We start from the raw sequence: 56,314 nt of genomic DNA, 5'->3' as shown, positions 1-56,314 counted from the left end.
AGTTTCTCCATCAGGGTGTCCAGCTGAGACTGTTCATCCTTTGATAGCGCTGAGAGAAGAAACTCTTCGCGCTCCAATACTAATGGAACGATCTGTTCATAAATCTCCAGGCCTTTTGGAGTCAGGTTTAGAATAATCAGGCGTCTGTCTTCGGACGATGGGCTTTGTGAAATGAGTTCTTCTTTGACCAGCTTAGATATCGCTCGGCTGACGGGCATTTTATCCATAGAGGTGTAGGCCGCGATCTCTTTTGCGGACATCCGTGGTTGGGTGCCAAGTGCTGCAATGACGCGCCATTCCTGTTGGGAGAGATTGAACTGCCCGGAATACAGCTGTGCGATCGAGTCACTGATTGTGGACTGGAGTATCGATAGCTTGTAGGGAAAGAACCGTGGCAATTCAAGATGTTGCGCTGGAGGACGGCGGCCCATTGTACTGATTTCTCCGAAACATAAAGCGTTATAGATGTGATTTTAATGGTAATGCGGCATTTCTAACAGGTAAAAACATTATTTCCATTTAAGTAAGAGTGCCATAAAAGTTAAATAAAACAACAAGATAAGCATTCAGATTGATCTTTGACAATCGTAACAAGTGTTACTAATATGGTCTCATCCTTACACGGAACACTAATACAAGAATTAAGACAGGGCCTTAGTAATGATCAAACTTGAGCAGATTCACCACGTTGCTTACCGCTGCAATGATGCAAAAGAGACCGTTGAGTTCTATAAAGAAATGCTGAACATGGATTTTCTGGTAGCGATTGCAGAAGACCGTGTACCGTCTACTAAAGAGCCTGATCCTTACATGCACCTGTTCCTCGATGCGGGTAACGGTAATATTCTGGCGTTCTTTGAGCTGCCAACCAAGCCTAAAATGGGACGCGACGAGAACACGCCTGAATGGGTTCAGCATATTGCTTTCCGCGTGGCTGACGAAGCGGCACTGATGAGCGCGAAAGAAGAGCTGGAAGCGAAAGGTCTGGATGTTGTGGGCCCGACTGAGCACGGTATTATTCGCTCAATCTACTTCTTTGATCCAAACGGTCATCGTCTGGAGCTGACTTACGTGAAAGGCACTGATGCTCAGATGAAGCAGTTGGCCGAAGTTGCACCTGCGATGCTGGAAGAGTGGTCTCGTACGAAGAAAGCGCCTAAGCATGCGGCTTGGTTGCACGAAGAAGAATTCAAAGACGCTTAAGTCGTTTGTAGTACGTTCTGATTAGAAAAAGGCGCGGTTAATACCGCGCCTTTTTTGTTTCCGGAGTTTGTATGATTCTTGCGGGCGCATTTGGTCATGTTGCCAGACTATCTTGGTGTTGGTTGGTGTGTACTTTGGGCGGGGTGATAAAGGGTACTCAAGTACGAGAGTTTGTGCGCTGCGTTAAAAATATACTTTCTTCCTATAGGGTTATTTTGCCTAAGAGAGGGAGAGAAGAATATGAAACTGGTTAAGCCACTGATTGTTAGCGCTGCACTGGCGGTATCTGTATCCGCTAACGCTGCAGGAAGTATGGAAGAGGCTGCAGGTAAGGAAGTGTTCAAGCGCTGTCATGCGTGTCATTCTGAAGATTCAAGTAAGAATACCTTTGGTCCGAGTCTGACAGGGGTTGTGGGGCGTTCGGCGGCAAGCCTGCCACGTTTTAACTACTCTGATGCGCTGAAGAATTCAGGTATCACCTGGACGGAAGAGAATTTGCGCATGTGGGTGGCTGATAATGAAAAGCTCGTGCCTGGAACACGTATGCGTCACGTATCTATCAGTGATGAAGCAGAGCAAAACTATCTGATCGCTTACCTTAAGACATTAAAATAAGCGGATCGATAGCTGATCGTCAGACATAAAAAACGCGGCTAGTAGCCGCGTTTTTTTATGCAGAAAAACTCATTATCGACGATTCGGTAAAACGTCTTTTAGTTTTTCATTCATCTCCAGCATGCACTTTTCAGTCGCGTCCCAATCGATGCAAGCATCGGTTACGGATACGCCATACTGCAGGTCATTGAGATCAGCAGGAATAGACTGGTTGCCCCAGCCCAGATTACTTTCGATCATCAAGCCAACAATTGACTTGTTGCCTTCCAGAATCTGATTTGCGACGTTATCCGCTACCAAAGGCTGCAGGGCCGCATCTTTGCTGGAGTTTGCATGGCTGCAGTCAACCATGATGTTGTTCTCCAGGCCAGCTTTGTCCAGTGCCTGCTCAGTCAGCGCAACGTTGACTGAATCGTAATTTGGTTTACCACCGCCGCCACGCAATACAACGTGAGCGTACTGGTTGCCTTTGGTGCGTACCACAGAGACCTGGCCATCTTCATTGATGCCCAGAAAATTGTGCGGATGGCTAACAGATTTCAGGGCGTTAGTGGCGACTTCCAGGCCACCGTCGGTACCGTTTTTGAAACCTACGGCACAAGACAGACCTGAGGACATTTCACGGTGAGTCTGAGATTCAGTCGTACGTGCACCAATAGCAGACCATGCGATCAAATCCTGCATGTACTGTGGTGAGATCGGATCCAGTGCTTCGGTTGCCAGTGGCAGGCCCAGCTCGGACAGATCCAGCAGAAGTTTACGGCCGATGTGCAGACCTTCTTCAATCTCAAACGAATCATTCATGTGAGGGTCGTTGATCAGGCCTTTCCAGCCGACGGTAGTACGAGGTTTCTCAAAATAGACGCGCATGACCAGATACAGAGAATCCTTCACCTTTTCCTGCAGCTCTTTCAGGCGCTTGCCATACTCGATAGCCGCTTCGGTATCATGGATAGAGCAGGGACCAATCACTACAAACAGACGGTGGTCCTTGCCATCGAGGATATTACGTACAACTTCTCGTCCTTCCATTACAGCTTTTGCTGCTGTGTCGGAGATTGGCATTTTTGCCTTCAGATCATTTGGGTTGATCAGGACAAGGTTTGATTCAATATTGAGATCTTCTACACGTGTATCGGTCATGGTTGTTTCCTAAATGCAAACGGTCGCGTCGTCATTTCTGACGGCCCCTTTGTACCATATATATGTGGTACATATAAGTGCCCATCGGTTCTATAGGGGCATACGGGGAGATTGCGGTGGTACAATCGTCTAAGGACGGTTGACTCGTCTTATTCAATATAGTTATTTGGTTATTCTTGAAAGCTTAGAACTCAACCGGCATCTGGTGGTCAATGAGTCGTAGCGTTCAAACCTAAGGATATAAAGTGAATAGCGTACGCAAGTTTTCAGCTTATTTATTAATGCTTCTAAGCACGTGGTTGCTGGTGAGCCCATCAGCGCAGGCGGGCCTGTTTGATCAGGTGGCGAACCCGTTTGGTAGCAGCGGCCCCGTCGATGTCGAAGAGGCATTTGTATTTGGTTTTGTGCAGGAGGGGGAGAACCAGCTGCAGCTGAACTGGACCATGCCTGACGATTACTATCTCTATCGAGATCGGATGGAGATTAAGCCGGGTGATGGCATCGAGGTAATCAAGCGTAGCAACGCGCCAGCAGAATCAAAAGAAGATCCTCTGTTTGGCAATGTGTTTGTATATCACAACCAGGCAGAGGTTGATCTGACGCTCGGCAGTATCTCCGGACAGCCTGTTGATAGCACTGTAGAAGTGACGTATCAGGGCTGCTGGGAGGGCGGCATCTGTTATCCGCCGGTGACTAAAACGGTTCAGTTATCTGGCATCGGGCCGTTTGTTGCTCTGCCAACCGTAGGGAGCACTGCTCAGGTAGACGCACCGGATACTTTTTCTCCAGCTGCGATGAATGAAACTGAGCAGGATCGATTTGCGCGCCTGTTGGATGGTGATGATCTGGTACTTACCCTCGGAGCGTTCTTTCTTGCGGGGCTCGCCTTGTCATTAACCCCCTGTGTCTTCCCGATGATTCCGATTCTATCGAGCATCATCGCCGGTCAGGGACGCCATATCACAACGGGCAAAGCGTTTTCGCTGTCTTTGGTTTACGTCTTGTCGGTGTCTTTGACCTATACCATCGCCGGTGTAGTGGCGGGTTTGTTTGGTGAAAACCTGCAGGCAGCGTTTCAGAATCCGTGGATTATTGGTTCTTTCGCGGGATTGTTCGTGTTGCTGTCATTATCGATGTTCGGGTTCTATGACCTGCAGCTGCCGAATAGTTGGCAGACCCGATTGAACAATATGAGCAGCCATCAGAAAGGTGGCACAGTGACCGGTGTTGCTGTGATGGGATTGCTATCGGCCTTGATTGTGGGGCCTTGCATGGCAGCGCCGTTGGCAGGTGCGTTGATCTATATCGGTCAGAGTGGTGATCCGGTGATGGGGGGTAGTGCACTGTTCAGTTTAAGCATGGGTATGGGTGTGCCTCTGCTGCTGGTTGGTGTATCGGCAGGCAAACTGTTACCTAAGGCCGGTATCTGGATGGAATCTGTTAAGGCAGGTTTTGGCGTCATGCTGCTGTTGCTAGCGATCTGGATGCTGGATCGTATTGTGGCAACGGAAGTGACCATGTTGCTGACGGCGGGTGTGTTGATCGCAAGTGCAATCTTTATGCATGCGCTGGACCGCCTGCCTGAGCCATCCGGCGGCTGGTTACGCATCTGGAAAGGTGTGGGTGTCATCATGTTGATTTACGGCTCTGCTTTGCTGATTGGTGCATTGTCCGGTAACCGCAGCATGATTTATCCGCTGCAGGGTGTTACGGTCGGTGTTGGGCAGGTTGCTGCAACGCCGGCATTACCGTTCAAAAAAGTGACGTCCCCTGCGCAGCTGGATCAGTTGCTGGCTGAAGCCAGGCGAAGTGGCAAGCCGGTTATGCTCGATTTCTATGCCGACTGGTGTATCTCCTGCATCGAGCTGGAAACCTATACCTTTGCTGATCGCAATGTACAGGTGGCGCTCAGCGGATTCGAGTTGATCAAAGTCGATGTCACCAGCAATGATGCTGATGCAAAAGCACTGAACAAAGAATATGGCGTGATTGGCCCGCCAGCGTTGATCTTTTTCGATCCGCAGGGCCAGCTGCATAAAAACATGACACTGATTGGTGTCGCAGAGCCAGAGGATTTTGTCGCGCATCTCTCGCGACTGGGCACATAACAATAAAATGCTTGTGAGCAATGGAGGATGAACATGGTGAAGAAGTTACTTGTCGCAGCGGCCTTTTGCAGCGCGTTACCTGTCATGGCAGCGGACCCGGATAACGGTCAGGAGCTGTTTCATGAGGTCGAGCTGGAGAGAGTGATCCGCGGCGTCGAATACACGGATGCAAACTGCTACACCTGTCATGAAGCGTCGTACTTTAAGCGACAGGACCGCGCTGCAACCACTTGGCCTAAGCTGAAAGCCTGGATAGAAGGCTGTAACACCAATTTGGATGTGGGTTGGTTTCCTGACGAAGCAGAAGATGTTGCGGCGTATATGAACCGTGAGTTTTATAAATTCCCGGTAGCCGAATAAAGCATCCTCCAAAAAAATGCCCCGTCAGTCAGTGCTGGCGGGGCAAATATTCTGTGGTGGCTTGGGGTACTTCGTTTACCACAGAATACAACGATGATCGTTCCAATTTTTACGGGTGCTCTAATCGCATATTTCCGGCTGCACAGCTTCTAATCGCAAAATGCTGTCCCGCATCGAAGCAGGTACGGCAGCGATCCCATTCTTGTTGTAGTCCACACAGACAATCATGGATTCACCCTCGGCGGCGATAGCTTGATGCTCAACGCTATAGACTACGTGGTACATTTTGAAGCGATCCCCTTTTATCTGTGTAACCCGCGTAGCGGAGATAACCGTGTCGGGATAGGTCAGAGGGATGCGGTAGCGGCAGTTGGTATCGCGCAGGATGGGGCCGACGCCTGTTTCATCCATGATTCCTTTAAAGTCACAGGCTTCAAGGTATGCCATCCGCACGGACTCAAAATGTTTGAGATAGACCAAATTGTTTACGTGCTGAAAGGCATCCATATCACCCCAGACAATTGGGATCTCAATCTGAATGGGATAGTCTTTTAATAACTCGCTTTTCACGCTTTTTTCCTCGTCCTGCCTGATAGACCTATTTAGCCGCAAACCTTTCGATAAGTTAAATTTTTAATAATTATTAAAGCTATAAATCGTGTTTATGGTAATTATTGAAAGTTATGATTTCTGTCTGCATATTTAAGCCCGTATGCTGGGGGTAGTGAGAGACATCGAGTCCTGAGGTCCAGTTATGAGTCAGCACAGTGGTCGTCGATATTGTGGCCAATGTCATTGCGGCAATATCAAATATCAGTTTGAAACTGAGCGTGTGTTAGATGCCCGCAATTCTCGGGAGTGTCAGTGTGAGTTTTGTTTGATGCATCGAAATTTGTACCAGTCTGATCCAGATGGAAAATTGGTGATTGATGTGGGTGATGCTCAGCAATTAAACGCATATCAGTTTGGACACAAAACGGCGAACTTTCTGATCTGTCGGAACTGTGGGGTGATGCCGGTTGTGACCTCTGAGATTGACGGCCAGTTATATGCGGTGATCAATGTGAATTGTCTGCAGCCGCGTTTAGTGCTGGCGGAGGGGGAAAGCGTTGTGCCAATGGTATTTAGCGATGAAAAAGTCGGTCCACGTCTGGCGCGTCGTAAGAAGAACTGGATTGCTGATGTGACGCTGACTCAGAACATCGGTCTGTAGAGTATTTAGGAACCGTATTATGGAGATCAGACAGATACGTTATTTTTTGGCCGTGCAGGAAACGGGAAGCTTTACCCGTGCGGCTGAGAAGATGTTTGTGACTCAGCCTGCCTTGTCGACGGCGGTCAAAGCGTTGGAGGAAGAGTTGGGGGCGGCACTTCTGATCCGCAAACCCAGGCGTATTACGCTAACACCCGCCGGGTTACGCTTTCGTGATCGTGCTTTTGCCATTCTGGCAGAATGCAACGCAGCTAAACGTGATCTGATGGACTCTCGTGATCAGCGGCAGCTCAGGCTTGGTGTTTTGGGTACGCTTGATACGCCGCCCGTGAACGATCTGTTACACGACTTTCGCAGGACCTATCCGGATATTCTGTTGCATCTGCAAACAGGCAGTAGGGAGGAGCTGGCGCAGCGCATGGGGCAGGATAAGGTCGATCTGTTGATTACCTCTCTTTCCGGCGATGAAGCGTCCCATACCGCGCTACCGTTATACCAGGAGCGCTTTGTTTTGGTGGTGCATAATCAACATCCATTGGCGACCCGCAGTAGTGTGCATCTGGCCGATCTCCACGAACAGCCCTTCGTTTTGCGCAAGCATTGTGAGGTGCTGAATGAGGGTAAGCGGGTATTTCTCTCTGAGCAGGCTCAGCCGCACTTTACGTGTCGGACGGACTCTGATGGCTGGGCGTTGTCGATGGTACAGAATAATCTCGCTGCTACTATCATGGGGGAAACGGTTGAGGCTCCCAATATAGTCAAAGTCCCGATCATTGATTTTGGATTGATGCGTACTGTGGGGTGCTTGTGGCGTGCTCATAGTGATCCGGAAGGTGTTAAGCAGTTTACAGACTTTGCTGGACAAAAAAGTTGGGCGCTGGCTGGGTGAGGGTTAGATCGTCCAGTTTTGTTGGGGTACCTCTAAAGAGATAGTTTTGGCTCTGTATGCCCCGCACGAACTGGATTTCAGATGTTCTGAGCCAAAATTGTCACCTGCGGAGACTTTGATTTTAATCAAGAAGTGTCGGGCAGAAGGCTCTAAAGTGAGGGCTATCGAATTTGGAGGTCCCCATGAGTATTCAGTTTAAAGAGCTGTTGGATGCCGCTGGCACGCAGGATGAGCCGCAGCGTTTATTGTTCCTTTTCGCACAGATCGAGAAGCAGGACAGTAAAAAACACAAGCAGCGTCAGCATGGTTCAGTTGTACCGCTGATGTGCGTTGATAAGTTACCCGCAGAACTGACTGATTTTTCCGGGCTGGCCGCTGAGGCGGATCAGGTTTCGGCAGGCTGGGACTTTGTGCTGGCGGCAGGATTGTCTGGTACGGGTGGACAGCCTCCATCGACGGATGATGCGGAACCTCATCTGAATAAGATGGCGAACGATTTGATGATGGGCGCGGATCTGTCCCGTTATGTGATTTTTGATCGTCAGGGTAATCCGGTTTCCATGCAGGCAAACTAAGCATTACCTGCACGATTGATTGGCATTGCCCGGATTTAGGTCCGGGCATTTTTATATCTGAAGGTTTTTCGGTTTGATCAGGTGATTTTTCGTTTCAGGCCGAAGTCTGCCATGATGCGTGTTGCGATCTCCTCAATGGAGAAGTTAGTCGTGTTAATGCAGTTGATGCCTTCATCCCGAAAGATCTTTTCTACTTTACGCACTTCCATATCGCACTGATCCAATGACGCATAGCGGCTGTTAGCACGACGTTCCTGACGGATCGCGGACAATTGGAAAGGCTCAATCGTCAGGCCATACAGTTTATCGCGGTGTTTTTCCAGAAACTCCGGAAGTTTGCTGTGATGGATATCATCTTCGGTCAGTGGATAGTTGGCCGCACGAATACCGAACTGCATCGCCATATAGAGGCATGTAGGTGTTTTTCCGCTGCGAGATACGCCTAGCACGATGATGTCGGCGCGGTCGTACTGTTGAATACGGCCACCGTCATCGTTATCAATCGCATAGTTCACGGATTCAATGCGGTCTTTGTACTTATTCACTTCGCCGATGGCATGTGAGCCGCCGACAGAATAGGATGACCGCGTCTGGAGTTCGCTTTCCAGCGGGCTGAGAAAGGTGGAAAAGACGTCAATTTTGAAACCGTCACACTGACTTAAAATACGACGAATCTCTTCATTAACAATGGTGTCGAAAATGATCGGGCGTTCGCCATCGGTAATGCAGGCATCGTTGATCTGCTGAACCGCGGCTTCCGCTTTGGCAACGGTATCAATATAGGGCAGGGTGACCTTCTCGAATTGAATGGCCTCAAATTGCGTTAGCAGACTGTTTCCCAGTGCTTCAGCAGTAATACCTGTGCCGTCAGAGATAAAAAAAGCAGTGCGTTTAGTCATGATGCGGTGCCGTACTCTAGTGAACCTTCAGAGCGCGGCACTATAGCAGATTTGCAGCAGGAACCGAACGTGGAGGGTTTGGCAGCTCGCATTCCGGCTGCGTTAAATCAATAGTGATGACGGATATCGTTTGCCCGAATCAGTTGTACAACTCCGTGAGCGTGTTCAGCCCTGCCTGATAAACACCACGTATCACTTGTGCTGCTTCTTCGTTACTGGTGCCCGCAGCGTTAAAGCTGGACGACCAGGTCACAATGGAACCGTTGTTGCCGTTGGCTTTTACCGCAATAGATGATTCGTAGTCTGATACCGGCAGGGGTGAAGCATTGATGGTGTAGCTATAGCTATGCTTCTCGTTGTCCATGGCTGTGAGTGTTTCGGTAATCTGTGCGCCATTTCCTAATGTTAAAAGACGAACGTTGTCGGTTCGTTTGCTGTCTTTCACAGCGGGATGCCAGCGATAGAGGCCGTTATAGTCACCCACCAATGCCCAGATAGCTGCAGGTTTTACGTTGAGTTCTACCGACTCTGATACTTCTACAGAGCCCGCTGCTAAGACGGCAGATGAAGCCAGTGTCGCGCCAGACAGAATAAGGATGGCAGCCAAATTTGTTTTAGATTTCATTGAATTACCTGAGTTTTATATTTGTTGTATATCCTCAGAATGCATCAATGTTCCGCACGCGAAAATTGTTCTTGTGCAGGTCGACCAAAGTGCTGGTTTTTGCTGCACTACGGAATCGTGATGGGTGAAGAGCAATACCGTGACATATAAAAGGCCTCGCATGGCGCAGCCTTTTATACATACGCTGGTCTGTTGCTCGGCGAATTACACTTCGCCGGTATATTCGCCGCGTGCAGGGTAGTTATTTTTAATCGCAAAATCGAGCGCGCCGATTAATTCGGAAAAATGTGGGCGCACAAACGGCATGGTTTGTACTGAGCCGTAATACAGTGTTTGTTCCGGTGTGACTAAGAACAAACCCGGCTCGGAGAACAGTGCCGGTTCTTCAATGCCAATGGAGGTTTTGCCCCGTGATGTGGAAGTATATAAACCCCATTCGCGTGCTTTTTTAAGATCCAGGCCGTATCCAATGCGCAGATTCTGGGCATCAATTTTGTCGGCCATGGCACGCGCGCGTTCCGCTGAGTCAGAGCTGATGGCGATGGCCTTTACACCGCGTGCGGCAAACTCTGGCACCTGTTTTTCAAATTCTTTCAGATAGGTGGCGCAGATCGGGCAATGCAGTCCGCGATAAAAGCAGATAACCGTGCCACGTTCGGAGTTTTCTCCGGAGAGGGCAAAGGTGCCGTTATCAAGCGTTTCAACCTGAAGGTCAGGTGTTTTCTGGCGGGGTATCAGCATGCGTGTGTCCTCGTATAGGAGAAATCAGGGGGTTGCTATCAATCCTATCAGGGCATACTGTTATATAAATCCATAATATATGATCAAGACTACGATATGAGCCGTTTTGACCGTTTGTCGGCGCTGATTTCCCGCTTTTCGTTATCGGTATCCCCAGCAACAGGAGAGGAGGCCAACCTGATTGTGTTTTCCCCGCCGGGAAGTGATGTGCCCAATCGGGTGTTACTGTCTCCGCTGAGACTGATTTGCAGTCCTGAGCAAGCAGACTATGTGCCGATGTTCAGAGCGTGCACCGATTGGGGGGGGCAGGCCAACCCTTTGTTATCAGCATTACCGCCACTGATTGAGTTGGATATCTCTGATAACGCTGAAACCGTTATGCTGGTGCGACTGCTCAAAGCTGAAGGTGACGCGCAACGTTGCGGTTTTGGTTCGGTGCTTAACCGGTTGGGTGAAGTGTTAATGGTACGGTTGCTGCGTGCCCAGATTGAGCAAGGTGCTACTGAACCCGGCCTGCTCAATGGATTGTCTGATGCGAGAATCAGTCGAGCGATTGTTGCTATCCATGAGCGACCGGAAAAAGTCTGGCGTAATGAAGAGTTTGCGCAAATTGCAGGGCTATCATTGAGTCGTTTTGCTGAGTTGTTTGTGCAGGTTGTGGGCGAAACGCCGATGGCGTACTTAAGGCGCTGGCGAATGGTATTGGCCCGACAGGACGTGGAGCGTGGAGAGCGTATACAGACTGTCGCCCGACGTTACGGTTATGGTTCAGGAGAGGCATTAAGTCGGGCGTTTCGGCGCCAGTTTGGGGAAAGTCCGCTGGCATTGCGGCGAGAGGCGGCAGCGGATTTGCAGACCGTGTAGGCTCGCTGGGATAAAAGATCACATAGATGAGGGAGTCACGATGTCAGAAATTAAATTCTCAGCGGAAGAGAAAGCGGTAATCGTTGAGAAGCTTAAACGTTACTTTAGTGTTGAGCTTGATCAGGACCTCGGGCAGTTTGATGCTGAGTTTTTACTGGATTTTATTTCATCTGAAATGGGTGCGTATTACTACAACCGTGGTCTGAGTGATGCTCGCGCGGTGATGCAAAGTAAGTTGGATCAGGTTGATGATGCGATTTATGAGATTGAAAAACCGACAAATTTTGTTCGTTAAGTAAGTGCTTTCCCTCAAAATTTTGAGTGAATGAGACTGTAGGGTGAAGGGTATTTCTCAATCTTTGATCTGTACCAAGCGAGTTGCAAATTATTCTCATTTTTTTTTTAAAACTGAAGTATGATCTGTTACTTATATCGATGATCAAACCATGATTTAAGCACGTGCGAGTGGGAGAAAATCAGAGTGCAGGATTACGTACTGCGCCTTGACCAGGTGGGCATGAATGATGTCGAAACGGTCGGTGGAAAGAACGCGTCTTTGGGTGAGATGATCAGCCAACTGAGTAACGCGGGCGTAAAAGTACCAAATGGATTTGCAACGACAGCACTGGCCTTCCGGGATTTTCTCCAGCATGGTGGCCTGGAAGAGAAAATTAACGAAACTCTAACAGCGCTGGATACGGATAATGTTATCGAGCTGGCTGACACCGGTAAGATGATCCGTGGTTGGATCATGGATGCACCGTTCCAGCCTGCGCTTAATGAAGCGATTGAAGGCGCGTTCGCCGAAATGTGCGGCGATAATACGAACCTTTCCGTTGCCGTACGTTCGTCGGCAACCGCCGAAGACTTACCGGACGCCTCGTTTGCTGGCCAGCAAGAGACCTTTCTGAATATCCGTGGTTTGGACAACGTAAAGCACGCGATCAAAGAGGTGTTTGCGTCTCTCTACAATGATCGTGCTATCTCCTACCGTGTTCACCAGGGTTTTGACCACAGTGAAGTTGCGTTGTCTGCAGGTATACAGCGCATGGTGCGCAGTGAAACTGCGGCATCAGGTGTGATGTTTACCATCGATACAGAATCGGGCTTCCCCCATGTTGCATTTATCACTTCAGCCTATGGCTTGGGTGAGACTGTGGTACAGGGTGCGGTTAACCCGGATGAGTTTTACGTCTACAAGCCAACCTTGAAAATGGGTGCGCCGGCTATCTTGCGTCGAAATTTGGGCGCGAAAGCGATCAAGATGATCTACACCGCCGACGCCAGTGCAGGTAATGCTGTCGAGACAGTAAGCGTGCCGGTGGAAGAGCGTAACCAATTTTCTATCAATGATGAGGATGTGCAGGAACTGGCACGCCTTGCGGTGATCATCGAGCAGCATTATGGCCGCGCGATGGATATCGAGTGGGCTAAAGACGGTGATGACGGCGGCTTATATATTGTTCAGGCGCGCCCTGAAACCGTTAAGAGCCGTGATAAAAGTACTGTTATTGAGCGTTATTTGCTGAAAGAGACCGGCAAATGTCTGGTTGAAGGTCGTTCTATCGGTCACCGTATTGGTTCAGGACCGGTACGTATTGTGAACGATATTACCGAAATGCATTTAGTGCAGCCGGGTGAAGTCCTGGTCACCGATATGACGGATCCCGATTGGGAGCCGGTGATGAAAAAATCAGCGGCCATTGTGACCAACCGTGGTGGTCGTACCTGCCACGCAGCGATTATTGCGCGTGAGCTGGGTATTCCAGCCATTGTGGGCTGTGGTGATGCGACTGATATCCTGAAGCCGGGGCAGGTTGTCACGGTATCTTGTGCCGAAGGTGATACCGGACGTGCTTACGAAGGTAAGCTCGACTTTGAGCATCAGACTAACAATGTTGAATCTATGCCAAACCTGCCGTTCGATATCATGATGAACGTTGGTAATCCGGATCGCGCATTTGATTTCCAGTCTTTGCCTAACTCCGGTATCGGTCTGGCGCGTTTGGAGTTCATTATCAATCGCATGATTGGTGTGCACCCTAAAGCGCTACTGAACTATGACGAGCAGTCACGCGATGTGCGTCAGACGATCGATCGTCGCATCGCAGGATACGGCGATCCGGTTGAATTCTACGTCGAGCGGCTGGTGGAAGGTATTTCAACACTGGCGGCAGCGTTCTATCCGAAGAAAGTGATCGTACGCATGTCCGACTTCAAGTCGAACGAATACGGACATTTGATCGGTGGTGACCGCTACGAGCCAAGCGAAGAAAACCCGATGCTCGGTTTTCGCGGTGCAACCCGTTATATCTCTGATTCTTTCCGTGATTGCTTTGAGCTGGAATGCCGCGCGCTGAAAAAAGTACGCGATAAGATGCGTTTCACCAACGTCGAGATCATGGTGCCATTTGTGCGCACCGTGGGCGAAGCCAAACAGGTGGTTGAGCTGCTGGAAGAGAATGGTCTGAAGCGCGGTGAGAATGGATTGCGTGTCATCATGATGTGCGAAATTCCATCCAACGCGTTACTGGCAGATCAGTTCCTTGAGTATTTTGATGGTTTCTCCATTGGCTCGAACGATCTCACTCAGTTGACGCTGGGGCTGGATCGGGATTCCGGCGTGATTGCGCATCTGTTTGATGAGCGTAATGATGCAGTGAAGCGTCTGCTTGAGATGGCCATTGATGCGTGCCGTGCACAAGGTAAGTACATCGGGATCTGCGGTCAGGGTCCGTCTGACCATCCTGATTTAGCGCGTTGGTTGATGGAGAAAGGGATTAACTCTGTATCCCTTAATCCGGATTCTGTCCTGGATACCTGGTTCTTCCTGTCCAACACCGAAGCGGTGTAATAACGGCTTCAGTTCGCAGCAGCTCCGGCCGGGGTTGCTGCGGCTCTTTTCCTTTAGTTTCCTGCTCTGTTCAGTCTGACTATTTTTCCCCCGTTTGCATAATTGCGCATTAGAGTGATTTATTGGGCCGTGTTTGCTTTGGCGTCGAACAATGCCATCAGCTATGTTGACTATTAAATAGCCAATGCACGGTGCTTCCAATGAGTGATCATGTCTATAAGAAAGTAGAGGTCGTCGGATCTTCTTCAGTCAGTATTGATGATGCGATTTCGCAGGGTGTTCAGCGAACGGCTGAAACGATTAACCACGTGGAGTGGTTTGAGGTTAGTGAGATACGTGGCCATGTTGAAAATGGCAAGGTGGGTCACTATCAGGTTGTGATGAAGGTTGGATTTCGGTTGGATTAGATACGGTATGCCTGCAGGTTGGGAGATTTTCCAGCCTGCAGACATCCTGCGTATTAACGCAGATAGTTCTTGCTGATAAAGCGGAATTTTTCGTTGTTGGCTGTTTGCAGCCATTCGAAGGCAACCATCTCGCGGCTGACGATATAGATGCCCGCCTGTCGCATGCGTTCCAGTGCCAATTCTTTGTCTTTAGGATTGCGAGAAGAGACGCAGTCTTCAACCACATATACTTCACGCGCCTGCTGTTTGAGCTGCAAGCATGTCTGTAGAACACAGACGTGGGATTCGGTGCCTACAACGACGACCTGGCTAGGGCGAAGAGCATTAATCTTTTCGTTGCAGCCTGGATCCGACATGCAGGAGAAGGCCATTTTCTCCATAAAGCCTTCCGCTGGCAGTACATCCAGCAGTGAGGTTGCGGTGCCGCCTAAGCCTTGAGGGTACTGCTCAGATGTGAGTACCGGTACGCTTAGGTGGTTAGCGATCTCGGCTAGCCAGCGAGTATTTTCGACAACCGCTTCACCTTCATGAATGGCAGGCAGCAATTTTTCCTGCAGGTCTACAACCAGCAGGCAGGATTTATTGGGTTGGATCAGCATCGTATATCTCCCTCTGAATGTTGCTCAGGATAGCGTTCGGTTGGCCTGCTGGCTACGCTTGTGGCTGATCTTTTTTATGCAGAAATATCCGATAGCTCAATAGTGTCAGGATACCCATAATGCTAATCGCCACAGTCATCACCAGCGGCGTATCGTTATACATATGACCCACAATGATACCGACCGTTGCTGCACATACCGCCTGTAAAAAACCCAGTAGGGAGGAGGCGGTGCCCGCAATATCGGAAAACGGTGCCAGCGCGCCGCCCATCGAGAGTGGCATCACAATGCCCACGCCAACCATAAAGAGCACCTGCATCGCGATCAGCCATGCCAGTGTGTCTTTTTCCAGCAATGACGGAATCGCCATGGCAATACCGGCGACAGCCGCAGTGCAGGCACCCTGCATTAGCATCTTGCGTTGGCCCACGTAGACGCTGAAACGCTGGACCAGTTGTGTGCCGATCACGTATCCACACACCACCAGTGCAAAGTAGAGTCCGAAGTGTTCTTCAGCAACACCAAAAAAGTTAATCAATACAAAGGAGGATGCGGATAAAAAGCAGAACAGGCCCGAATAAACAAAGCTGCAGCTCAGGGTGTAGCCGATATATTCGCGATGCTTCAGTAGTCGCTTATAGGAGGTCATCACCGTTGTCAGGTTAAACGGTTTCTTGTATTCCTCTTTCAGGCTCTCTTGTACCTTCAGTCCGTAGACGGCCATCAGTACAAAGCCAAAAAAGGCGAGGAAGAGGAAGATTGCCTGCCAATCGAACCAGATGATCAAGCCGCCGCCAAATACGGGGGCAATGGCGGGTGCCAGTGCCATGATGGTACCAATCAGCGCCAACACCGGTGCCGCTTTTTCCGGTCCGTGGATGTCTCGTACCATCGTACGGCCCAATACAGGGCCGCCACAGGCACCTAGTGCCTGAATGAAACGATAGACCATCAGCTGTTCCACGGTTTCGGCCATCGCACAGCCGATAGACGCAAAAGAGAAAATGGCCAGACCTGCCAGCATAATAGGCTTGCGCCCGAAACGGTCTGCCAGAGGGCCGTACAAAAGCTGAGCGACTGCAAAACCGGCAAAGAACACTGACAACGTCAGCTGCATCTGATCAACGCTGGTATTCAGGTCGTCGGTCATGCGGGGCAGGGCGGGTAGATACATGTCCGTGGACAGAGGTCCCAGCGCTACGGCTGCGGCCAGTGTCAGTATGGTGGCGATGGATTGCGGTGAGAACATGATCGCTCCGATATCAGGCGGGAAAAATGGCTGACAGGTTATACCACTGTTTAAACAAAAAAAGCAGGCTCATATGGCCTGCTATTAAAGTGCAAAGAAACTGATCTGTATCAGAATGACGTATAGACGCCATTCTGATCATTATTACTCGGTGTCAGGAACGGTCAGCCCCAGGCGGGTCAGGACGTCATTTACCAAACCTTCCCATTCATTCAGGCGCTGATCATTGGTTTTGGTGATCAGGCCATAGGCACGGAAGCGGTCATTGTGCTGAGAATCGGAACGACCAAAGGTTGCTGCTACTTTCGGATACCAGAACTCAACCGCGACCTGTGCCGCATCGGTGCCATTACGATCGATCAGATCCTGCAGGCCTCGCTCACCCAGTTCAGCATGACGGGATTCACCTTCAGCTACTGCGCGCATCGCGTCGGCCAGTGGGGCATAGGAGGCGTTGCGAAGTTCTTTCAGCTGGATGCCTGAGGCAGCAGCCATCAAGGCGTTCATGACCAGTGCATCTGTCCAGCCCTGTAGCGGGTAGTGGAATACATTCAGGCGTTTGTCACCGCCAATACGGCGATTACCCAGATCCAGGTAGCGGCTCAGGCGGGCTTCCCAGGCATGGGAGGCAACATAAAGTCGGTTATCGACACCAAACTCTTTCAGCAATGTCAGTACTTTTTCAGCATGATCAAACTTATCTGCAACGATCTGCGCAGCAACCTGCCGCTCACGCAAACCCGGGCCTTCATTGATCTGTTCTGCGAAACCTGCAGCACCAGCCAGTTCAGAATCCACGAAGACAACCATCAGGCGCATCAGCTCAGCACGGTATCCGGAAGAGATCTCTTCACCCGCCTGAATCTTTTCACCGTTAGCGATGCGTTCGATTAGTTTTTTATCATCCATTGCCATAAGAGAAGCCTCACTCTTTTTGAGGGTGTAGCGCGTATGCGGTTGCGCGCCTATGTCATTATTTTTTTGGACCATGATTGCTCTGACTGTTACCACAGTGGGGGTGTATGTGTGCTTTTGGCACAGATCCGGTGTTCAGACAATCGGCCAGTCAAAGCAATAACCTGTCATAACGCAAGGTTAACCCAAAAACCAAAAGAGATACAAGAATATTAATTGATAATAAACTTTTCGTATCATAAAGTTTGGTGTATCGTTTGGATTATTGGCATTAAATAGAAGCCCATAGATTAAGCAGAATAAAAGGGTAGGCGAGGGTTTATGACAGATATCGCGATTCTGGTAGGTACTGAATCAGGCAATGCACAAATGGTGGCTGACGCACTGCAAGAGGTGCTGGAAGAAGCACATGAGGTCGCGCTGCACGAAGAGCCAGACTATGACGAGCTGGATTTTTCCAGCCGCGATGTGCTGATCATCAGCTGTTCAACACATGGAGATGGTGAGCTACCAGATAACATCATTCCGCTGTGTGATGCATTGAAGGAACAGAAACCGGATCTGTCTCACATTCGATACGGCGTCGTTGCGCTGGGTGATCAAACCTACCACCAGACATTTTGTCAGGCTGGCAAAGATGTGGATGCGTTGTTAGCCAGCTTAGGTGCGGTGCGCGTAGGCGAGCGTTTTGAAGTTGATGCTTGTACTCAGCCTTTGCCTGATGAAGATGCGCGTGATTGGGTACGTGACTGGGCAGAACAGCTGTAGTAAAAAGTTGTAAACGCCGCCGCATTCTTAAGATGGACTATGCGTCGAAAACGAATATCAAAAGGCTACACCCATTAGGTGTGGCCTTTTCTGTACCTGATACCCCATAAATGGTGTATCAAACGAAACGCGTGTCGAAACATGCATTGCTTATAAATCGTATTCCGCAATAATGCGAAAGCGCGTTAAGTCATCAGAACAATAACAAGTAGCTATTATCAACCGGTTGTCGGTTTTGTGATGCAGCAGAACCGGTACAGAGTGGGATTTATTATGAGCCAGAACCTGTTTGAGAAACACCAGGACACCCTGAAGGGTGCATTGAACGCCATTCACTCACGTGATTACTTCAGCCCTTACCCGGAAAATCCAAGTCCGCGTAAATACGGCGAAACTGCGAATAAAGACGGCGAGAACGCCTTCAAAGCGTATATCGGTCAGGCGTTTGAGCTGGATATGCCGGGTATCACTGGCACTGCGGGCAGCGAAAAATCCCCGTACGGTTTTGATCTGGACGTTCAGTACCCGCTGGTTGATCTGGATGTTCTGCTGCCAGCGATGAAAGACGCGCAGAAAGCATGGCGTGATGTGGGTGTTGAAGCCCGTGCTGGCATCTGTCTGGAAATTCTGGAGCGTATTAACAAGCGCAGTTTTGAGATCGGTTACGCCGTCATGCATACCTCCGGTCAGGGTTTCATGATGGCGTTCCAGGCCGGTGGCCCACACGCACAGGACCGTGGTCTGGAAGCGGTGGCTTACGCCTATGAAGCGATGACCTCTGCACCGGGTGTTGCAACCTGGACTAAACCGCAGGGTAAGCACGATCCGCTGGTACTGGATAAGAAATTTACCGTGGTCGGCCGTGGTGTCGGTCTGGTGATCGGTTGCTCCACGTTCCCAACGTGGAACACCTACCCGGGTCTGTTTGCTTCTCTGGTAACCGGCAACCCGGTTGTGGTTAAGCCACACCCTGCAGGCATCTTGCCTGCTGCAATCAGCATCAAGATTGCGCAGGAGGTTCTGGTAGAGAACGGTCTGCCGGCACACCTTGTCTCTATGGTTATCGACGAAGACGCAACCAAGCCATGCACCATGGAGCTGGCACAGCGTGATGAAGTTCGTCTGATCGACTTTACCGGCAACACCTGGTTTGGTGACTGGCTGGAAAACAACTGTCCGCAGGCGCAGGTGTATACCGAGAAAGCGGGTGTGAACACCATCGTCATCGATTCCACGGATGATTTTAAAGGCATGGTGCGTAACCTGTCTTTCACTCTGAGCCTGTACTCCGGCCAGATGTGCACCACGCCGCAGGATATCTTTGTACCCGCGGGCGGTATCGAGACCGATCTGGGTCACAAGTCCTTCGATGAAGTGGCTGAAGCGATCTCTACCGGCGTGACTAAGTTCCTGTCCGACCCTGAGCGTGCTGCAATGGTGCTGGGTGCGATTCAGGCGCCTGTAACCGCGCAGCGTATTGAAGACAGCAAAGGTCTGGGTACTGTCGTTCGCGATTCCGAGCCGATGGAAAACCCATGGTTCAAAGATGCGCGTGTACACAGCCCGCTGATCATGACCATCGATGCAGACAAAGAAGAGACCTACATGGAAGAGCTGTTTGGTCCGATCTCCTTCGTGATCAAGACTGACAGCACTGAGCAGAGTATTGCGCTGGCGAACAAAGCTGTGAAGAACCACGGTGCGATCACCATGGGTTGCTACTCTTCCAGCGACGATGTACTAGATCAGATCGAAGAAGCTTCTCTGGATGCGGGCGTTGCGTTGTCCTGCAACCTGACCGGCGGTGTCTTCGTAAACCAGAGTGCTGCGTTCTCTGACTTCCACGCAACCGGCTGCAACCCAGCGGCAAATGCGTGTCTGTCGGATCTGGCCTACGTTGCAAACCGCTTCCGCGTGGTGCAGAGCCGTCGTCACCCGAAATAATGAGTCATTGATCATGATAGGGCGGTATTTATTGCTGCACGACCGTCTTCGGTCATATTGCTCTGTCATCGAATTGTTATAAGGGTATTCCCGACTTTCGGGTCATGTTATAAGAGGGCAGAGCCCTCTTTTTTGTGTTTGGAGATATGGAATGAAAGTTTACGCTATCGATGGCATTACGCCGGTTATTGATCCGACAGCTTATGTGCATCCGACCGCTGTATTAATTGGTGATGTCATTATTGGTCCACGTTGTTATGTAGGACCTGCTGCTTGTTTGCGGGGTGATTTTGGTCGTCTGGTGCTGAAAGAGGGTGCCAATATTCAGGATACCTGTGTCATGCACGGCTTCCCTAATAGCGATACGGTTGTAGAGGAAGATGGCCATATTGGGCACGGTGCGGTGCTGCATGGCTGCACTATTAAAAAGAATGCGTTGGTGGGAATGAATGCAGTGATCATGGACGGTGCTGTGGTGGGTGAGTCGTCTATCGTAGCTGCGATGGGATTTGTAAAAGCGAAGTTCGAAGTGCCTGACCGCACGCTGGTGGCAGGTTCGCCGGCGAAAGTGATTCGTGAGCTGTCAGAAGGTGAAATTTCCTGGAAAAGCGCAGGTACGCGTCAGTATCAGGATCTGGCCGTACGCAGCCTGAATACCATGGAAGAGGTGGATGCTCTGACTGAGGTTGAGGCGGATCGTAAGCGCCTTGAGATCAATGTTGACGAAGTCATTCCGCTCTATAAGTTGAAAGAACAGCAGTCTCAAAAAGCCGATTAAGTTACACCTTTGCCATGAAATTGCCTCCATATACTGCTATACAGAGCTAGGGAGTAGCGCTTGATTTGATTGCGTAGCTACAAAAAGTGTAATCATTTCAATTGACTGCTTCCGTTCCGTCAAAAACCGATATAAGGATGTTGTGATGTTTGGCTTTGAAATTTCAGTTGGAGTTATTGTTGTCTTCGCGCTCGCGTTGATTTTCTCGGGTGTAAAGATGGTGCCGCAAGGGTACAACTGGACGGTTGAGCGGTTTGGGCGCTATACCCGAACGATAGCACCTGGGCTTCACCTGATCATTCCGTTGATCGATCGTGTCGGCAGCAAAGAGAATATGATGGAGCAGGTACTGGATGTACCACCACAGGAAGTGATCAGCGCCGACAATGCGCAGGTGACGACAGATGCAGTGTGCTTCTTTCAGATTCTTGATGCGGCAAAGGCGAGCTATGAGGTAAACGACCTCTACCGTGCGATGCAGAACCTGGTTATGACCAACATTCGTGCAGTTCTGGGTTCTCTGGAGCTGGATGCCATGCTCTCCAATCGTGACACTATCAATAGTCAGCTATTGGCAAAGGTTGATGAGGCGACGGACCCGTGGGGCGTTAAAGTGACCCGAGTTGAGATCCGTGATATCTCTCCACCGCAGGATCTGGTTGATGCGATGGCTAACCAGATGAAAGCGGAACGTGAAAAGCGTGCGGCTATTTTGCAGGCAGAAGGTGAGCGTGAGGCTGCGATCAAGGTGGCTGAAGGTCAGCGTCAGGCGCAAATTCTGATCGCAGAAGGTGAGAAAGAAGCGGCGTTCCGTGTGGCTGAAGCCCGTGAGCGTGAGGCAGAGGCCGAAGCCCGCGCGACCGACATGGTATCCAAAGCGATTAGCGAAGGTAATCCGCAAGCGTTAAACTACTTTGTCGCGCAGAAGTATGTCGAAGCCTTGGGGCAGATCGCTTCTGCTGACAATGAGAAAGTTGTACTAATGCCATTGGAGGCAAGTAGCGTCATCGGGTCTGTGGCGGGTATCGGTGAGATACTCAAGTCTGTGAAGAACTAGTGGAGCGTACCGTTGTTTGATGTGATTAACACGTGGCACTGGCTGACATTGGCCGTTGTCCTACTCATTTTGGAAGTTCTCGGTACCAGCGGTTTTCTGCTGGGCATTGCCGTGGCTGCATTTGGTATGTCCGGGATTGTTGCGCTGGAGCTTCTGCCTGAGTGGCAGCATCAGCTGCTGGTCTTTTCCTTGCTGTCGGTTGTCTTTACGTTGGTGTACTGGAAGGTGTTTCGCGGTTTCAATGACAAATCAGCCGAGCCGCTGCTCAATGATCGTGCCGCTCAGCTGATTGGTCGCCGTCTGGTGTTGGAGGAAGCACTGGTAGGTGGTCAGGGGCGTATCCGTGTGGGAGACACGCTCTGGAAGGCTGAGGCCGATGATGAGTTAGAGGCCGGAGCAAAAGTAGAAATTTTTGGCAGTGAAGGGATGACGCTGAAAATTCGTTCGATCGCTTAGGTTAAACCCATATCTTGCATGAAGCGGTACCGATGATGTCGGGCCGCTTCACCTCTCTTGTACTAGATCCATCTCTGTTTAATCCATCTCCGAGCGCTTATCCGCCCGTTATTGCCTCTATGTTTTCTGTGGCAATGATGTGGGCGTCCGTATTGCGCTGTTGGTTCTCTTCTTCTGGCTGGTAAAAGTGTGGCCAATAGGTTTGTACAACGGCACCTTTAGAATCCATGGTGTGACACGTATCGAGCATCGGTGGCTTTTGATCTCCATCAGACCACCCTTCGAGCGCTTCTCGTTCATGGTGGGTTGCCTGGAATGCTGTTGTTGCAACAGGACCAAGTAGCTCAAGCAGGTGGGTGCAGCCATGTACACCGCTGAACATATCGCGCGTGAGTTTGGTGAAGCCAGGTTTTATCTGAGTGCCTATAAGTTGTTTATATGCACTGGTAATACTTGGGCAGCCCCGGAAAGGGGTTGCGTCCATACTGGCGGCCACGTCGAGTATATTCAGGTCCAGATCGATGGTGAGCCTGATTGACATGTTGTGGACAGGTTCGCCTGCGGCCAGTATGCCATCGTCACGATCCTTGAGCTCAATGGCAAAGTTCTTAGTATCAAGTAGATGGCCTTCGATGTCCCACAAGCCATCTTCACGCTTATAACCTTCACAGATAACGCGTCGGGTGTGTTGTTGAACTCGGTTTGCAGGGGTGGGTAATGGCATGATGATCTTACTCTGATACAGATAGCTAAAAAGCCGCACAGGCATTGCCTGGCGGCTTGATGTTGTTTCTTTAGCGGTTGCTGAACTTAGTCGAGAAGCGCCAGCATTTCAGGAATGCGATTGAACTTCTCGCGAGGTTTGTCGCCTTGTGCACGGCTGACTTCTGCTTCATTGATCGTCTGCCAGTCAGAGAAAGCGACCGTGCGTACGTTGCGTTCATCCAACAATGCAGCAATTTTATTAAAGCCTGCTTTGTCTCCAGCGGGCATGTTTTCTTCCAAATCGGCAATAATCTGTTTAGCAACACCCATAGAATCTGCCCGATTGGCAGGAATAACACCTTGAGGACCACGTTTGCACCAGCCAGAGGTGTAGACGCCGTCTTCTACGCGTCCATCTTCATTGCTGACGATGCCGCGTTCTTCATCGAATGGCATGCCTTCAATCGATTGGCTGCGGTAACCAATGGCAGAGATGACTGTTTGTACGTTCAGATCAAAGGTTTCCCCAGTGCCTGTTGCACGGCCGTCTGTAATTTGATTTTTCTCCAGACGTAAGCCGGTTACTGTGCCGTGTTCACCCAGGATAGCCGTCGGGGACGCGCAGAACATAATATGCAAGCGAACCGGTTTGGAATCCGTTGCGTTTTCGGCATAACCACGCAAAGTTTCCAAGTTTTTCTCGATAGCTTTCGCTGCTTTCGGGTCGAAGTCTTCGGGCAGTGCAGCAGGCAGTTGTGCGGAATCAACCAATGCTACACAGCGATCCAGCTCCGCAAATTCACTGAGTTCCGCATTCGTGAAGCTGGCTTCAACTGGGCCTCGGCGACCGATCAGATAAATATCCTGTACCGGCGATTCAGCGATCGCTGCCACGGAATCGGCTGTGATATCGGAGCTTCCCATCTCTGCATCTGTTTTTGCAAGAATGCGGGAAATGTCCAGTGCAACGTTGCCGTTGCCAATGATTGCGATCCCTGAGCTGTCGAGCTTAGGGTTCAGATCGGCGTGATCTGGGTGGCCGTTATACCAGGCCACGAACGCACCTGAGCCGTAAACACCGTTCAGGTCTTCGCCATCAATGCCCAGATCGCGATCCTGTAAGGCGCCGATAGTGACTGCGATAACGTCGTAATGGTCTTTCAATTCCTGATAGGTGATATCGTCGCCAATATTTACGTTGCCGACAAAGCGTACATTGTCACGGGAAAAGGTACGCTCAAACTGACGGACGATGTTTTTGGTGCCTTGATGGTCAGGGGCAACACCTGCACGCACGAGTCCAAAAGGCGTTGGGAGGCGGTCAAAAATGTCTACCTGAGCATCGGCCACCTTTTTAGAAAGCATATCCGCAATATAGCAGCCTGACGGGCCGCTACCGATGATAGCGATGTTGATCATATCGTTGTCTCCGGGGTAAATCGTGACCGGATCTGTGAGATCCGGGTCTCTTATTATGTTTGGGTTCCGGCTACCGTGTATTCATCTGTGCGAAAGATGTCATCGGTTTTAGCCGGAGTATTGCGGCTAGTTAGCTAAATGTGCGTATTGTCAGAGGGTCGGGGAGCGACCGATGGGGCCATTAAAGGCCACCAAATCGTTTATAGAAACGCGGTGCTGCTTCTGGCAGTGGGCCATCGGCTGTTTCCTGCGTTACTGACAGATATTCTTCCGCTTTTACCTGCACCATGCGGTATATGTTGCGTGCCAGAATGCGGGCTGAGGTACCGGCCCATTCGGCAGGGAGCAATTTTTCTGGTAGCTGCGGGTCACGTAACAGGACGCGCCGGTAGTGATGGATCATCAGTGTCCGCAGCTGGAAGCATTGTTCCGGGTCCAGTTCTTCCGCGCTTTCCAGTGCGCGAAGGATAGGGCGAAAGCGCTCCAGAAAGGTTTGGTAGTCTTCAGCCAGCTGCTGCAGGTTCCAGCACTCGTGCACCAGTTCTTTGAGCGGTGCGGAGGTTTGTGTGCCAATGAGTTGTGACTCCATATGGATCACTTCACCATTGACGCATAACTCTTGCAGGGTGCTGTTTACTTCTGCCATTTCTGCCATGGGATGCGCCATGACACTGGGTGCAATGTTACCAAAACCGAGCCATTCCAGTTCTTTTTTGACAACCTTTCTCAGCTCGACATCTAATTGTGTCGTAATGACCATATCCCACTTTCCATCCCATTCTGGATAGAGTTCGGCGTAGATACGACGGAATGCGCTCTCAAATCGACGACGCCCGGTATCCGTCAGGCTGTAGTAACTACGTCGACCAACCTGCGTTGAGGTCAGCCATCCTTCCTTGGTCAATCGGAAGATAGATGTACGCACCAGTCGCTGATTCAGACCGAGTGGCTCAAGCAGTTTAATCAGGCTGCCAAGCCAGACAGTACCGCCTCGCGGGGAGATCGCATCACCATAAATAGTAATGATTAGCGAGCCGCCGCGGATCGGGCGCTGGTTTTTGAACTCTTCTACGAGTTCTTCGATACAGCGAAGTTTTGTCATCAAAAAAATCTGCAAATCATTTGTTGTTGACTGCAGGCAGGATGAATATCCCGCAAGCCCTTAATTTACAGGGAATTCTAGTGTGTCCCGCGGCCACCTTCAACTGAATAGGTGGTGTCGTGCTGGACAATGGTGGCCTCAACAAATGGTTGACATGCAGTGAATGATACACTAATTTTGATTTCGGCGTCGAATTTTGTGTCACTTTGGGTGAGCGGGATTGGGAGAGCGGCGCTGTTAGGTTTGCGTTAGTTAGTTAATGTGCGTTTTGCTCAGAACAATCGGAGATAACCGTTTATGAAGACTTACGATAAGGGCGATAAACTGCCAGAGCACTATAAAGAGTGTCTGATCAACCTGATGACGTTTCAGGCTGATTCTGAATACGCCGGTGCTCAGCGTGTAGCTGAAAACCATCGCTTCGCGCCACGCCCGGAAGAAGCGTACCGTCTCTCCAAAAAAGTCATGGAAGAGATGGGTCACGGCTACTACATCTGGAACCTGCTGCGTGATCTGGACGTTGATGTTGATTCACGTCTGCACGAGCTGGCATCAAATCCGGAGAATCCAGATTCAAGCAAGGTCAACGTGATCAACGGTTTCCGTAAAGAAAACTGGTCTACCTGGTTCGAGTGCTGGGAAGATGTTGCCCTGTTCTCAACCGTAGTAACTCCTGCGGCTGTAGCATTCCTGGGTCAGTACCGTGAGTGTTCTTACCTGCCATGGGCGCGTGTAAACGTGCGCATCCATAAAGAAGAGCACGGTCATCTGGCATTTGGCGTTTGGGCATCCAAGCGTTGTATCGAATTTGGTGGTGAGAAAACCCGTGAATTCATGCAGGAGCGTATTGCTAAGTTCATGCAGGTTGGTCTGGGTTTCTACGGCCGTCCTTCTGAAGGTGGCAAGAAGTCCGAGATGTTTGATATCTACCACGAATATGGTCTGAAGGTTAAAACACCTGAAGAGCTGCAGGCTGAATATCTGGAGCTGTTGGAAGACCGTCTGGGTGATATCGGTTTCGTACTGCCGCAAGGTGTTGAGCCAAACTACGACATGCGCGTAGGTTACGGCGTAGAGTGATTAAGAGGGTTTAATCATGATTATCCCATCTCCAGATAAATTAGTTGAAAGCAATGTCAGTGTGTTGGCCAAATTCGGCTACAAAGCATTTGATGGTGCTGAGGAAGACTGGTCTGGGATGTGGGCGCTGCTGAAAGGGGACTTCGCTACGGCGGAGTTTCCTGACGTATCAGATTTCGCCGACATGCGACCAAGTCAGCAGGAAGCTGCAAAAATTTATATGCGCCGCCGTCTGATTGCAGATCGATTCTTTGAAGAGTGTCGTGCTGTTCAGGCTGATCTCTATAAAGGTATTAATACCGATCAGATGGAGCGCTATACATTGGCAAGGGATGCATATGAAGACAGCGTGAATCACTTTGGTGAAGCGCGTGAAAAGCTTGCCGATGTACTAAAGGATGTTTATTGGTAGTGGAAAGTGCAATTGGGTCTTGATATTAGTTAATATGTTAATTAATATTTAAGGCTCAACTGTATATTTTCCTTAAAGGAAAGAGTCTTATGATCCATTTTCGGCTTCTGCCGATGATGGAAGTGGAGTATCTTTGATTGCGATCAATATTTGTGGCCTCGTTTAACCCCGAATGTTTTACGAATGGCAATTGATACAAAGTTTGATGCATCGGGTGCTTCGTTTGTAGCATAACCTGAGTTATGCTCGATGTTCAGGGTTCCGTCAGTTTAATGCTGGTATAACAGGACCCAACAGGTATTACCTGTTTCTTACTTCATATAACAATAAGCAAACCACGCATTTAAGCGTGTCTTTAAAGCCAGGAGAGAAAACCAATGATAAGAAGAAATTTCCTGAAAACAGCTGCAGCTGTAGGTTTGGGTCTGACTTTGTCCACTTCCGTAATGGCAGAAACTGTCATGCGTGTAGCAAGCTGGTTGCCGCCGACTCATCCTCAAAATGCTGTTGTTTGGCCTACTTGGGGCAAGTGGGTTGAGGAAGCGACCGAAGGTCGAGTAAAAATTAAAATCGAATATGGCATGGGTCACCCAAAAACCATGTTCGAACTGGTTGAAGATGGTGTTGTAGACGCAAGCTTCAGCTACCACGGTTACGTGCCGGGTCGCTTCAAGCTGACTCAGGTTGTTGAGCAGCCAGGTCTGGGCGTGAGCGCTGAAGCCGCTTCTATTGCTCACTGGCGCGTAAACGAAAAATACTTCACCAAAGCGAACGAGCACGACGGTCTGGTACTGGCGGCGCTGTTCACTCACGGTCCTGGCCAGATTCACATGGCTAAGCCAATCGATTCCCTGTCTGACCTTAAAGGCAAGAAAATCCGTATCGGCGGTGGTGTTCAGGGTGAAATCGGTAAGCGTCTGGGCGTGACCGCTGTTGGTGCACCGGCTCCGAAAGTATACGAAATGATGCAGCAGGGCGTTATCGATGGTGTTTTCATCCCTATGGGTGAGCAGAAAACACTGCGTCTGAAAGAAGTTGCTCGTAACGTAGTTGCACTGCCAGGTGGTATGTACTTGGGTAGCTTCTCTATGTTCCTGAGCCCTGACTTCATGGATAGCTTGAGCGAGAAAGATCGTAAGGCTGTAATGAGCGTTTCTGGTGAGAAACTGTCTGCATTGGCAGGTCGCGCATGGGATGCAGGTGATGCTGAAGGTTACGTGGCTGCTAAAGAAGCAGGCGTGAACCTGAACGAAGTGGCTGCTGATGGTGCAATGGCGAAAGAATTCAAGAGTCTGGCTAAAGGTATGGACGACGCTTGGGTCTCTCACGTTACTGATCGTGGCGTAGATGCGAAAGCTGCTCTGACTGAGCTGCGTTCCATCGCTCGCTCTTACGGTAAATAAGGAGTCACCGTATGTCATTTAGTGCCTGGGTCACAGCGCACTACGAAGAGAAAGGGCCAGTCAAATGGCTGGCCTTTGCTCTGGAGTTGGTAGCTGCTGTTACGCTGTTTCTGCTGATGGTTCTGACGTGTGCAGACGTATTCGGCCGCTACTTTTTTGACAACTCCGTTGATGGCGCCACAGAGCTGACAGAGATCGGCATCGCCATTTTGGTCTTTGCTGAAATGCCAGTTATTACCTGGCGGGGTGGCCACGTAGTCGTTGATATTCTTGATCGCATGCTGGGTAGCGTGCTTCTTAAAGTGCTGGGCTTACTGTCCGCATTTCTGATGTCTTCATCTCTCTATTTTCTGGGTGAGAGGATCTATTTTCTGGCAGCGCGTTCAATGCGTCGCGATGAGGTAACTGAATACCTCGAACTGCCGGTGGGTCTCATTATTCAGTACATTGCTGTGATGAGCTGGGTAACAGCAGGTGCAATGATCACCTATGGCGTATATCGCCTCCTGTTCCTCTCTCGTGACTAAATAACGATTATTATAAAGTTAGACAGGTAATTTCAGCATGACAGTAGCACTGATCGGCTTTGCTATTCTGTTGGTCCTGATCGTCATCGTGCGTATCCCGATTGCGTTTTCCATGGGGATCGTGGGCTTCTTCGGCTTTGCGTACATGCAGGGTTTGACCTTTGACAACATGGGCGACTTCCGCTGGACAGGTTCACTGTCCATGGCTGCTAAGCGTGTGGTTGATACCGCGCAGGAATACAGTCTGTCCGTTATTCCTCTATTTATTCTTATGGGTAACCTGGTCACCAAGTCCGGTTTGTCCCATGAGTTATACCGTGCTTCCAATGCCTTCTTAGGCCACCGGAAGGGCGGTCTGTCCATGGCAACGGTTGTTGCGTGTGGCGGTTTCTCTGCGATCTGTGGTTCAAGTCTGGCAACCTCTGCGACGATGGCTAAGGTAGCCATGCCTCCGATGCGTAAATACGGTTATGCAGATTCTCTGGCAACCGCGTCAATTGCAGCGGGTGGTACGCTGGGTATTCTGATCCCGCCAAGCGTTATTCTGGTGATTTATGGTCTGCTGACTGAAACAAGTATTCGTGAGTTGTTTGCTGCCGGCTTTATTCCAGGCTTTATGGGTATTCTCTTATACCTGTGTGCTGTGCGGTATGTAGTTTGGCGTAAACCTGAAGCGGGTCCATGCGGTGAAAAGCTGACCTGGCCTGAGCGTATGGAAGCACTGAACGGTGTTTGGGGTGTATTGATCCTCTTTACCATCGTGATGGGTGGTATCTATATGGGTATCTTCACGCCGACAGAAGCCGCAGGTATCGGTGCCGGCGGTGCATTCCTGATCGCGTTGTCCCGTAAAACGCTGACGTTTGCCAGCCTGTTCGACATTCTGACCGATACGGGTCGTACCTCTGCGATGCTATTTGGTGTATTGATCGGTGCACTGATCTTCTCCAACTTCATCAACCGTGCGGGTCTGCCATCTGATTTGCTGGCGTTCGTTCAGGGCTTGGATGTATCGCCGATGATGGTTATCTTCGCGATACTTGGTATCTACATCGTACTGGGTATGGTGTTTGAGAGTCTGTCGATGATGCTGTTGACGGTGCCGATCTTCTTCCCATTGGTTCATAGCTTAGGTTTTGATCTGGTGTGGTTCGGTATTGTAGTTGTGGTTGTTACAGAGATTAGTCTGATCACGCCGCCGGTGGGTATGAACGTCTTCGTTCTTAGTGCCGTATTGCGGGATGTTAAGGCAAGCACCATCTTTAAGGGTGTAACCCCGTTCTGGTGCGCTGATATTGTGCGCTTGATTCTGGTAACGCTGATCGCGCCTATCTCATTGTTCCTGCCTGAGCTTTTATATAGATAACGTTATACCCGAGGGGGCCTGAGGGCCCCCTTGTCATATCACTCTGTTTGATAAGAGACAGAGGAAAGGAGTCTGACATGCTGCCTCAAGTTAAAAAAATTCTGTATGCATCTGATATTGATCAGGGCTCCCGTCCGGCGTTTCGTGCTGCAGTGAGTCTTTGTGGTCACTACAACTCTGAAATTACGTTCCTGCACGTGATTGAGCCGCTGAGTGCGTCTGCTCAGAGTATCGTCGATACGATGATGAACGATGAATCGTTGCTTGAGATGCACGATCAAAGCATTCAGAACCTGCGCGATAAGCTGAAAGAGCGTATCGAACGGTTCTGTGAAACTGAGCTGGAAGAGAGTGAGATGCTGTCTGAAGGTCAGGCGGTTGCACGTGTTGAGGAGGGTACGCCATGGAAAACCATCCTTGAAGTGGCGGACGATATCGACGCAGATGTTATCGTGATGGGTACCCGTACTCACAGTGGTGTTAGCCAGTTTTTGCTGGGATCTACCGCCAATAAGGTGATGCATCATACCAAGCGTCCTGTGCTGGTTGTGCCACTTAAGTAAGTTGAGTCTGTATCAAAAAGCGCGATTTTGCCGCAAGGTGGGTCGCGTTTTTTTATGCCTGACAGATGCATGATTTTGCCGCGTGAAAGGGTGGCGGAGATCTAAAAACAGGATTGATTGTTTCTAAAAAGTGCATTAATACGTCGATTTGTCGGCGTGGAATAGAGCATTGTTTCCAGTGAGGAATATATATTCTTCAATTGTTCGAGGTTATGTTTGCGTTGGATTGAGGTATCTTTATTCAATCCGGTTTCTGGCGTCTGCTGCGAAGAACAGTAAGCCAAGGAACAGATATTCTATGCTTTCTCTTTTGAGATAATCAGAATTAAATAAAGATTAACGATAGGAATCAGATATGGCGAAGAAGCCCTTTGCGTCCTCCGCGGACCTCGGTGTAAAAACTGAAACACTGGAAATTCTGGGTGATGGCATCTATGCACTGACTGCTGAAGGTGACCCAAACGTTTGTGCAGTTGAAGGCGAAGACTTCATCGTAGCTTTCGAAGCACGCGCAACGCCTAAAGCGGCACGTGATTGGTTGGAGCAGCTGCGTGAACACACCGACAAGCCTGTTAAGTATCTGGTTCTGTCTCACTACCACGCGGTGCGTGTTCTGGGTGCAGAAGCATACAACGCAGAATCCATCATTGCGCACGAAAAAACCAAGTTCCTGATTGAAGAGCGTGGTATGCAGGACTGGGCGTCCGAATACGGTCGTATGCCTCGTCTGTTCCGTGAGCCAGACGGCATCAAAGGTCTGACTCATCCAGACATCGTGTTCAACGATCGTTTGGAGATTCCTCTGGGTGGCGATCGCGGTAACCTGGTACTGGAATACTGTGGTCGTGGTCACACTGCGGGTGACATCGTTGCATGGATCCCTAAACAGAAAGTTCTGTTTGCAGGCGATCTGGTAGAAGCTGCTGCTGCACTGTACACCGGTGATGCGTTCCACTTTGACTGGTCTTCCGAGACTCTGGACAAAGTTAAAGCATACGAAGCAGAAGTTCTGGTTGGCGGTCGTGGTGCAGTTGCACGCGGTCGTGACGAAGTTGATGCGGCGATCGAGCAGACGCGTGGCTTCCTGACCGGCATGATCGAAAAAGTGGGTGAAGTTCACAAACGCGGCGGTACTGTAAAAGAAGCGTTTGAAGCAACTCACGAGCACCTGAATCCTAAGTTTGGTATGTGGCCGATCTTCGAGCACTGCCTGCCATTTGACGTTCAGCGTCTGTGGGATGAGTTTGACGGTATTGACTGGCCGCGCATCTGGACTGATGAGCGAGATCAGGAAGTATGGGATAAGCTGCAGGACTAATCTCCTGAGCCTTGTCCGTCGCTCTTTTTGTCCCCGCGGCGTGACAATCATAAACGGTATTCTGTGACATCATGTCCCAGAATAGCCGCTCCGAAAACGGTGCTGTGGTGAAAACCCAGCGCCGTTTTTCTATTTATAAAACGCCATAACGTTAGTGCCCTGTATTGGGGCGTTCTGGTGCTTTATCCCTTGTTTCGCCGGTTAGCCGCTGCTAGTGTGAAATCTGGCTTCAGATGCAGGAGTAGGAAACGTTATGGACGTGTTGTCTGCCATGAATATTTACGTGCGCGTTGTGGATCTTAAAAGTTTCTCGCTGGCCGCAGAGGAGATGGGTATCTCCAGCTCTTCGGTCAGTAAGCAGATCTCTCATCTGGAACAGCATATCGGTGCGCGGCTATTGCAGCGTACGACGCGCCGTCTGAGCGTCACTGAAGTAGGGGCGGCCTATTACGAAAAATGTCAGAAGATCATCAGCCAGGTAGAAGAAGCAGAAAACCTTGTGTCTCAGTTGCAGGGACAACCGCGGGGTGTATTGCGCATCTACTGCAACATGACTTTTGGTCAGATGCAGTTGGCTAAAGCTATTCCTGCCTTTATGGAGGCCTACCCGGATATTCAGGTTGATGTCACGTTGGATGATCGGGCGCCCGATCTGGTGCGCGATGGCTTTGATCTGGCGATCCGTATTGCGGATCCGCAGTTGCCCGATTCCAGTTTGATTGCACGTGAAATCTCCAAAGTGCCGATGTTTATCTGTGCGACGCCCGAGTATCTGGAAGCAAACGGGACGCCCGAGTGTGCAGAGGATCTCAAGAAGCATAATTGTTTAGTCTTTGTGCATGCTTCTAATGCGAACCAGTGGTCACTGGAGCGGGAAGGGAGACGTTGTACGGTGCAAGTGGACGGTGACGTAAAAGCCAATAACAGCTTGGTGGTTCGGGAGACCGTTCTGGCAAACAGGGGGATCGCCAATCTTGCCTATTTTGTGATTGCGCGCTTTGTTGAGTCGGGCGATCTGGTGCGGGTATTTCCGCAATATGAACCTGAAAAACTATCAATTTTTGCGGTGTATCCGGATCGCAAATATATCTCACCTAAAGTCAGCGCGTTTATCGAGTTCTTTCAGGCATGGCTGGAGCAAAATTTGCAGCAGCAGTGGCCCCAAGATTGATTCTATTGCTGAACAATTGGCAAAAGATTTCTGCAGTTGTTCGGTATTTGGTGCTTTGGGTGTCGCGACGCAAAGTGCCTGAATTTAGACTATCTTTTTGAAATTAAAAGAAGTGTTGTCTTTTCAGAGTGTTATGCCTGATCGGCTTTGTTTCCCCTGAAGAAATAATTTTGTGCTCGTGAGAGGGATTATCGATCGCCCTAAATCCGCTATCTTGGTTACCGTACTAAGCGCGATTCCAAACGCTGAAAATTAAGGAATCTGCTGACAGGTCCTGAGAGGGTTTAGGGGGAGTTGTCAGCAGGTCCCATAACAATAATACGAGTGCCAAGCGATGCTTAACACATACACTTTTCCTGAGTTCGATTATATCCGCTCTGCAGACCAAGACGCTGCACAGCCGGTAAAACACCCAGTGGTTGTGATCGGTGCAGGCCCAATGGGTCTGGCTGCTGCAATTGATCTTGCAATTCACGACATCCCTGTTGTTGTACTGGACGATAACAACACCGTAAGTGTTGGTTCTCGTGCAGTTTGCTACGCCAAACGTTTCCTCGATATTTCTGACCGCCTAGGTGTGGGTCAGCGTTGCGTTGATAAAGGCGTAACTTGGAATGTGGGTAAAGTGTTCTTCGAAAGTGAGCAGATTTACAGCTTCAATATGCTGCCAGAAGAACATCATCGTCGTCCGGGTTTCATCAACCTGCAGCAGTACTACCTGGAAGAGTACTACGTTGATCGCGTGAACGAGCTGGAAAAAGCTGATCTGCGCTGGAAAAACAAAGTCACCGGTGTTGAGCAGAACGGCGACGAAGTCACTCTGACTGTAGAGACCCCGGAAGGCGAGTACACGCTGAAAGCGGATTACATTATTGCCTGTGACGGTGCGGGTTCCAAAACCCGTGCAGCCTGTGGTCTGGAATCCAAAGGTCAGATTTTCCAGGATCGCTTCCTGATTGCTGATGTTGTTATGGATCCGAAGAAATTCCCGCCAGAGCGCTGGTTCTGGTTCAACCCTCCGTTCCACGAAGGTCAGTCTACACTGTTGCACCGTCAGGCTGATAACGTATGGCGTATCGACTTTGACCTGGGTTGGGATGCTGATCCGGAAGAAGAGAAGAAGCCGGAAAACATCATTCCACGTGTTAAAGCGTTCCTGGGTGAAGATGTTGAGTTTGAACTGGAATGGGCGTCTGTATACACCTTTACCTGCCGTCGTATGGATGACTTCCGTCACGGTCGTATCTTCTTCGCTGGCGATGCAGCTCATCAGGTGTCTCCATTCGGAGCACGTGGTGCGAACTCCGGTATCGAAGACATTGATAACCTGACCTGGAAACTGCAGGCAGTGATGAACGGTCAGGCAGACGATAGCCTGCTTGATACGTACTCTGAAGAGCGTGCGTTCGCCGCAGATGAGAACATCCTGAACTCCACGCGCAGTACAGACTTCATTACGCCGAAGAACGGTGCTAACCGTGCGTTCCGCGATGCGGTCCTGTGGCTGGCAAAAGATTACACCTTCGCCCGTCCGCTGGTGAACAGTGGTCGCTTGTCTGTGCCGCCTTTCCTGACAGAATCGTCTCTGAACACCGAAGATGATGGCAGCTTTAACTGTAAAGTGGTTGTCGGTGCACCTTGTACTGATGGTCCGGTGAAGCGCAACGGTGAAGAAGGCTTCCTGTTAGGTGCGTTGGGTAACGTGTTCAACGGCATGCTGTTTGTTGATAGCCGCAACGATCTAACTGCTGAAGCGGTGGCTCAGTTGGGCGAGCTGGCGCAACAGGATGTACCGGTTAAGTCATACATCGTTGCCAGCCATGACATGGATATCGCACTGCCAGAAGGCGTAGAGCTGCTGATCGATTCCGTGGGTGTGGTGAAAGAACGTTTGGATGCGAAGGGCGGTACCTTCTATCTGATGCGTCCTGACCAGTTGGTAACAGCACGTATGCGCAGCTTTGATAAAGCCGCGGTAGTTGCAGCGCAAAACAAAGCGCTGGCTAAGTAACGGACAATAAGAAAGAGAGATGACAATGACTAAACTTATTACCGAGCCAAATCTGCCGCGTCCAGATGATTTCTATCAGGAACTGACAGATCTTCATCGTGATTTGACCGATGAGCAGAGCGTCGATGTGAATGCACGACTGATTCTGCTGCTGTGTAACCACATCGGTGATCAGGAAGTGCTGTCCGAAGCGATGCAGACTGCACGCAAGCACATTCCTGCACAATAAGCGTTAAATAACGCAATACTCAGGCTCACCGGCAAAATGGTATAGGAACAGCGACTTACGCAACGTTCTTGTGCAATTTTTAAAGGTGGGCCTTTACTGTTTTTATGCTAGGGTGATCTGGCCCCGAAAAAGGTTAACGAAAACCGCTCCTGTTATGCAGGAAAAGGTGTCAGATACGTCTTTACGGCGAGAATTATGGAGGAAGGCAGAATGCCTGCACTGAACGAGACTCATGATCTAAACCTCACCAGCTGGGTTGCATCTGCAAACGATGCCCAGTGTGATTTCCCAATCCAGAACCTGCCATTTGCGGCGTTCCGTCGTCAGGGTAGCGATGAAGCATTCCGTGGTGGTGTGGCAATCGGTGATCAGATTGTGGACCTCGCAGCAGCCAAAGCGACCGGCGTATTTTCCGGTCTGGCGCAGACTGCAGCGGAAGCCTGTGCGGCACCGCGTTTGAACGATTTTATGGGTATGGGTAAAGAAGCGTGGTCTGCACTGCGTCTGGCTCTGTCCCAGGCTCTGCGCAGCGGTTCTGCTGCTGAAGCACAGCTAAGCGCTTGTCTGGTGGCTCAGGCTGAGGCTGAATACGACCTGCCATGCACCATCGGTGACTACACCGATTTCTACACCTCAGTGTTCCACGCAACGACTGTGGGTTCGCTGTTCCGTCCAGATAACCCATTGCTGCCAAACTACAAGTGGGTGCCAATCGGTTACCACGGTCGCTCTTCATCTATCGACGTATCCGGTCAGAGCTTTCACCGTCCAAAAGGCCAGACAAAAGCGCCTGATGCAGCAGAGCCAAGCTTTGGTCCATGTAAGCGTCTGGATTACGAGCTGGAGATGGGCATCTACATCGGTAAGGGCACTGATCTGGGTGACACGATAGCACTGGACAGTGCTGACGATCACGTATTTGGTTTGTGCCTGTTTAATGACTGGTCTGCGCGTGACATTCAGGCGTGGGAATATCAGCCACTGGGTCCATTCCTGGCGAAAAACTTTGCGTCTACCGTATCTCCGTGGATTGTAACCACTGAAGCGCTGGCGCCGTATCGTACAGCGTGGTCACGTGACGAAGCTGATCCACAGCCACTGCCTTACTTGGAATCTGAAACTAACCGTGCTGAAGGTGCAATCGACATTCAGCTGGAAGTATTGCTGGAATCCGACAAGATGCGTGCGGAAGGTCAGGGCGCTGCCAAGCTGTCTGAATCCAGCTTCGTGCACTCTTACTGGACCGTTGCTCAGATGGTCGCTCACCACACGGTGAACGGTTGTAACATGAAGCCGGGTGACTTCTTCGGTTCCGGTACTCAGTCTGGCCCAACACATGATGAAGCTGGTTCCATGCTGGAGCTGTCTCTGGGTGGCAAGCAGCCAATCACACTGGCGAATGGTGAAACCCGTACCTTCCTTGAAGACGGTGATGCTGTGATCATGCGTGGACATTGCCAGAAAGAAGGTGCAGCACGCATCGGTTTTGGTGAAGTTGTCGGTACTGTACTGCCTGCTAAGGCTTAATTGTCTGGTTAGGGTATTATCACGCCGCTTTCAGGGCCTGTCCTGGGGGCGGTATGGATTCATTTAGGGATTTCTAAAATGATTCTTTACGACTACTGTCGATCCTCTGCTGCGTATCGCGTCCGTATTGCCTTGAACCTTAAAGGCCTGGCCTACGAGCAGGTACCTGTGAACCTGTTGAAGTCGGAACAGCGTGGTGAAGAGAATTTGGCGCGTAACCCTCAGGGGTTGGTGCCATCTCTGGACGATAACGGAGAAATGCTGAACCAGTCACTCACGATGTGTGAATATCTGGATGAAGCGTATCCTGAAACACTTCAGTTGCTGCCTTCTGATGTGCTGGAGCGTGCCCGCGTACGTAGCCTGGCACAGCTGATTGCTTGCGATATCCATCCGGTGAACAACCTGCGTATCCTCAAATACCTGGTGTCTGAATTCGGCGTGTCCGATGAGCAGAAAACCGCGTGGTATCAGCACTGGGTTCAAGAGGGTTTTGTGGCGTTGGAGCGTGCTCTGGCTGATTCAGATCAGACGGGCAAGTTCTGTCACGGTGATGACCCAACACTGGCGGATGTGCTGCTGGTGCCTCAAGTATTCAATGCAAATCGCTTCAAGGTGGATATGAGCGTCTATCCAACAATCGCTCGTATTGCGGATGCATGTAATGAGCTGAAGGCGTTTGCGGATGCTCATCCGGATTTGCAGCCGGGCGCTTAAGCGTTTAAGTGATAGGTTATAAAAAAAGCCGCAACAGGGAGATCCCTTGTTGCGGCTTTTTCGTTTAGCTGCGGAGCAACGCAGAGCAAGGTGCTGAGGGAGTTAACTATCGTGCATGGCCTGCATGGATTCTTGTGTCCACTGCAAACTGTGGCGATAGGCGCTTTCATACAGATCTATATCCATATCCAGCGGCAGTTCATTCCAGTTGCCGGTTTCATAGGCAATGACGGCTTTTAGGGTTTCTCCGATCGGCCCGGCGTAATCGCGCAATGCATCTTGAATATCGGCCGCCAGTGGTACCTGTTCGAGCAGTGTGGCCTGATCAATATCAAGCAGTGCATGCAGGCCAGACATCATGCCCGCCATGAAGTAACTACCTGTATTCCGCTCATTCGTGGCATTGGCCAAGGCTTCACACATGGCTCCACGGATCAGTAGCATGCGACATAGCTCTTCGGGCTTGTCGTCCTGGCTAGTCATTGAGATCAGAGTGACCCAGCGGCGGATCTGTTCCATACCCAGGAGAACCACTGCATCCGTGATCGACTCAACCCTGCGCACCAGAGAATATGCTGCTGAGTTGACGATACGTAACATTTTGAACGTGAGCACCGGATCCTGAATAATCAGCGATTCCAGGTCTTCAGGTGTCGCCTCCGGACTGTTCACTGCCTGTACGAGCTGCATCAGTGTTGCTGCATTTGCTTCCAGCTTCTTACCTTTGACCAGTTTGGGGCGGCTTAGAAAGTGTCCTTGAAACAGTTTAAAGCCAAGCTGACTGCAGGCGACGAGCTTTTCGCTGCTTTCAATCTTGACCGCTACCGGTGTGACTTTGAAAAAGCGTAAGCGCGACAGGCAGTTGCTGAGTTCTTCGTTATTCAGTTGCGACACATCCACTTTAACCATCTGCACAACTTTCAGCAGGGGGTCGTAGGCTTCGCTGTACGTGAAGTTATCCAAGACCAGGCGATAGCCATCTCGGGCAAGCGTAAGAATCGCTTTAATGGCCTTAGGGGAGGGCCTAACCGTTTCAGGGATCTCGATCACGACCTGTTTTCGAGGCAGATCGGGGAAGTCGCCGCTGAGTAGCATCTCTTCACTGATATTGATAAAGGCAGGCACGCGCTTTACAGAGCCTGCATCACTGATACAGGTATAAGCATTCAGCAGGACTTCTATTGTCGCACTGGCATCTCGGAAAACTGCGTGTTCGGTATCCTGATCATTGCGGTATAGCAGTTCATAGGCAATGACCTTCTGGCCGCTATCGAAGATCGGTTGGCGAGCCATTAATACCTGGCCGCGGGCGCTCGAATCCATCGCTTCTTTTTCTCCGGGCAGAACTGTGTAAGCCCGATCTCCAGATCAGGCCTGTCGTCATTTGGGCCTCTAAGTGTAGCGCTGGTTGCTGAATGAAGATAGGGAGGTTATGTGGCGGCTACAAAAAATAGTAGCCCTGATCGCTGGGAAAATTTAAAAAACGCATGAGCATACCGAACTCAGGGGAATGGCTCAATTTGTAGTTTAACTACAAAGGGTTGCGGTTGATTTATGTCAAGAATGACTGTCAGGAACAGGAGGATAATTTAGCCAAGAAGTCGAAAAGTTAACCGGAAAATTAAAGGAGATATCAATGACTGCAGAGCCTCAAGTTACCCCTTCTGGTTCCGATCTGGTCGCACCACAAGTCGTGGCCGAGGTCGTTAATCAAGCTAACAACCCTGTAGCTGACGCGACGACCGAAACTGCCGAGCGCCCATTGGAAGCATTGCTCGACGGTGAGAACGATTATCCCTACGACAAGAAAATTTCCCGCTCAAATTATGAAAAGCAGAAAGAGGAGTTGCAGATCGAACTTCTCAAAATGCAGCAGTGGGTGCGTGATACAGGACAGCGTGTCGTTATTATATTTGAAGGTCGTGACGCAGCTGGTAAGGGCGGTACGATCAAGCGCTTTATGGAACACCTGAATCCGCGTGGTGCAAAAGTGGTCGCACTGGAAAAGCCGACCGAAGTGGAAAGCGGTCAGTGGTACTACCAGCGTTATATTCAACACCTGCCAACGGAAGGTGAGATCGTGTTGTTTGACCGCTCATGGTACAACCGCGCCGGGGTAGAAAAGGTTATGAACTTCTGCACGCCATCTGAATATCTCGAATTTATGCGCCAGACTCCTGACCTGGAACGTATGTTGGTACGCAGCGGCATTCGTCTGTTTAAATTTTGGTTCTCGGTGAGTCGTGATGAACAGTTCGGTCGCTTTCAGGCTCGTCGTACCGATCCACTGAAACAATGGAAGCTGTCACCGATTGATCTGGCTTCTCTGGATAAGTGGGATACCTACACCGAAGCCAAAGAATCTATGTTCTTTTATACCGATACTGCCGATGCGCCGTGGACCGTGATCAAATCCAACGACAAAAAACGTGCGCGTCTGAATGCAATGCGTTACGTGCTGTCTAGCTTGCCATACCCGAACAAAAACACGGATATTGAGCTGGCACCGGACCCGTTGATTGTTGGTAGTGCGCGTGATGTACACGAACGCGATGAACACGTTTTAATTCCAGGCGCACTTTGATCGGGTGATCCCCGATAGACAAGGAAAGGAGTAACTAGAATGACCATGAGACAAACCCAGCACGCACTGAACATCGTTGAAGCCTTCAAAGCAAAGCTGACAGAAGAGCAGCGTACAGCCGTTGGTGCTGCGCACTTTGACGAGTTATCGTTGCTGATCGAATCAGCTATGAGCACCGCAGTGTTGGAAGAGATGGAAAAAGCTGCCGATCAGGTAGACGAGCTGGCACATAAACTGCGCCATTTTGCAGAGCACTTTGATAACTAACCTCTCGCTCTGATCGCATAAGCAGGCCCGCGCGGCCTGCTTTTTGGTTTAATTCCTCGCTTTTCCTGCCTTTTAAAGCCAGTTCATAACTGTAATTCAAGATCCCACCGGGTATCCGTGTGCAATCACAGGTATAATAGGTCGATTAAATTCGCCTAAGAGATTGCATGGCGACGACTGCGCTCGATTATCCTGCGTTAAAATTTGACCCAAAATACTCACTTACATTTTGTAAGCCTTGGTTTTGCTTCAAATTGAGACTTACCTAATCTGCGCTCTTAATGTTTTCATGCTTCCTTCAGAGTACAGGTTTGCACAATGAGTATTAACTGGTTTCCGGGGCATATGCACAAAGCCCGGAAAGAGATTGCCAAGGTGATGGACGAAGTAGACGTCATCATCGAGGTTCTGGATGCACGTTTGCCGCAGTCCAGCACAAACCCGCTGGTGGATACCCTGCGTAAGGGAAAGCCAGCTATTAAACTTCTGAACAAAAGTGATCTGGCTGATCCTGCCCGCACGAAAGAGTGGCTTGATTACTTCAATGCGCAACCAGACACCATGGCTGTTGCGTTGGACTACGAACAGAAGAAACAGATCAATCGCATTCCTGACCTGTGTAAAAAAATGGCGCCATCACGCTCCAATGCAGATCGCCCGGTACGTGCCATGATTATGGGTATCCCCAACGTGGGCAAATCCACCATGATCAATGCGCTGCTCGGTCGACGTATTGCGAAGGTCGGTAACGAGCCGGCAGTGACAAAAAGCCAGACGCGTTTCACCTCCAAGAACGGAATGGCGTTATCCGATACACCGGGTATACTCTGGCCGAAAATTGAAGACAAAGATTCCGGTTACCGTTTGGCCGCCAGTGGCGCGATCAAAGATACCGCAATTGACTATGAAGACGTTGCACTGTTTGCCGCAGGTTTTATGCTGAGTGATTACTCGGAGCGCACACAGGAACGCTACAAACTGAAAGCCCTGCCAGAAAGACCTGATCAACTGCTGGAAGAGATTGGCCGCAAACGCGGCGGTCTGCGTCCTGGTGGCGTGATTGATATGCACAAGGCATCTGAAGTGCTACTGCACGAGATGCGTTCTGGCAAACTGGGTCGTCTTACATTTGAGACGGTTGCCGAGTGGGAAGAGAAACACCGTCTGGCAGAAATTGCCCGACTAGAAGCTGAAGCCGCTGCTCTGGCTGAAGCTGAGCAACAGGAGCAAAAATGAGCCGTTCTAAGAAAAAACGCAGCAATGCGAACCAGTTAATTTTTGAAGATGAAACCGGGCCAAACAAAGCTGAACGTTTTGCCAACCCAAACAGCTATGAAGCGCGTAAGAAACGTGCGATGAAAGACCGTAAGAAAAACCGCTCCGTTTACCAGAAAGAGCTGGATAAACAAGAAGCTGCTAACGCAGGCGACAATCAGGGTCGGCCTAAAGGTGGTCGCCTGGCGGACAAGATTCGTAAGATGAACGCTGAAAAGAAAGCAGATTAATTCTGTTTATAGTTTGATCTCCGGTTAACCCTCTTCTATTTTTGGGGATACAGACAACCGGAGATCAAACCATGTCTCACTCACCCATTCACCGTGCCGGGCATTCGCCCATCGAAGTTGAGCTGGAGGAGGGGAAAACCTACACGTGGTGTGCCTGCGGGCGTTCCAACTCCCAGCCTTTCTGTGACGGCTCCCATCAGGGAACCGGTATTGATCCTGTCGTATTTGTTGCCGAACGTAGTGGTACCGTGTGGCTTTGCATGTGCAAACAGACGGCGACACCGCCGCTGTGTGACGGCTCGCACAATAAGAAAAACAACCTATAGGTTGTGCTAGAATAGCCGCCTTTTGATCACCATCGAGGCAGCTCTCTTGCAGCAGTACGACGTTCTTATTGTGGGAGCCGGCGCATCCGGCTTAATGTGTGCAGCTACCGCGGGCTATCGTGGCCGCTCGGTATTAGTTGTGGAGCATACCAAAAAGATCGGGCGAAAAATCCTGATGTCCGGTGGTGGGCGCTGTAACTTCACGAATATCCATAATGGTCCTGCCAACTTTCTCTCGGAAAACCCTCACTTCTGTAAATCTGCCCTGAGTCGATATTCCGCACAGGACTTCATCGATCTGGTGGATCGTCATGGCATCGAATACCACGAAAAAACGTTGGGCCAGCTGTTTTGCAATGAATCCAGTAAAGAGATTCTTGATCTGTTGCTGACTGAGTGTGATTGGGCGGGCGTGACGTTACAGACCGAAACTGAGGTTGAAAACGTTCAGCAGGTCGAGGGTGGCTATCAGCTGCAAACGTCAAAAGGCCCGGTACGTTGTGAGTCATTGGTGATCTCTACCGGAGGTTTATCCATTCCTAATGGTGGAGCGACTCCGTTTGCCTTTGATATTGCGCAGCAGTTTGGTTTGGGTATGACTGAACGCCGCGCCGCACTTGTACCGTTTACCCTGCAGCCGCAGGAACTGGAACACTTCAAACCGTTGTCTGGCATCTCCCATGATCCGGTTGAGATCACGGTGGGCAAAACCACCTTTAAAGAGAGCATGCTGTTTACGCACCGTGGACTGAGTGGTCCGGCCGTGTTGCAGATCTCTTCATACTGGCAGCCGGGTGGGGAGGTAGAGATCAACCTGTTCCCTGAGTTAAATCTGACCGAATGGCTTAAAGAGCAGCGCGACCAACGGCCTAAAGCTGAGCTGAAAACCGTTCTGGCCACCTTGATGACCAAGCGTTTGGTGCAGACCTTCTGCGACCTCTGGCAGATCGAAGGTATTCTGGGTCAGTGCAGTAATGAAAAATTGGAGCAGATCGCGGACCGGTTCCACTGCTGGCATGTGAAGCCAAGTGGCACGGAAGGGTATCGCACGGCTGAGGTGACTCTGGGTGGGATCGATACCAACGAAATATCATCCAAAACCTTTGAAGCTAAAAAAGCGGATGGGCTCTACTTTATCGGAGAATGTCTTGATGTGACAGGTCATCTGGGCGGCCACAATTTCCAGTGGGCCTGGGCCTCCGGCTTTTGTGCGGGCACCTTTGTTTAATTGTATCGACGTAATTAAAACGAAGACTATTGGAATTAAAACGAAGACAGTTCAGTCGCGCATATCTGCATGGGTGCGGGATAATAGGGTGTGTCGCGGGGAATTGTCTGCGTTTTTAATACATCGATACATAGCCTGCCGACTGAACTTATCTGAAATTCAGCCTGGCATCGGACAGGTTGGTTTTTACCAATGAGCGTATCATCTCTGCCAGTTGTCTGTAAAAACCACGGTTTGGCGAGTTCTTTCGCCAGGCTAATACAAGGGTGCGATGCAGATTCAGGTTTTCAACATCCCTGACACTCAGGCCCTGGGGCTGGTGTATCTCTGAATGGATGTAAAGTGAGGGTACAAAGGTCAGCCCCATCCCCATTATCACCATCTGGCGCAGGGCATCCAGGCTGGAGCCCTCGTAATCCCGGGCTATAGTAGCTCCAAGTTCGGAGCACAGAAGCTCCATCTGATGGTAGCTGCTGTACTGTTCTTCCAGCGTAAGAATGTTCTGTCCGTGCAGATGATGCGCTTCGACCTGCTCTAACTTTGCCAGTGGATGATCTTCCGGGGTAATCAGTTTCAGGGGTTCTTCATAGAGTACTTCGGTGGTGAAACGGGGAGTGCCAAAGGGCTGGGATATCAGCACCAGATCCAGCCGTCCTTCAAGCAGGTCAAGCTCTAATGTTTTGGGTGTGTTCTCCCGCACAAAAAGTTTAAGGGAGGCATAGGTTTGGTGTAATCCCGGTAGGATATACGGTAGCAGATAGGGACCGATCGTGGGTGAAACCCCCATACGAAACGTGCCTCCCGGACCGTGATTCATCATTGCTGCCTGGTCCAGCAGACCGTTCATCTCCTCAAGAACCTGACGTGCGTTCGCTAGCAGATCCCTGCCGGCTGGTGTCAGGGTAGCCCCGCTCCGACTGCGTTCAATCAGGGTCAGGTTCAGGGTTTTTTCCAGGTTGTAGATCTGGGCTGTCAGGGTTGGCTGACTGATTTTTAGCTGCTCCGCAGCCCCCCGGAAAGTGGTGGATTCCGCCAGGCGAACAAAGTATTCCAACTGCTTTATGGTCGGTGTTTCAATGGCCAAAACTGCAAATCCTCAGCGATAAAACATGTATAGTGATAGGGTTATGCTATCAATAAAATTAAACAATCTCTATTGAGCTATCAGCTACAGCATCGCAATATTAGGCCCCTCAATTAATCTGGGATTAAGAATAAATCTTAATTTATTAACTGGTTAAGGGGGACTGAAGCTCCGCAGAGCAACTTTTGTTGCTGGTGGTCAAGGTCTTTCGGCTGGTTTTCATTGATTATGAACAGCTGCTGAAAAGGGATGGCTGAAGTTTTAACGGCCAGGGATTCAGGCTGGCTGAAAACGGTTTATAACTATAACAAAATGGATCGATATTACATGCATGTCGTTAAATGGGCGCTGGTCCTTTCAATATTCTGGTTGTTGCTTTCAGGCTTCATCCAACCATTATTACTGAGCTTTGGCGTAATCTCCGTTGTTGTTGTCCTGTTTACTCTCAAGCGGATGGATAAAGTCGAAAATGAGCCCGGGCAGATCGGTACAAGTCTTCGACTGATCCGTTATACCCCCTGGCTGATCGGGCAAATTTTCAGTTCAGGTTTCCATGTAACAAAACTGATCTGGGGTTCACCAGATAAGGTTTCCCCGGCTATCGCAAAAATTAGCGCGAAAGATATCCCTCCAAGCAGTCGTGTCCTTTATGCCAATTCAATAACCCTGACTCCGGGAACATTGAGCGTGGATCTGGAAGAGGGCGAGGTGACTGTCCATGCGTTACAGGAATCATCAATCACTGAGCTGGAAGAAGGTCAGATGGAAAAGAAAATTACCGCTATCTGGGGTGAAAACAAATGACTGAAATTCTGGCAGCTGCCTGCATTGCGATTCTGGTGGTTATGGCGCTTGCTCTGGTCAGGGCATTTAAGTCGCCTACGGTTTACGACCGGATCCTTGGCGTCAATATGTTCGGCACCAAGACCGTTCTGTTTATTGCCGCGAGCGGATTTCTGATGGGCCGTCCTGACTTTCTGGATATCGCCATCGTCTACGCATTGATCAACTTTATCGGAATGGTCGCGGTACTTCGATTCTTCGAATATACCTCACCTATTGAATAACAACTGAGTATAAGTGCTAAGCCATGGATTTCCTGGACATTGTCAGTAGCATACTGCTTCTCGCAGGTGTTTTTTTTGGATTCAGCGGCGCTGTCGGGCTGTTCCGTTTCCCAGACTTCTTCACCCGGGTACACGCAGCCAGTGTCACCGATTCTATCGCCGCTATTCTGATTATCGGCGGTTTGCTGTTACAAACTTCATTCGATCTGAACACAGCCAAGCTGGTGTTTATTCTGCTGTTTCTGCTGGTTACCAGCCCGACGGCCTCCCATGCCCTGGCAAAATCTGCCCGCCATGGAGGATTACTTACGTTGGCAGAAACCAGCCCGCAAGATAAACAGGAGAGTGCTAAATAATGGCTGAGTTTATTGATCTGGTGCTGCTGGCGATGCTGGCACTCACCGCCCTGCGGATTATTTTCTTAAAAGACCTGTTTGCCGTGGTAATGCTGTTCGGTATCTACAGTTTCCTGTCCGCTTTAATATTTGTGAACCTGGATGCGGTTGACGTTGCCTTTACCGAAGCTTCTGTGGGGGCGGGTATTTCTACGGTGCTGATGCTTGTAACCCTGGCGATGACGGGCCGTAAAGAGAAACAGAGTACGCACTCCACGATTTTGCCGCTCTTCGTTGTGCTGGTTACCGGTGCTGCGTTGATTTATGGCACCCTTGATATGCCTCCTTTCGGGCACCCGGATAACCCAGTGCATCAACATGTAGCGCCTCGTTACATAGAAGAGTCACCGAAAGAGGTTGGCTTACCGAATATGGTTACGTCGGTGTTAGCAAGTTACCGTGGCTTCGATACGCTGGGGGAAACGGTTGTAGTGTTCTCTGCGGTTATTGGGGTTCTCTCCCTGCTGGGTGTTCGACGTACGAAGAAAAAAGACCTGGAATCAGGTCTGGAAACTCACAAGGTGCTACATGTGGTTTCTAAGATCATTATTCCTCTGGTGATTCTTTTTGCCCTGTACGTTCAGTTCCATGGCGATTTCGGCCCTGGCGGTGGATTCCAGGCCGGCGTAATCGCTGCAGCCGCTTTTATATTGTATGCACTCGTTTTAGGGCTGCCCAAAGCATTTGCAGTGGTCGGGCCTAAATTCCTGCAGTGGATGGCCGCAGCCGGTGTACTGCTGTATGCCAGTGTCGGTCTGTACAGTATGTACAAGGGTGGTAACTTCCTAGATTACAATACACTCGCCGCAGACCCGATTGCTGGTCAGCACTACGGCATCATCATTATTGAGCTGGGTGTCGGTATTACAGTGTTTGCGGTCATGCTGAATATTTTCTATGCCTTTGGCAGTCAGGCAGAGAGGTCAAACATCCAGTGAGCTTTATACTCGATTACTACAACTACTGGGTCGTCGTTTTTCTGATGATGGCCGGTTTTTATATTGTTATTTCCGCTAACAACCTGGTTAAGAAGATTGTAGGTCTGAATATTTTTCAAACCTCTGTTTTCATGCTCTATATATCCATGGGCAAGGTTACCGGAGGCACAGCACCGATCGTGGTGGAAGGGGTTACTCAATACTCTAACCCACTGCCTCACGTACTTATTCTTACAGCCATTGTTGTGGGTGTTGCCACAACAGCGGTGGGTCTTTCACTGATTGTCCGGATCAAACGAGCTTATGGCACTGTTGAAGAGAATGAATTTGAAAATAAGGATGATGCGATCTGATGCTTGAACAACATTTAACAGCGCTTCCTATTATTCTGCCCCTGATCGCTGCACCAATAGCACTTATCCTGGGGCGCTCAGTGCTTTCCTGGGGCTTTGCCACCCTGGCCAGTGGCCTGGCATTTCTGTTTTCCTGGCAGCTCCTGTCAGCGGCACTGTCGGAGGGTGTAATCAGCTATGCTGTCGGCGGTTGGGCGCCACCCTGGGGAATCGAATTAAGAGTCGATGCTGCCAATGCCTTTGTCCTGCTGGCGGTAACTGCCATCTCAACACTGGTGCTGGTTTACTCGAAGGACAGTATCGAAAAGGAGGTGAAAGCAGCTAATCACTCTCTTTTCTATACCGCGCACTTACTTTGCCTGGCGGGCCTTTCGGGCATACTGATTACAGGTGATGCATTTAACCTGTTCGTATTCCTGGAGATCTCTTCCCTGGCAACCTACACCCTGGTGAGCCTGGCATCAGACAGACGTTGTCTGACAGCTGCTTTCCGTTATCTGGTGATGGGTACCATCGGTGCGACCTTTATCCTGATCGGTGTTGGTTTGCTTTATATGAAGACCGGTACCCTTAACATGATGGATCTGGCGGTCAGAATAGATGCATACGATAGTAGTCGTACGATTAACACCGGCCTTGCGTTCATCATGGTGGGTGTCAGCATCAAGCTTGCGTTATTCCCGCTGCATATGTGGCTGCCTCCGGCATATACCCATGCACCTTCGGCAGTGACAGCGTTTCTGGCCAGTACAGCTACAAAAGTTGCTGTCTATGTGATGATCCGCTTTATCTTCACCGTATTCGGCATTGACCATGTATTTGTTGATATGGGGATGGGCCTTATCCTGATGGCGCTGGCTGTTGTAGCTATCTTCAAATGCTCCTATATGGCAACTGTGCAAAGCAACGTAAAGACAGTACTTGCCTACAGTAGTGTTGCACAGATTGGCTATATGATTCTTGGCCTGAGCCTGGTGAGTGTGACCGGTCTGATGGCCAGTATGATCCATATCTTTAACCATGCGCTGATGAAGGGTGCCTTGTTTATGGCTGTCGGGGCAGTGTTTTATCGCGTCGGTTCTGTCGATATCAAAGCCTTTGCCGGGCTGGGCAGGAAAATGCCTCTGACCATGGCGGCGTTTACCATCGCGGGCCTGAGTATTATTGGTGTGCCCCTGACTGCAGGCTTTGTCAGTAAATGGTATCTGGTTACAGCAGCCCTGGAACAGGGTAATTGGACTGTAGCCGCGTTGGTATTGATCGGTTCACTGTTTGCGATTGTCTATATCGGCCGGATCCTTGAGGCGGCCTATTTTCAAAAACTACCGGAATCACGTAGTTCAGAAAATATTAAAGAAATTTCATGGCTGATGCTGGTGCCTATGTGGGTACTTGTTATCGCCAATATCTATTTCGGTGTTGATACCAGTCTGACAACCGAAGCGGCTAATAGCGCTTCAGAATGGCTTTTTCAAACTAACAATATTTTAGAAAACAATATGGTAGAAGGTAATTCGCAGGAGGTTTCTTCATGAATCTCTGGCAAGCACTGGAACCTGCTCAGTTAATTACACTGTCTATCTGTGTTCCTTTTGTTGGTGCGCTGCTTGTAATAGCGACAGGTAAGATACCTAACCTGCGTGAAGCAGTGACACTGATCACAGCAGCAATACTGTTTACTATTGTTCTGGCAATTACCGATTACACTTTCCAGGGAGTACCGCTCCGGTTGGATGTGGTCGATATTTTCCCGGGACTAGGCATCAACTTCGTTGTTGAACCTTTAGGTGTACTGTTCGCGCTGGTGGCCAGTTTTCTCTGGATTATCACCAGCATATACGCCATCGGCTATATGCGGGGTCACAACGAAGATAACCAGACCCGTTTCTTCTGCTGTTTTGCTTTGGCGATCAGTTCTGTTATGGGTATCTGCTTCTCAGGAAACCTGCTGACGCTGTTTATTTTCTATGAGGTACTGACCCTCTCCACTTACCCTTTGGTAACTCACGCGGGCAACGATGCAGCGAAGCAGGGTGGGCGGGTCTACCTGGGTATTCTGCTGAGCACCTCAATTGCGTTCCTGCTATTCGCGGTGCTTGGTACCTATGCTCTGACCGGAACACTGGATTTCCGTGCTGGCGGTATTTTTGATGATTCACATAATAAAGTGGTTCTCAGTGTTCTGCTGGTTCTGTTCTGCTACGGCGTAGGTAAAGCGGCTATTATGCCTTTCCATCGCTGGCTACCTGCAGCGATGGTTGCACCGACTCCGGTCAGTGCCTTGCTGCACGCCGTTGCGGTCGTAAAAGCCGGTGTATTTAGTATTCTGAAGATTGTTATCTATATCTTCGGTATTGAAGGTCTTAAGGATCTGGCGACAACCGATCTCATGCTGTATATCGGTGCGGCGACAATACTGTTGTCCTCCTGTATCGCTATGACCAAGGATAACCTGAAGGCCCGGCTGGCGTATTCAACAGTGAGTCAGCTCAGTTATATCGTGGTAGGTGCACTGCTTGCATCGTCAATCGCCAGTGCCGGTGCTGCCCTGCATATCGCTACCCATGCGGTTGGTAAGATTACGCTGTTCTTCTGTGCCGGTGCCATTATGGTCGCCAGTCATAAGAAAAACATCAGCGATATGGTGGGTCTGGGTCGCAAAATGCCGATTACTTTCGCAGCGTTTGCTATTGGTGCTATCAGTATTATCGGCTTACCACCTATGGCAGGCACCTGGAGTAAATGGTATCTGGCCATTGGTGCGTTAGAGACGGATAAACTCATCATAGTGGCAGTGCTGATGATAAGTTCCCTGTTGAACATTGCTTACCTGTTACCTATTCCTATCAGGGCTTTCTTCAGCAAACCTGTTGAAGGTGCCGAGCCATGGTCCTGGTCACAAACTAAGGAAGCGCCGTTACCGATTCTGATTGCGCTGACGATTACTTCTTTTGGTTGCCTGGCACTGTTTTTCTATCTTCAGCCGCTGGTCGAGCTCATTAACCTGATTCCAGGAGTCTCAACCGATATGGCAGTTTCAACGAATATGGGGGAGGGGTAGATGTCTGATAATCATGATTCAGATGGCTGGTTTGATAAGCCAGAGAACGTTAAGAAAATGTTAAAAGTTTTCTATGTTATCTGTGGCCTGTTAGTCCTGGTTGATTTTATCGTGCACCGACACATCTACCATGACTGGGAAAATATCCCGGCATTTTATGCCATCTATGGTTTTATTGGTTGTGTTGTTCTGGTGCTTATAGCTACAGAGATGCGTAAGTTCCTGATGCGTGGGGAAGATTACTACGATGAATAGTGTTATACCGTTTCTTCCTTTACTGCTGGCTGCTCTGGCGGCGATTTTGCTGCGAGGCTGGTTGCGCAATCTGATAATGATTGCTGCACCGATCCTGGGTGCCATTAACCTGATGGGGATGGACCATGGCGTGTTCTGGTCCCTTGAGTTTATGGGTTATGCCCTGGAGCCGGTAAAAGTAGACAAACTCAGTCTGATGTTTGGTTACCTTTTCCATCTGGCCTCGCTTATTGCTGTAATCTATGCGCTGCATGTTAAAGATACCGTACAGCATGTGGCTGGCCTGGCTTACGCAGCAAGTGCAGTGGGGGCCGTGTTTGCTGGTGACCTGCTTACCCTGTTTATCTTCTGGGAACTGCTGGCACTGACCTCAGTATTCCTGATCTGGGCTCGTCGTACGGATCGTGCATACTCTTCCGGCGTTCGTTATCTGATCATTCAGGTGCTATCAGGCGTGTTATTGCTGGCAGGCCTGTTGATCTTTGCCCGGGTAAATAACAGTCTGCTGTTTACTCAGATCGGTTTGCAAAATGAAGGTGTGGCTCAGCTTGGTGCCTGGTTGATTTTCTTTGCCTTCGGTATCAAGTGTGCATTCCCGTTTATGCATAACTGGCTAACTGATTCTTATCCTGAGGCGACCCCGAGCGGTACAATTTTCCTGGCTTCATTCACTACCAAGGTAGCGGTGTACGCCTTTGCACGGGGCTTTCCCGGTGAGGAGATCCTGGTCTGGATCGGCGTTACTATGGCCTGTTTCCCAATCTTCTTTGCAGTAATCGAAAACGACCTGCGACGGGTACTTGCCTATAGTCTGATCAACCAGATCGGCTTTATGATCGTGGGTATTGGTATAGGTACTGCTCTTGCCCTGAATGGTGCTGTAGCTCACGCCTTTAATGACGTTATCTTTAAAGGCCTGCTGATGATGACCATGGGCTCGGTATTGCACATGACCGGCAAAATCAACGGCTCTGAGCTGGGTGGCTTATATAAAAGTATGCCCAAAACCACCGTGCTCTGTATTGTCGGTGCGGCCTCTATCTCAGCTTTCCCTCTGTTCAGCGGTTTCGTATCCAAGTCGATGATCATGGCTGCAGCGGTTTCTGAAGGCTATGATATTGTCTGGCTGTTGTTGTTGTTTGCTGCTGCAGGTGTATTCCACCACGCAGGCATCAAGATCCCATACTTTGCTTTCTTTGCGCACGATTCGGGTATTCGTACCACTGAACCGCCTAAGAATATGCTGATTGCTATGACGTTAGCGGCAATTGCATGTGTTGTACTGGGTACTTTCCCGGCTCAGACGGTTTATGCCCTGTTACCATGGGAGCATAACTATCAGCCTTATGATGTTACTCACGTATTAACCCAGTTGCAGTTACTGTTCTTCTCAGCGCTGGCCTTTGTATGGCTGAACCTGCGAAATATGTATCCGCCAGAGCTGCCATCGACGAATCTCGATGCGGACTGGTTGTACCGTAAGCTTGCGCCGGCTGTTGTGAAAAGGGTTGCGAGCACAACTTATGGTGCTTATGCCAGCTTTGAAAAGTCTGTAGCCATTTCAATCAAGCAGATGGTCCAAAATTCATATGATGCAGAAGCAGGTAAACCAAAGGGCTACTTCGCAAGGCTTTGGCCAACCGAAACCATGGTCGTCTGGGTAGCGGTATTGCTCGCGGTTTATTTGATGTTTTACTACATACCTGATCTGCTCTAATCAGCTTGAGTACTTAAGTTTAAGGTAGTATTTGCGGGTTCACCGTCATAGGAGTGCTTTCCAACGCAGTTTCTGGCTTTGTCAGGCTGCTTGGAAAGCACTTGTCATTTCGCGGCGCAGCCTTTCGCGCACTCAGCCGATTGACTGTCCGCTGAGAGGGTCTGGGACTTATTCGCAGGTTCCTTAGAATATTTGATGGCGTATCTGTGATGATTTGAATGCTATTGCTGATTGGGCATGGTGGAGGCAAGCAGATGCCAAGGTTCCAAAAAGGTTGAGTGCTCTGAATCTGAGCACATATTCTGCCCTGACAATGAATCAATCGTCTTATCAGATTTAGAACAATCAAATAGTGATGAGAGGTTATCAGGGCTTAATTCAGATCAGTATTCAATATCGATGCGAGATAATGACTGATGCATAAAGAATGTTTGGGTTGGTTTAAAAGCCCTTACATTTCAATGCGTTGTCTCTGGCTTGAAGATAGGGTGCTGCGCTGATTTATTGAATCTAAAGCCGCGGTGACCATGTTGGTCGTTGCGGCTTTAGGGTTAGACTTCGGTGAAGCCCGGATAGGGGTTTTTAGCTTCTCCTTTACTCGACGGGGACTGCTACTCGTCCAGTACCTTTTGAATCAGTCAGCACGGGATAATGCTGGGTAAATACCATATCATCCTGAGCTCCTGAGACATGGCAACCAGAGCATTTTCCAGTCGGGAACTGCTTACTCGTCTTTTGGAACAGTTCACTGTTATCCAGTTTTGGGTAACGGAAGAAGCCCCAGTTACCAGGTTCATTGGCGAACTTCTCTGAATCCTTCAGCATTCCCGCCACGGCAACGACATCACCGGCAGCGTAGCCAGAGCCGGTCAACCCTTTGTAACGCTCGGCACTCATAACCTCTTTCAGTAGCAGGGTTCCTTTGCGGAACTTACCTGTCTTTTTCCAATGCTGGAAAGCGCCGCGATCCATGTAGATTGTTCGCATCTCATTGAAGGGCGCTTTGCCGTTGTTGAGTTCATTGGGGGATACATTTGATCCGACCTGAACCCATTCGCGGTAGTTCAGGGGGAGTATCAGCTCATTGTCAGTATTGAACTTAGCCGGTGAGGGTAAATCCTCGGCGTAGGTTGTATTGAGTACAGAGGCAGTCAAAAGTGCTAATAGGCAGGCCAGCTTTGTAGATTGGGAGCATATTATTTTTATCATTTTTACAGTTCCAAGCGGGATAAAAAGGATTTATAGCTAGCCTTACGTCGTGAACGTAGGACTAGCTGAGCGCTACGTACGAAGAGCGACGTTAAGCGATCACTTGGAAAAGTCTAAAGAGCGAAGTGGAGTATGAACATACGGGTTATGTACGGGGAAAATATGAGGTAGGAATAGGTGCGTCGCGTCAAACTAAAGACATCAGGTAGCTTTTTAGATTCACCGATGCGCTTTTAATCCCGAGTTTTTTGCGGATGTTCTGCCGGTGAAAGTCGACCGTGCACTTTGCTAGGTGCATCTGGTCTGCGATCTCTTTGCTGGATTTGTCCTGCTGGATGTAACGGGCAATCTTCTGTTCGGTAGGGCTTAACAACGTCGTGCTGATCGCCTGATTATCTGTTTTTACGGTCAGCTGATGACGAAGTCGTTCCAGACAGTTTTGCTGGACGGTATTTAGAGGGCTTTGTTCGAGTTCGTCTAAGTGAGGGAGTACTATGCGACGGAGTTCCTCGCTGGCTTCGGACTGCATCTCTTTTCTATCGTATTCCCGTTGCCGCAACAACACCCTCAGCGCTGTATTGATCTCATCTAGATCGGTTGATTGTGCTGCAATCTCTTGGCTCTTTTGTTCCAGGGTCTTTTCAAGATGTATCTGCTGTTGATGGTGCGATTCCAAATCTTGTAACAGCATCAGGTCATTGTTGATCAGCGCTTGGAACTCTTCAATAAGGGGGCGATATTGCAGGGCGTTGTTTTCCTGCTTCTGATCCATGAGGCAAATGGTTCCGAAGGGTTCGCCATCCGGCCATCGTAGAGGAAAGCCTAGGTAGAAGGTCATGTCACATTCGATTTGGGGGGCGTTTTGCCAAGCGCTAGATTGAGTGGCATCTTCCACCAGAAGTGGTTTTTGGCTACGGATTACGTGGTCACAATACATATCACTGCATCGTTTGTTATAACCCTTTTTTTGAAACGGATTATCCTCGCTACGGTTGCCCAGCAACAGGCATATATCGTCCTGTCTGACACGCGTAATCAAAACAGCGCGGGTGTGACTTAACTGAGCTAGCAAATCGACGATGTGCTGCCATTTGTTCAGCAGGGCTTTCGGGACTGATGGCCTTTGCTGTGTGTTCATAGATCATCTCCCCATTACTAGGTGCAGTTAGCGTTATTCCACGTGTCTCCCTGTCTGGTACGGCTAAGGATATAGCAGGTTGTAGGTCAGTTTTGTGCGCCAACAGACTTCATCCTCTGGAGCCAACTATGATTTTCACGATGCGTGGCTATACCAGAGGGCTAAGTCCGTGAGAGAGGGAAATGGACTACGCTGGTCGCGGGCAAGCGCCTCGTTTAGTAGAAACATTCACCAATTTGGATGAGGTTTACATGCTGAAAACGTATGACGAACAATGGAAAGGTTATAAAAATTCAGGTCATGTGGGTGTTGTGAGTAAGCTCAGACTTCGTGGCCAGGAGCTTCAAGATTGTCTTCGTTTTAATTTCTACGAACATGGTAAAATGCCCGCCAATTAATGCGGCCTGCGTGGTCAGATTGACTGCGTTTGAAATACGCTGCTACAGCCTTCGATAGGACGAAACATGAAGTCCGGTTGTGCTGGCTAAACTCAATATCTATTTGCACCTAACGATTTCGGAAAGAATATCTAAATGGAAATCAAAGTAAATTTTCTAGACAACCTCAGACTTGAAGCGAAGTTTGATGACTACACTGTCATTGCCGACCAGCCAATCCGTTACAAAGGTGACGGCTCTGCGCCAAGTCCGTTTGATTACTTTCTGGCATCGTCCGCGATGTGTGCGGCTTACTTTGTAAAGGTGTACTGCAAAGCGCGTGATATTCCTACGGATGATATCCATATCTCGCAAAACAACATTGTCGATCCTGAGAACCGCTACAACCAGATCTTCCAGATTCAGGTAGAACTGCCGGAGAGTATCTCTGATAAAGACCGGCAAGGTATTCTGCGTGCTATCGATCGTTGCACCGTCAAGAAAGTGGTGCAAGAGGGGCCGGAATTTAAGATCGAAAATGTTGATAGCCTGGACGAAGATGCGTCGATCATGGCGATGGGCATGCCAGCAGGCGAAGCGCACACCATGATTCTGGGCAAAGATCTGCCGTTGGAAGAAACCATTGCCAACATGACTGGGATGCTCGAAGAGCTGGGCATGAAAATCGAGATCTCCTCATGGCGCAATATCGTCCCGAATGTATGGTCTTTGCATATTCGTGATGCAGCCTCTCCAATGTGTTTTACCAACGGTAAAGGTGCATCTAAAGAGAGTGCATTGTGTTCTGCGTTGGGTGAGTTTATTGAGCGCGCGAGCTGCAACTTCTTCTACAACGATCAGTTCTTCGGTGAAGAGATAGCGAACAGTGACTTCGTTCATTATCCCAATGAGCAGTGGTTCAAACTGACGGCAGATGATGCGATTCCAGACGGGCTGATGGATGACTACTGCCGTGAAATTTACGATCCAGAAAATGA

61 protein-coding genes (2 of these 61 only partly in view) are annotated in these 56,314 nt (G+C 49.8%); 45 read left to right on the top strand and 16 right to left on the bottom strand.

The window, feature by feature from the left end; genetic code table 11:
• On the bottom strand, positions 1-431 hold the 5' portion of the coding sequence (locus tag IOQ59_RS10645; RefSeq protein ID WP_193953271.1) for a MarR family winged helix-turn-helix transcriptional regulator. It extends 28 nt beyond the left edge of the window; 431 of the gene's 459 nt are visible here — the first part of the coding sequence; its start codon is at positions 429-431; its stop codon lies off the left edge, out of view.
• Positions 432-660: 229 nt separating this feature from the next.
• Between IOQ59_RS10645 and IOQ59_RS10640 the strand changes: the two genes are divergently transcribed.
• Both IOQ59_RS10640 and IOQ59_RS10635 read left to right on the top strand, forming a co-directional pair.
• Entirely contained in the window at positions 661-1,203 is a 543-nt protein-coding gene (locus IOQ59_RS10640) for a VOC family protein (protein WP_193953270.1), read from the top strand.
• A gap of 240 nt (positions 1,204-1,443) precedes the next feature.
• Positions 1,444-1,818, top strand: coding sequence for a c-type cytochrome (locus tag IOQ59_RS10635; RefSeq protein ID WP_193953269.1), 375 nt, complete (start codon positions 1,444-1,446; stop codon positions 1,816-1,818).
• Between the two features lie 72 nt (positions 1,819-1,890).
• On the opposite strand, the gene IOQ59_RS10630 is transcribed toward IOQ59_RS10635, so the two are convergent.
• Entirely contained in the window at positions 1,891-2,961 is a 1,071-nt protein-coding gene (locus tag IOQ59_RS10630) for a 3-deoxy-7-phosphoheptulonate synthase (protein ID WP_193953268.1), read from the bottom strand.
• A gap of 245 nt (positions 2,962-3,206) precedes the next feature.
• Between IOQ59_RS10630 and dsbD the strand changes: the two genes are divergently transcribed.
• The gene (dsbD, locus tag IOQ59_RS10625) at positions 3,207-5,069 is read left to right on the top strand and encodes a protein-disulfide reductase DsbD (RefSeq protein ID WP_371871854.1); all 1,863 of its coding nucleotides are present in this window, start codon (positions 3,207-3,209) and stop codon (positions 5,067-5,069) included.
• 33 nt (positions 5,070-5,102) lie between these two features.
• The gene (locus tag IOQ59_RS10620; protein ID WP_193953267.1) at positions 5,103-5,429 is read left to right on the top strand and encodes a hypothetical protein; all 327 of its coding nucleotides are present in this window, start codon (positions 5,103-5,105) and stop codon (positions 5,427-5,429) included.
• A 120-nt stretch (positions 5,430-5,549) separates the two neighbouring features.
• Here IOQ59_RS10620 and IOQ59_RS10615 read toward each other — a convergent pair whose 3' ends face one another.
• Positions 5,550-5,999, bottom strand: coding sequence for an acyl-CoA thioesterase (locus IOQ59_RS10615; RefSeq protein WP_371871853.1), 450 nt, complete (start codon positions 5,997-5,999; stop codon positions 5,550-5,552).
• A 184-nt stretch (positions 6,000-6,183) separates the two neighbouring features.
• Here IOQ59_RS10615 and IOQ59_RS10610 point away from each other — a divergent pair, with 184 nt between their 5' ends.
• The 3 genes from IOQ59_RS10610 (at position 6,184) to IOQ59_RS10600 (ending at position 8,106) form a co-directional block, all read left to right on the top strand.
• Positions 6,184-6,642, top strand: coding sequence for a GFA family protein (locus IOQ59_RS10610; RefSeq protein WP_193953266.1), 459 nt, complete (start codon positions 6,184-6,186; stop codon positions 6,640-6,642).
• Between the two features lie 19 nt (positions 6,643-6,661).
• Positions 6,662-7,531: a LysR family transcriptional regulator gene (locus IOQ59_RS10605; protein ID WP_193953265.1), complete on the top strand. Its 870-nt coding sequence runs from the start codon at positions 6,662-6,664 to the stop codon at positions 7,529-7,531.
• Between the two features lie 182 nt (positions 7,532-7,713).
• Complete coding sequence (locus IOQ59_RS10600; protein WP_193953264.1) at positions 7,714-8,106, top strand: ribonucleotide reductase subunit alpha; 393 nt, start codon at positions 7,714-7,716, stop codon at positions 8,104-8,106.
• A gap of 77 nt (positions 8,107-8,183) precedes the next feature.
• On the opposite strand, the gene ppsR is transcribed toward IOQ59_RS10600, so the two are convergent.
• From ppsR to IOQ59_RS10585, 3 genes are all read right to left on the bottom strand, one after another.
• Positions 8,184-9,005, bottom strand: coding sequence for a posphoenolpyruvate synthetase regulatory kinase/phosphorylase PpsR (gene ppsR / locus IOQ59_RS10595; RefSeq protein ID WP_193953263.1), 822 nt, complete (start codon positions 9,003-9,005; stop codon positions 8,184-8,186).
• A gap of 139 nt (positions 9,006-9,144) precedes the next feature.
• Complete coding sequence (locus tag IOQ59_RS10590) at positions 9,145-9,630, bottom strand: SRPBCC family protein (RefSeq protein WP_193953262.1); 486 nt, start codon at positions 9,628-9,630, stop codon at positions 9,145-9,147.
• Between the two features lie 204 nt (positions 9,631-9,834).
• On the bottom strand, positions 9,835-10,371 hold the full coding sequence (locus IOQ59_RS10585) for a peroxiredoxin-like family protein (protein ID WP_193953261.1): 537 nt from the start codon (positions 10,369-10,371) through the stop codon (positions 9,835-9,837).
• Positions 10,372-10,467: 96 nt separating this feature from the next.
• Here IOQ59_RS10585 and IOQ59_RS10580 point away from each other — a divergent pair, with 96 nt between their 5' ends.
• The 4 genes from IOQ59_RS10580 to IOQ59_RS10565 all read left to right on the top strand — a co-directional run bounded on the left by IOQ59_RS10580 (position 10,468) and on the right by IOQ59_RS10565 (position 14,496).
• Entirely contained in the window at positions 10,468-11,235 is a 768-nt protein-coding gene (locus tag IOQ59_RS10580; RefSeq protein WP_193953260.1) for an AraC family transcriptional regulator, read from the top strand.
• Positions 11,236-11,275: 40 nt separating this feature from the next.
• Positions 11,276-11,530, top strand: a complete 255-nt coding sequence (locus IOQ59_RS10575) for a DUF2164 domain-containing protein (protein WP_193953259.1) — start codon at positions 11,276-11,278, stop codon at positions 11,528-11,530.
• 186 nt (positions 11,531-11,716) lie between these two features.
• Positions 11,717-14,089, top strand: a complete 2,373-nt coding sequence (ppsA, locus tag IOQ59_RS10570) for a phosphoenolpyruvate synthase (protein ID WP_193953258.1) — start codon at positions 11,717-11,719, stop codon at positions 14,087-14,089.
• Between the two features lie 200 nt (positions 14,090-14,289).
• Entirely contained in the window at positions 14,290-14,496 is a 207-nt protein-coding gene (locus IOQ59_RS10565; protein ID WP_193953257.1) for a dodecin, read from the top strand.
• Between the two features lie 53 nt (positions 14,497-14,549).
• Here IOQ59_RS10565 and IOQ59_RS10560 read toward each other — a convergent pair whose 3' ends face one another.
• The 3 genes from IOQ59_RS10560 to IOQ59_RS10550 form a co-directional block, all read right to left on the bottom strand.
• Complete coding sequence (locus IOQ59_RS10560) at positions 14,550-15,095, bottom strand: hydrolase (protein ID WP_193953256.1); 546 nt, start codon at positions 15,093-15,095, stop codon at positions 14,550-14,552.
• A gap of 52 nt (positions 15,096-15,147) precedes the next feature.
• Positions 15,148-16,344 (bottom strand): Bcr/CflA family multidrug efflux MFS transporter, encoded by a 1,197-nt coding sequence (locus IOQ59_RS10555; RefSeq protein ID WP_193953255.1) that lies wholly within the window; start codon positions 16,342-16,344, stop codon positions 15,148-15,150.
• Positions 16,345-16,488: 144 nt separating this feature from the next.
• Positions 16,489-17,259, bottom strand: coding sequence for a Phenylacetic acid catabolic protein (locus IOQ59_RS10550; protein WP_193953254.1), 771 nt, complete (start codon positions 17,257-17,259; stop codon positions 16,489-16,491).
• A gap of 321 nt (positions 17,260-17,580) precedes the next feature.
• Between IOQ59_RS10550 and IOQ59_RS10545 the strand changes: the two genes are divergently transcribed.
• The 5 genes from IOQ59_RS10545 to IOQ59_RS10525 all read left to right on the top strand — a co-directional run bounded on the left by IOQ59_RS10545 (position 17,581) and on the right by IOQ59_RS10525 (position 22,262).
• On the top strand, positions 17,581-18,027 hold the full coding sequence (locus tag IOQ59_RS10545; RefSeq protein WP_193953253.1) for a flavodoxin domain-containing protein: 447 nt from the start codon (positions 17,581-17,583) through the stop codon (positions 18,025-18,027).
• 273 nt (positions 18,028-18,300) lie between these two features.
• Complete coding sequence (gene paaN / locus IOQ59_RS10540; RefSeq protein WP_193953252.1) at positions 18,301-19,971, top strand: phenylacetic acid degradation protein PaaN; 1,671 nt, start codon at positions 18,301-18,303, stop codon at positions 19,969-19,971.
• Positions 19,972-20,122: 151 nt separating this feature from the next.
• The gene (gene paaY / locus IOQ59_RS10535) at positions 20,123-20,749 is read left to right on the top strand and encodes a phenylacetic acid degradation protein PaaY (protein ID WP_193953251.1); all 627 of its coding nucleotides are present in this window, start codon (positions 20,123-20,125) and stop codon (positions 20,747-20,749) included.
• Positions 20,750-20,894: 145 nt separating this feature from the next.
• Positions 20,895-21,806, top strand: coding sequence for an SPFH domain-containing protein (locus IOQ59_RS10530; RefSeq protein ID WP_193953250.1), 912 nt, complete (start codon positions 20,895-20,897; stop codon positions 21,804-21,806).
• A 21-nt stretch (positions 21,807-21,827) separates the two neighbouring features.
• Positions 21,828-22,262: an NfeD family protein gene (locus IOQ59_RS10525; protein ID WP_371871856.1), complete on the top strand. Its 435-nt coding sequence runs from the start codon at positions 21,828-21,830 to the stop codon at positions 22,260-22,262.
• A 97-nt stretch (positions 22,263-22,359) separates the two neighbouring features.
• On the opposite strand, the gene IOQ59_RS10520 is transcribed toward IOQ59_RS10525, so the two are convergent.
• From IOQ59_RS10520 to paaX, 3 genes are all read right to left on the bottom strand, one after another.
• On the bottom strand, positions 22,360-23,031 hold the full coding sequence (locus IOQ59_RS10520) for a DUF2889 domain-containing protein (protein WP_228050834.1): 672 nt from the start codon (positions 23,029-23,031) through the stop codon (positions 22,360-22,362).
• Positions 23,032-23,072: 41 nt separating this feature from the next.
• Positions 23,073-24,386, bottom strand: a complete 1,314-nt coding sequence (locus IOQ59_RS10515; RefSeq protein ID WP_193953247.1) for an FAD-dependent oxidoreductase — start codon at positions 24,384-24,386, stop codon at positions 23,073-23,075.
• Between the two features lie 181 nt (positions 24,387-24,567).
• Complete coding sequence (gene paaX, locus IOQ59_RS10510) at positions 24,568-25,488, bottom strand: phenylacetic acid degradation operon negative regulatory protein PaaX (protein WP_193953246.1); 921 nt, start codon at positions 25,486-25,488, stop codon at positions 24,568-24,570.
• Between the two features lie 297 nt (positions 25,489-25,785).
• On the opposite strand from paaX, the gene IOQ59_RS10505 reads away from it, so the two are divergent.
• From IOQ59_RS10505 to maiA, 12 genes are all read left to right on the top strand, one after another.
• Positions 25,786-26,568: a Phenylacetic acid catabolic protein gene (locus IOQ59_RS10505; protein ID WP_193953245.1), complete on the top strand. Its 783-nt coding sequence runs from the start codon at positions 25,786-25,788 to the stop codon at positions 26,566-26,568.
• A 16-nt stretch (positions 26,569-26,584) separates the two neighbouring features.
• The gene (locus IOQ59_RS10500) at positions 26,585-26,980 is read left to right on the top strand and encodes a hypothetical protein (RefSeq protein ID WP_228050833.1); all 396 of its coding nucleotides are present in this window, start codon (positions 26,585-26,587) and stop codon (positions 26,978-26,980) included.
• A gap of 377 nt (positions 26,981-27,357) precedes the next feature.
• Positions 27,358-28,383: a TRAP transporter substrate-binding protein gene (locus IOQ59_RS10495; protein ID WP_193953244.1), complete on the top strand. Its 1,026-nt coding sequence runs from the start codon at positions 27,358-27,360 to the stop codon at positions 28,381-28,383.
• A gap of 11 nt (positions 28,384-28,394) precedes the next feature.
• On the top strand, positions 28,395-28,910 hold the full coding sequence (locus IOQ59_RS10490; RefSeq protein WP_193953243.1) for a TRAP transporter small permease: 516 nt from the start codon (positions 28,395-28,397) through the stop codon (positions 28,908-28,910).
• A gap of 37 nt (positions 28,911-28,947) precedes the next feature.
• Entirely contained in the window at positions 28,948-30,276 is a 1,329-nt protein-coding gene (locus IOQ59_RS10485) for a TRAP transporter large permease (RefSeq protein ID WP_193953242.1), read from the top strand.
• 77 nt (positions 30,277-30,353) lie between these two features.
• Positions 30,354-30,839: a universal stress protein gene (locus tag IOQ59_RS10480; RefSeq protein WP_193953241.1), complete on the top strand. Its 486-nt coding sequence runs from the start codon at positions 30,354-30,356 to the stop codon at positions 30,837-30,839.
• Positions 30,840-31,194: 355 nt separating this feature from the next.
• Positions 31,195-32,157 (top strand): MBL fold metallo-hydrolase, encoded by a 963-nt coding sequence (locus IOQ59_RS10475; protein WP_193953240.1) that lies wholly within the window; start codon positions 31,195-31,197, stop codon positions 32,155-32,157.
• Positions 32,158-32,410: 253 nt separating this feature from the next.
• Positions 32,411-33,328 carry a LysR family transcriptional regulator gene (locus IOQ59_RS10470; RefSeq protein WP_193953239.1) on the top strand — a complete coding sequence of 306 codons (918 nt, stop codon included), beginning with the start codon at positions 32,411-32,413 and terminating at the stop codon, positions 33,326-33,328.
• A gap of 334 nt (positions 33,329-33,662) precedes the next feature.
• A complete protein-coding gene (locus IOQ59_RS10465) occupies positions 33,663-35,339 on the top strand; it encodes an FAD-dependent oxidoreductase (RefSeq protein ID WP_193953238.1) in 1,677 nt (558 codons plus the stop codon).
• Between the two features lie 25 nt (positions 35,340-35,364).
• Positions 35,365-35,568 (top strand): DUF2783 domain-containing protein, encoded by a 204-nt coding sequence (locus tag IOQ59_RS10460; RefSeq protein ID WP_193953237.1) that lies wholly within the window; start codon positions 35,365-35,367, stop codon positions 35,566-35,568.
• 210 nt (positions 35,569-35,778) lie between these two features.
• Positions 35,779-37,095 (top strand): fumarylacetoacetase, encoded by a 1,317-nt coding sequence (fahA, locus tag IOQ59_RS10455; protein ID WP_193953236.1) that lies wholly within the window; start codon positions 35,779-35,781, stop codon positions 37,093-37,095.
• A 78-nt stretch (positions 37,096-37,173) separates the two neighbouring features.
• Positions 37,174-37,812 (top strand): maleylacetoacetate isomerase, encoded by a 639-nt coding sequence (gene maiA / locus IOQ59_RS10450; RefSeq protein WP_193953235.1) that lies wholly within the window; start codon positions 37,174-37,176, stop codon positions 37,810-37,812.
• 102 nt (positions 37,813-37,914) lie between these two features.
• Here maiA and IOQ59_RS10445 read toward each other — a convergent pair whose 3' ends face one another.
• Positions 37,915-39,135, bottom strand: a complete 1,221-nt coding sequence (locus IOQ59_RS10445) for an EAL and HDOD domain-containing protein (protein ID WP_193953234.1) — start codon at positions 39,133-39,135, stop codon at positions 37,915-37,917.
• Between the two features lie 313 nt (positions 39,136-39,448).
• Between IOQ59_RS10445 and ppk2 the strand changes: the two genes are divergently transcribed.
• From ppk2 to IOQ59_RS10415, 6 genes are all read left to right on the top strand, one after another.
• Positions 39,449-40,396 carry a polyphosphate kinase 2 gene (gene ppk2 / locus IOQ59_RS10440; RefSeq protein WP_193953233.1) on the top strand — a complete coding sequence of 316 codons (948 nt, stop codon included), beginning with the start codon at positions 39,449-39,451 and terminating at the stop codon, positions 40,394-40,396.
• A 39-nt stretch (positions 40,397-40,435) separates the two neighbouring features.
• On the top strand, positions 40,436-40,663 hold the full coding sequence (locus tag IOQ59_RS10435; protein WP_193953232.1) for a phosphatase: 228 nt from the start codon (positions 40,436-40,438) through the stop codon (positions 40,661-40,663).
• 318 nt (positions 40,664-40,981) lie between these two features.
• A complete protein-coding gene (ylqF, locus tag IOQ59_RS10430; protein ID WP_193953231.1) occupies positions 40,982-41,899 on the top strand; it encodes a ribosome biogenesis GTPase YlqF in 918 nt (305 codons plus the stop codon).
• A complete protein-coding gene (locus tag IOQ59_RS10425; RefSeq protein ID WP_193953230.1) occupies positions 41,896-42,168 on the top strand; it encodes a hypothetical protein in 273 nt (90 codons plus the stop codon). Before ylqF ends, IOQ59_RS10425 begins: the two co-directional genes overlap by 4 nt.
• Positions 42,169-42,239: 71 nt before the next feature.
• Positions 42,240-42,494, top strand: a complete 255-nt coding sequence (locus IOQ59_RS10420; RefSeq protein WP_193953229.1) for a CDGSH iron-sulfur domain-containing protein — start codon at positions 42,240-42,242, stop codon at positions 42,492-42,494.
• Positions 42,495-42,540: 46 nt separating this feature from the next.
• Positions 42,541-43,722 (top strand): BaiN/RdsA family NAD(P)/FAD-dependent oxidoreductase, encoded by a 1,182-nt coding sequence (locus IOQ59_RS10415; RefSeq protein ID WP_193953228.1) that lies wholly within the window; start codon positions 42,541-42,543, stop codon positions 43,720-43,722.
• A gap of 148 nt (positions 43,723-43,870) precedes the next feature.
• On the opposite strand, the gene IOQ59_RS10410 is transcribed toward IOQ59_RS10415, so the two are convergent.
• Positions 43,871-44,806: a hydrogen peroxide-inducible genes activator gene (locus IOQ59_RS10410; protein ID WP_193953227.1), complete on the bottom strand. Its 936-nt coding sequence runs from the start codon at positions 44,804-44,806 to the stop codon at positions 43,871-43,873.
• A gap of 249 nt (positions 44,807-45,055) precedes the next feature.
• Here IOQ59_RS10410 and IOQ59_RS10405 point away from each other — a divergent pair, with 249 nt between their 5' ends.
• Genes IOQ59_RS10405 through IOQ59_RS10365 form a run of 9 tightly spaced genes read left to right on the top strand, consistent with a single transcriptional unit; the run spans position 45,056 to position 52,592 of the window.
• Positions 45,056-45,610: a Na+/H+ antiporter subunit E gene (locus IOQ59_RS10405; protein WP_193953226.1), complete on the top strand. Its 555-nt coding sequence runs from the start codon at positions 45,056-45,058 to the stop codon at positions 45,608-45,610.
• Positions 45,607-45,873 (top strand): MrpF/PhaF family protein, encoded by a 267-nt coding sequence (locus tag IOQ59_RS10400; protein WP_228050832.1) that lies wholly within the window; start codon positions 45,607-45,609, stop codon positions 45,871-45,873. The genes IOQ59_RS10405 and IOQ59_RS10400 overlap by 4 nt, the downstream gene beginning before the upstream one ends.
• Before the next feature lie 23 nt (positions 45,874-45,896).
• A complete protein-coding gene (gene mnhG, locus IOQ59_RS10395; RefSeq protein ID WP_193953225.1) occupies positions 45,897-46,229 on the top strand; it encodes a monovalent cation/H(+) antiporter subunit G in 333 nt (110 codons plus the stop codon).
• Positions 46,229-47,206 carry a DUF4040 domain-containing protein gene (locus tag IOQ59_RS10390; RefSeq protein ID WP_193953224.1) on the top strand — a complete coding sequence of 326 codons (978 nt, stop codon included), beginning with the start codon at positions 46,229-46,231 and terminating at the stop codon, positions 47,204-47,206. Before mnhG ends, IOQ59_RS10390 begins: the two co-directional genes overlap by 1 nt.
• Positions 47,203-47,559, top strand: a complete 357-nt coding sequence (locus tag IOQ59_RS10385; protein WP_193953223.1) for a cation:proton antiporter subunit C — start codon at positions 47,203-47,205, stop codon at positions 47,557-47,559. Before IOQ59_RS10390 ends, IOQ59_RS10385 begins: the two co-directional genes overlap by 4 nt.
• The gene (locus IOQ59_RS10380) at positions 47,559-49,094 is read left to right on the top strand and encodes a monovalent cation/H+ antiporter subunit D family protein (protein WP_193953222.1); all 1,536 of its coding nucleotides are present in this window, start codon (positions 47,559-47,561) and stop codon (positions 49,092-49,094) included. Before IOQ59_RS10385 ends, IOQ59_RS10380 begins: the two co-directional genes overlap by 1 nt.
• Positions 49,091-50,620: a monovalent cation/H+ antiporter subunit D family protein gene (locus tag IOQ59_RS10375; RefSeq protein ID WP_193953221.1), complete on the top strand. Its 1,530-nt coding sequence runs from the start codon at positions 49,091-49,093 to the stop codon at positions 50,618-50,620. The genes IOQ59_RS10380 and IOQ59_RS10375 overlap by 4 nt, the downstream gene beginning before the upstream one ends.
• Positions 50,621-50,875, top strand: a complete 255-nt coding sequence (locus IOQ59_RS10370) for a hypothetical protein (RefSeq protein WP_193953220.1) — start codon at positions 50,621-50,623, stop codon at positions 50,873-50,875.
• Positions 50,868-52,592: a Na(+)/H(+) antiporter subunit D gene (locus tag IOQ59_RS10365; protein ID WP_193953219.1), complete on the top strand. Its 1,725-nt coding sequence runs from the start codon at positions 50,868-50,870 to the stop codon at positions 52,590-52,592. Before IOQ59_RS10370 ends, IOQ59_RS10365 begins: the two co-directional genes overlap by 8 nt.
• Before the next feature lie 594 nt (positions 52,593-53,186).
• Here the strand turns inward: IOQ59_RS10365 and IOQ59_RS10360 are convergent.
• Both IOQ59_RS10360 and IOQ59_RS10355 read right to left on the bottom strand, forming a co-directional pair.
• On the bottom strand, positions 53,187-53,801 hold the full coding sequence (locus IOQ59_RS10360; protein ID WP_193953218.1) for a cytochrome P460 family protein: 615 nt from the start codon (positions 53,799-53,801) through the stop codon (positions 53,187-53,189).
• A gap of 187 nt (positions 53,802-53,988) precedes the next feature.
• Positions 53,989-54,939 carry a LuxR C-terminal-related transcriptional regulator gene (locus IOQ59_RS10355; RefSeq protein WP_193953217.1) on the bottom strand — a complete coding sequence of 317 codons (951 nt, stop codon included), beginning with the start codon at positions 54,937-54,939 and terminating at the stop codon, positions 53,989-53,991.
• Positions 54,940-55,121: 182 nt separating this feature from the next.
• On the opposite strand from IOQ59_RS10355, the gene IOQ59_RS10350 reads away from it, so the two are divergent.
• Positions 55,122-55,337, top strand: a complete 216-nt coding sequence (locus tag IOQ59_RS10350) for a hypothetical protein (protein ID WP_193953216.1) — start codon at positions 55,122-55,124, stop codon at positions 55,335-55,337.
• A gap of 135 nt (positions 55,338-55,472) precedes the next feature.
• On the top strand, positions 55,473-56,314 hold the beginning of the coding sequence (locus IOQ59_RS10345; protein ID WP_193953215.1) for an OsmC domain/YcaO domain-containing protein. Its footprint extends 1,345 nt past the window's final position; 842 of the gene's 2,187 nt are visible here — the first part of the coding sequence; it begins with the start codon at positions 55,473-55,475; its stop codon lies beyond the right edge, outside the window.

Origin of the sequence: Pontibacterium sinense (assembly GCF_015209595.1) — a bacterium.
In the GTDB taxonomy this organism is placed as follows: Bacteria; Pseudomonadota; Gammaproteobacteria; order Pseudomonadales; family Balneatricaceae; genus Pontibacterium; species Pontibacterium sinense.
The sequence above is the reverse complement of the archived record's forward strand: the minus strand, read 5'-3'. Positions and strand labels throughout refer to the sequence as shown.

Coding starts and splice junctions, on each gene's coding strand:
- IOQ59_RS10640 (WP_193953270.1), top strand. CDS start 661: ATGATCAAACTTGAGCAGATTCACCACGTTGCTTACCGCTGCAATGAT.
- IOQ59_RS10635 (WP_193953269.1), top strand. CDS start 1,444: ATGAAACTGGTTAAGCCACTGATTGTTAGCGCTGCACTGGCGGTATCT.
- IOQ59_RS10630 (WP_193953268.1), bottom strand. CDS start 2,961: ATGACCGATACACGTGTAGAAGATCTCAATATTGAATCAAACCTTGTC.
- IOQ59_RS10620 (WP_193953267.1), top strand. CDS start 5,103: ATGGTGAAGAAGTTACTTGTCGCAGCGGCCTTTTGCAGCGCGTTACCT.
- IOQ59_RS10610 (WP_193953266.1), top strand. CDS start 6,184: ATGAGTCAGCACAGTGGTCGTCGATATTGTGGCCAATGTCATTGCGGC.
- IOQ59_RS10605 (WP_193953265.1), top strand. CDS start 6,662: ATGGAGATCAGACAGATACGTTATTTTTTGGCCGTGCAGGAAACGGGA.
- IOQ59_RS10600 (WP_193953264.1), top strand. CDS start 7,714: ATGAGTATTCAGTTTAAAGAGCTGTTGGATGCCGCTGGCACGCAGGAT.
- ppsR (WP_193953263.1), bottom strand. CDS start 9,005: ATGACTAAACGCACTGCTTTTTTTATCTCTGACGGCACAGGTATTACT.
- IOQ59_RS10590 (WP_193953262.1), bottom strand. CDS start 9,630: ATGAAATCTAAAACAAATTTGGCTGCCATCCTTATTCTGTCTGGCGCG.
- IOQ59_RS10585 (WP_193953261.1), bottom strand. CDS start 10,371: ATGCTGATACCCCGCCAGAAAACACCTGACCTTCAGGTTGAAACGCTT.
- IOQ59_RS10580 (WP_193953260.1), top strand. CDS start 10,468: ATGAGCCGTTTTGACCGTTTGTCGGCGCTGATTTCCCGCTTTTCGTTA.
- IOQ59_RS10575 (WP_193953259.1), top strand. CDS start 11,276: ATGTCAGAAATTAAATTCTCAGCGGAAGAGAAAGCGGTAATCGTTGAG.
- IOQ59_RS10565 (WP_193953257.1), top strand. CDS start 14,290: ATGAGTGATCATGTCTATAAGAAAGTAGAGGTCGTCGGATCTTCTTCA.
- IOQ59_RS10560 (WP_193953256.1), bottom strand. CDS start 15,095: ATGCTGATCCAACCCAATAAATCCTGCCTGCTGGTTGTAGACCTGCAG.
- IOQ59_RS10555 (WP_193953255.1), bottom strand. CDS start 16,344: ATGTTCTCACCGCAATCCATCGCCACCATACTGACACTGGCCGCAGCC.
- IOQ59_RS10550 (WP_193953254.1), bottom strand. CDS start 17,259: ATGGCAATGGATGATAAAAAACTAATCGAACGCATCGCTAACGGTGAA.
- IOQ59_RS10545 (WP_193953253.1), top strand. CDS start 17,581: ATGACAGATATCGCGATTCTGGTAGGTACTGAATCAGGCAATGCACAA.
- paaN (WP_193953252.1), top strand. CDS start 18,301: ATGAGCCAGAACCTGTTTGAGAAACACCAGGACACCCTGAAGGGTGCA.
- paaY (WP_193953251.1), top strand. CDS start 20,123: ATGAAAGTTTACGCTATCGATGGCATTACGCCGGTTATTGATCCGACA.
- IOQ59_RS10530 (WP_193953250.1), top strand. CDS start 20,895: ATGTTTGGCTTTGAAATTTCAGTTGGAGTTATTGTTGTCTTCGCGCTC.
- IOQ59_RS10520 (WP_228050834.1), bottom strand. CDS start 23,031: ATGCCTGTGCGGCTTTTTAGCTATCTGTATCAGAGTAAGATCATCATG.
- IOQ59_RS10515 (WP_193953247.1), bottom strand. CDS start 24,386: ATGATCAACATCGCTATCATCGGTAGCGGCCCGTCAGGCTGCTATATT.
- paaX (WP_193953246.1), bottom strand. CDS start 25,488: ATGACAAAACTTCGCTGTATCGAAGAACTCGTAGAAGAGTTCAAAAAC.
- IOQ59_RS10505 (WP_193953245.1), top strand. CDS start 25,786: ATGAAGACTTACGATAAGGGCGATAAACTGCCAGAGCACTATAAAGAG.
- IOQ59_RS10500 (WP_228050833.1), top strand. CDS start 26,585: ATGATTATCCCATCTCCAGATAAATTAGTTGAAAGCAATGTCAGTGTG.
- IOQ59_RS10495 (WP_193953244.1), top strand. CDS start 27,358: ATGATAAGAAGAAATTTCCTGAAAACAGCTGCAGCTGTAGGTTTGGGT.
- IOQ59_RS10490 (WP_193953243.1), top strand. CDS start 28,395: ATGTCATTTAGTGCCTGGGTCACAGCGCACTACGAAGAGAAAGGGCCA.
- IOQ59_RS10485 (WP_193953242.1), top strand. CDS start 28,948: ATGACAGTAGCACTGATCGGCTTTGCTATTCTGTTGGTCCTGATCGTC.
- IOQ59_RS10480 (WP_193953241.1), top strand. CDS start 30,354: ATGCTGCCTCAAGTTAAAAAAATTCTGTATGCATCTGATATTGATCAG.
- IOQ59_RS10475 (WP_193953240.1), top strand. CDS start 31,195: ATGGCGAAGAAGCCCTTTGCGTCCTCCGCGGACCTCGGTGTAAAAACT.
- IOQ59_RS10470 (WP_193953239.1), top strand. CDS start 32,411: ATGGACGTGTTGTCTGCCATGAATATTTACGTGCGCGTTGTGGATCTT.
- IOQ59_RS10465 (WP_193953238.1), top strand. CDS start 33,663: ATGCTTAACACATACACTTTTCCTGAGTTCGATTATATCCGCTCTGCA.
- IOQ59_RS10460 (WP_193953237.1), top strand. CDS start 35,365: ATGACTAAACTTATTACCGAGCCAAATCTGCCGCGTCCAGATGATTTC.
- fahA (WP_193953236.1), top strand. CDS start 35,779: ATGCCTGCACTGAACGAGACTCATGATCTAAACCTCACCAGCTGGGTT.
- maiA (WP_193953235.1), top strand. CDS start 37,174: ATGATTCTTTACGACTACTGTCGATCCTCTGCTGCGTATCGCGTCCGT.
- IOQ59_RS10445 (WP_193953234.1), bottom strand. CDS start 39,135: ATGGATTCGAGCGCCCGCGGCCAGGTATTAATGGCTCGCCAACCGATC.
- ppk2 (WP_193953233.1), top strand. CDS start 39,449: ATGACTGCAGAGCCTCAAGTTACCCCTTCTGGTTCCGATCTGGTCGCA.
- IOQ59_RS10435 (WP_193953232.1), top strand. CDS start 40,436: ATGACCATGAGACAAACCCAGCACGCACTGAACATCGTTGAAGCCTTC.
- ylqF (WP_193953231.1), top strand. CDS start 40,982: ATGAGTATTAACTGGTTTCCGGGGCATATGCACAAAGCCCGGAAAGAG.
- IOQ59_RS10425 (WP_193953230.1), top strand. CDS start 41,896: ATGAGCCGTTCTAAGAAAAAACGCAGCAATGCGAACCAGTTAATTTTT.
- IOQ59_RS10420 (WP_193953229.1), top strand. CDS start 42,240: ATGTCTCACTCACCCATTCACCGTGCCGGGCATTCGCCCATCGAAGTT.
- IOQ59_RS10405 (WP_193953226.1), top strand. CDS start 45,056: ATGGCTGAAGTTTTAACGGCCAGGGATTCAGGCTGGCTGAAAACGGTT.
- IOQ59_RS10400 (WP_228050832.1), top strand. CDS start 45,607: ATGACTGAAATTCTGGCAGCTGCCTGCATTGCGATTCTGGTGGTTATG.
- mnhG (WP_193953225.1), top strand. CDS start 45,897: ATGGATTTCCTGGACATTGTCAGTAGCATACTGCTTCTCGCAGGTGTT.
- IOQ59_RS10390 (WP_193953224.1), top strand. CDS start 46,229: ATGGCTGAGTTTATTGATCTGGTGCTGCTGGCGATGCTGGCACTCACC.
- IOQ59_RS10380 (WP_193953222.1), top strand. CDS start 47,559: ATGCTTGAACAACATTTAACAGCGCTTCCTATTATTCTGCCCCTGATC.
- IOQ59_RS10375 (WP_193953221.1), top strand. CDS start 49,091: ATGAATCTCTGGCAAGCACTGGAACCTGCTCAGTTAATTACACTGTCT.
- IOQ59_RS10370 (WP_193953220.1), top strand. CDS start 50,621: ATGTCTGATAATCATGATTCAGATGGCTGGTTTGATAAGCCAGAGAAC.
- IOQ59_RS10365 (WP_193953219.1), top strand. CDS start 50,868: ATGAATAGTGTTATACCGTTTCTTCCTTTACTGCTGGCTGCTCTGGCG.
- IOQ59_RS10360 (WP_193953218.1), bottom strand. CDS start 53,801: ATGATAAAAATAATATGCTCCCAATCTACAAAGCTGGCCTGCCTATTA.
- IOQ59_RS10355 (WP_193953217.1), bottom strand. CDS start 54,939: ATGAACACACAGCAAAGGCCATCAGTCCCGAAAGCCCTGCTGAACAAA.
- IOQ59_RS10350 (WP_193953216.1), top strand. CDS start 55,122: ATGGACTACGCTGGTCGCGGGCAAGCGCCTCGTTTAGTAGAAACATTC.